Source organism: Virgisporangium aliadipatigenens, from assembly GCF_016863615.1.
Lineage (GTDB): Bacteria > Actinomycetota > Actinomycetes > Mycobacteriales > Micromonosporaceae > Virgisporangium > Virgisporangium aliadipatigenens.
This window is the reverse complement of sequence record NZ_BOPF01000015.1, coordinates 115,344-173,014: the sequence shown is the minus strand read 5'-3', so window position 1 is coordinate 173,014 and position 57,671 is coordinate 115,344. Positions and strand designations below refer to the sequence as shown.

51 protein-coding genes (1 of these 51 only partly in view) are annotated in these 57,671 nt (G+C 72.9%); 24 read left to right on the top strand and 27 right to left on the bottom strand.

Annotated elements, in window-relative coordinates:
• Positions 1–457, top strand: partial view of a hypothetical protein gene (locus tag Val02_RS22080; protein ID WP_203901047.1) — the 3' portion only. The gene continues 434 nt to the left of window position 1, outside the view; 457 of the gene's 891 nt are visible here — the last part of the coding sequence; its start codon lies off the left edge, out of view; its stop codon occupies positions 455–457.
• 124 nt (positions 458–581) lie between these two features.
• Here the strand turns inward: Val02_RS22080 and Val02_RS22075 are convergent, their stop codons facing one another.
• From Val02_RS22075 to Val02_RS22065, 3 genes are read right to left on the bottom strand one after another with little or no spacing between them, the layout of a single operon-like run.
• A complete protein-coding gene (locus Val02_RS22075; RefSeq protein ID WP_203901046.1) occupies positions 582–3,740 on the bottom strand; it encodes an AfsR/SARP family transcriptional regulator in 3,159 nt (1,052 codons plus the stop codon).
• A gap of 5 nt (positions 3,741–3,745) precedes the next feature.
• On the bottom strand, positions 3,746–6,175 hold the full coding sequence (locus tag Val02_RS22070) for a putative bifunctional diguanylate cyclase/phosphodiesterase (RefSeq protein WP_203901045.1): 2,430 nt from the start codon (positions 6,173–6,175) through the stop codon (positions 3,746–3,748).
• Between the two features lie 31 nt (positions 6,176–6,206).
• Positions 6,207–8,339 carry a putative bifunctional diguanylate cyclase/phosphodiesterase gene (locus tag Val02_RS22065; RefSeq protein ID WP_203901044.1) on the bottom strand — a complete coding sequence of 711 codons (2,133 nt, stop codon included), beginning with the start codon at positions 8,337–8,339 and terminating at the stop codon, positions 6,207–6,209.
• 122 nt (positions 8,340–8,461) lie between these two features.
• Here Val02_RS22065 and Val02_RS22060 point away from each other — a divergent pair, with 122 nt between their 5' ends.
• The gene (locus Val02_RS22060; protein ID WP_239153235.1) at positions 8,462–10,129 is read left to right on the top strand and encodes a RecQ family ATP-dependent DNA helicase; all 1,668 of its coding nucleotides are present in this window, start codon (positions 8,462–8,464) and stop codon (positions 10,127–10,129) included.
• A 53-nt stretch (positions 10,130–10,182) separates the two neighbouring features.
• A complete protein-coding gene (locus Val02_RS22055; RefSeq protein ID WP_203901043.1) occupies positions 10,183–11,142 on the top strand; it encodes a TIGR03557 family F420-dependent LLM class oxidoreductase in 960 nt (319 codons plus the stop codon).
• Positions 11,143–11,148: 6 nt separating this feature from the next.
• On the opposite strand, the gene Val02_RS22050 is transcribed toward Val02_RS22055, so the two are convergent.
• Positions 11,149–11,487, bottom strand: a complete 339-nt coding sequence (locus Val02_RS22050; protein ID WP_203901042.1) for a DUF2795 domain-containing protein — start codon at positions 11,485–11,487, stop codon at positions 11,149–11,151.
• 89 nt (positions 11,488–11,576) lie between these two features.
• Here Val02_RS22050 and Val02_RS22045 point away from each other — a divergent pair, with 89 nt between their 5' ends.
• The 6 genes from Val02_RS22045 (at position 11,577) to Val02_RS22020 (ending at position 20,412) form a co-directional block, all read left to right on the top strand.
• Positions 11,577–12,323 (top strand): DUF4190 domain-containing protein, encoded by a 747-nt coding sequence (locus Val02_RS22045; RefSeq protein WP_203901041.1) that lies wholly within the window; start codon positions 11,577–11,579, stop codon positions 12,321–12,323.
• Between the two features lie 79 nt (positions 12,324–12,402).
• Positions 12,403–12,813, top strand: a complete 411-nt coding sequence (locus Val02_RS22040; RefSeq protein ID WP_203901040.1) for a ChaB family protein — start codon at positions 12,403–12,405, stop codon at positions 12,811–12,813.
• A 33-nt stretch (positions 12,814–12,846) separates the two neighbouring features.
• Positions 12,847–13,962: a magnesium and cobalt transport protein CorA gene (locus tag Val02_RS22035; protein ID WP_239153234.1), complete on the top strand. Its 1,116-nt coding sequence runs from the start codon at positions 12,847–12,849 to the stop codon at positions 13,960–13,962.
• Positions 13,963–14,042: 80 nt separating this feature from the next.
• Entirely contained in the window at positions 14,043–14,621 is a 579-nt protein-coding gene (locus tag Val02_RS22030; protein ID WP_203901039.1) for a hemerythrin domain-containing protein, read from the top strand.
• A 179-nt stretch (positions 14,622–14,800) separates the two neighbouring features.
• Positions 14,801–16,399: a carbon-nitrogen hydrolase family protein gene (locus Val02_RS22025; protein ID WP_203901038.1), complete on the top strand. Its 1,599-nt coding sequence runs from the start codon at positions 14,801–14,803 to the stop codon at positions 16,397–16,399.
• Positions 16,400–17,940: 1,541 nt separating this feature from the next.
• The gene (locus Val02_RS22020; RefSeq protein WP_203901037.1) at positions 17,941–20,412 is read left to right on the top strand and encodes a hypothetical protein; all 2,472 of its coding nucleotides are present in this window, start codon (positions 17,941–17,943) and stop codon (positions 20,410–20,412) included.
• A 73-nt stretch (positions 20,413–20,485) separates the two neighbouring features.
• Here Val02_RS22020 and Val02_RS22015 read toward each other — a convergent pair whose 3' ends face one another.
• The 4 genes from Val02_RS22015 to Val02_RS22000 are packed head-to-tail and all read right to left on the bottom strand — an operon-like array spanning position 20,486 to position 24,388.
• Positions 20,486–21,958 (bottom strand): GDSL-type esterase/lipase family protein, encoded by a 1,473-nt coding sequence (locus tag Val02_RS22015; protein WP_203901036.1) that lies wholly within the window; start codon positions 21,956–21,958, stop codon positions 20,486–20,488.
• Between the two features lie 19 nt (positions 21,959–21,977).
• Positions 21,978–22,619 (bottom strand): nucleoside/nucleotide kinase family protein, encoded by a 642-nt coding sequence (locus Val02_RS22010; protein WP_203901035.1) that lies wholly within the window; start codon positions 22,617–22,619, stop codon positions 21,978–21,980.
• 3 nt (positions 22,620–22,622) lie between these two features.
• Positions 22,623–23,408 carry an SDR family oxidoreductase gene (locus tag Val02_RS22005; RefSeq protein ID WP_203901034.1) on the bottom strand — a complete coding sequence of 262 codons (786 nt, stop codon included), beginning with the start codon at positions 23,406–23,408 and terminating at the stop codon, positions 22,623–22,625.
• The gene (locus tag Val02_RS22000; RefSeq protein ID WP_203901033.1) at positions 23,399–24,388 is read right to left on the bottom strand and encodes an LLM class F420-dependent oxidoreductase; all 990 of its coding nucleotides are present in this window, start codon (positions 24,386–24,388) and stop codon (positions 23,399–23,401) included. The genes Val02_RS22005 and Val02_RS22000 overlap by 10 nt, the downstream gene beginning before the upstream one ends.
• A gap of 174 nt (positions 24,389–24,562) precedes the next feature.
• On the opposite strand from Val02_RS22000, the gene Val02_RS21995 reads away from it, so the two are divergent.
• A complete protein-coding gene (locus Val02_RS21995; protein WP_203901032.1) occupies positions 24,563–25,444 on the top strand; it encodes a DUF559 domain-containing protein in 882 nt (293 codons plus the stop codon).
• A gap of 53 nt (positions 25,445–25,497) precedes the next feature.
• On the opposite strand, the gene Val02_RS21990 is transcribed toward Val02_RS21995, so the two are convergent.
• Both Val02_RS21990 and Val02_RS21985 read right to left on the bottom strand, forming a co-directional pair.
• Positions 25,498–26,160: a response regulator gene (locus tag Val02_RS21990; protein ID WP_203901031.1), complete on the bottom strand. Its 663-nt coding sequence runs from the start codon at positions 26,158–26,160 to the stop codon at positions 25,498–25,500.
• A gap of 40 nt (positions 26,161–26,200) precedes the next feature.
• Positions 26,201–27,661: a sensor histidine kinase gene (locus tag Val02_RS21985; RefSeq protein ID WP_203901030.1), complete on the bottom strand. Its 1,461-nt coding sequence runs from the start codon at positions 27,659–27,661 to the stop codon at positions 26,201–26,203.
• A 166-nt stretch (positions 27,662–27,827) separates the two neighbouring features.
• On the opposite strand from Val02_RS21985, the gene Val02_RS21980 reads away from it, so the two are divergent.
• Both Val02_RS21980 and Val02_RS21975 read left to right on the top strand, forming a co-directional pair.
• A complete protein-coding gene (locus tag Val02_RS21980; protein ID WP_203901029.1) occupies positions 27,828–28,358 on the top strand; it encodes a DUF1707 SHOCT-like domain-containing protein in 531 nt (176 codons plus the stop codon).
• Positions 28,346–28,522 carry a hypothetical protein gene (locus Val02_RS21975; protein WP_203901028.1) on the top strand — a complete coding sequence of 59 codons (177 nt, stop codon included), beginning with the start codon at positions 28,346–28,348 and terminating at the stop codon, positions 28,520–28,522. The genes Val02_RS21980 and Val02_RS21975 overlap by 13 nt, the downstream gene beginning before the upstream one ends.
• Positions 28,523–28,531: 9 nt before the next feature.
• On the opposite strand, the gene Val02_RS21970 is transcribed toward Val02_RS21975, so the two are convergent.
• Positions 28,532–30,457, bottom strand: a complete 1,926-nt coding sequence (locus tag Val02_RS21970; RefSeq protein ID WP_203901027.1) for a sensor histidine kinase — start codon at positions 30,455–30,457, stop codon at positions 28,532–28,534.
• Between the two features lie 48 nt (positions 30,458–30,505).
• On the opposite strand from Val02_RS21970, the gene Val02_RS21965 reads away from it, so the two are divergent.
• A complete protein-coding gene (locus tag Val02_RS21965; RefSeq protein ID WP_308440016.1) occupies positions 30,506–31,024 on the top strand; it encodes an NUDIX domain-containing protein in 519 nt (172 codons plus the stop codon).
• Here Val02_RS21965 and Val02_RS21960 read toward each other — a convergent pair whose 3' ends face one another.
• Together Val02_RS21960 and Val02_RS21955 are read right to left on the bottom strand one after the other, a co-directional pair.
• The gene (locus tag Val02_RS21960; RefSeq protein WP_203901026.1) at positions 31,025–32,686 is read right to left on the bottom strand and encodes a bifunctional 3'-5' exonuclease/DNA polymerase; all 1,662 of its coding nucleotides are present in this window, start codon (positions 32,684–32,686) and stop codon (positions 31,025–31,027) included.
• A gap of 162 nt (positions 32,687–32,848) precedes the next feature.
• Positions 32,849–33,322, bottom strand: a complete 474-nt coding sequence (locus Val02_RS21955) for a hypothetical protein (protein WP_203901025.1) — start codon at positions 33,320–33,322, stop codon at positions 32,849–32,851.
• A gap of 141 nt (positions 33,323–33,463) precedes the next feature.
• On the opposite strand from Val02_RS21955, the gene Val02_RS21950 reads away from it, so the two are divergent.
• From Val02_RS21950 to Val02_RS21940, 3 genes are all read left to right on the top strand, one after another.
• Positions 33,464–33,688: a zinc-ribbon domain-containing protein gene (locus Val02_RS21950; RefSeq protein WP_203901024.1), complete on the top strand. Its 225-nt coding sequence runs from the start codon at positions 33,464–33,466 to the stop codon at positions 33,686–33,688.
• Positions 33,689–33,767: 79 nt separating this feature from the next.
• The gene (locus Val02_RS21945) at positions 33,768–35,195 is read left to right on the top strand and encodes a WGR domain-containing protein (RefSeq protein WP_203901023.1); all 1,428 of its coding nucleotides are present in this window, start codon (positions 33,768–33,770) and stop codon (positions 35,193–35,195) included.
• A gap of 95 nt (positions 35,196–35,290) precedes the next feature.
• On the top strand, positions 35,291–36,733 hold the full coding sequence (locus Val02_RS21940; protein ID WP_239153233.1) for an alpha/beta hydrolase: 1,443 nt from the start codon (positions 35,291–35,293) through the stop codon (positions 36,731–36,733).
• Between the two features lie 104 nt (positions 36,734–36,837).
• Here the strand turns inward: Val02_RS21940 and Val02_RS21935 are convergent, their stop codons facing one another.
• Positions 36,838–37,458, bottom strand: a complete 621-nt coding sequence (locus Val02_RS21935; RefSeq protein ID WP_203901022.1) for a TetR/AcrR family transcriptional regulator — start codon at positions 37,456–37,458, stop codon at positions 36,838–36,840.
• A 92-nt stretch (positions 37,459–37,550) separates the two neighbouring features.
• Here Val02_RS21935 and Val02_RS21930 point away from each other — a divergent pair, with 92 nt between their 5' ends.
• The 3 genes from Val02_RS21930 to Val02_RS21920 all read left to right on the top strand — a co-directional run bounded on the left by Val02_RS21930 (position 37,551) and on the right by Val02_RS21920 (position 40,702).
• Positions 37,551–38,597, top strand: a complete 1,047-nt coding sequence (locus tag Val02_RS21930) for an aldo/keto reductase (protein WP_203901021.1) — start codon at positions 37,551–37,553, stop codon at positions 38,595–38,597.
• A gap of 115 nt (positions 38,598–38,712) precedes the next feature.
• Positions 38,713–39,543: a helix-turn-helix domain-containing protein gene (locus Val02_RS21925; protein ID WP_203901020.1), complete on the top strand. Its 831-nt coding sequence runs from the start codon at positions 38,713–38,715 to the stop codon at positions 39,541–39,543.
• Positions 39,455–40,702, top strand: coding sequence for an acyl-CoA dehydrogenase family protein (locus Val02_RS21920; RefSeq protein ID WP_308440017.1), 1,248 nt, complete (start codon positions 39,455–39,457; stop codon positions 40,700–40,702). The genes Val02_RS21925 and Val02_RS21920 overlap by 89 nt, the downstream gene beginning before the upstream one ends.
• A gap of 36 nt (positions 40,703–40,738) precedes the next feature.
• On the opposite strand, the gene Val02_RS21915 is transcribed toward Val02_RS21920, so the two are convergent.
• The 6 genes from Val02_RS21915 to Val02_RS21890 all read right to left on the bottom strand — a co-directional run bounded on the left by Val02_RS21915 (position 40,739) and on the right by Val02_RS21890 (position 45,397).
• The gene (locus Val02_RS21915) at positions 40,739–41,569 is read right to left on the bottom strand and encodes a TrmH family RNA methyltransferase (protein ID WP_203901018.1); all 831 of its coding nucleotides are present in this window, start codon (positions 41,567–41,569) and stop codon (positions 40,739–40,741) included.
• 63 nt (positions 41,570–41,632) lie between these two features.
• The gene (locus Val02_RS21910; RefSeq protein ID WP_203901017.1) at positions 41,633–42,436 is read right to left on the bottom strand and encodes a GNAT family N-acetyltransferase; all 804 of its coding nucleotides are present in this window, start codon (positions 42,434–42,436) and stop codon (positions 41,633–41,635) included.
• A 46-nt stretch (positions 42,437–42,482) separates the two neighbouring features.
• Positions 42,483–42,812 (bottom strand): hypothetical protein, encoded by a 330-nt coding sequence (locus Val02_RS21905; protein WP_203901016.1) that lies wholly within the window; start codon positions 42,810–42,812, stop codon positions 42,483–42,485.
• 100 nt (positions 42,813–42,912) lie between these two features.
• Complete coding sequence (locus Val02_RS21900) at positions 42,913–43,743, bottom strand: hypothetical protein (RefSeq protein WP_203901015.1); 831 nt, start codon at positions 43,741–43,743, stop codon at positions 42,913–42,915.
• Between the two features lie 56 nt (positions 43,744–43,799).
• On the bottom strand, positions 43,800–44,909 hold the full coding sequence (locus Val02_RS21895) for an SPFH domain-containing protein (RefSeq protein ID WP_373317945.1): 1,110 nt from the start codon (positions 44,907–44,909) through the stop codon (positions 43,800–43,802).
• A gap of 62 nt (positions 44,910–44,971) precedes the next feature.
• A complete protein-coding gene (locus tag Val02_RS21890; RefSeq protein ID WP_203901013.1) occupies positions 44,972–45,397 on the bottom strand; it encodes an NfeD family protein in 426 nt (141 codons plus the stop codon).
• Between the two features lie 142 nt (positions 45,398–45,539).
• Between Val02_RS21890 and Val02_RS21885 the strand changes: the two genes are divergently transcribed.
• Positions 45,540–46,814, top strand: a complete 1,275-nt coding sequence (locus Val02_RS21885) for a serine hydrolase domain-containing protein (protein ID WP_203901012.1) — start codon at positions 45,540–45,542, stop codon at positions 46,812–46,814.
• Here Val02_RS21885 and Val02_RS21880 read toward each other — a convergent pair.
• Positions 46,785–47,753, bottom strand: coding sequence for an isopenicillin N synthase family dioxygenase (locus tag Val02_RS21880; protein ID WP_239153232.1), 969 nt, complete (start codon positions 47,751–47,753; stop codon positions 46,785–46,787). The two genes, Val02_RS21885 and Val02_RS21880, sit on opposite strands and share 30 nt — an antisense overlap.
• Complete coding sequence (locus Val02_RS21875; RefSeq protein ID WP_203901011.1) at positions 47,750–48,559, bottom strand: DUF3097 domain-containing protein; 810 nt, start codon at positions 48,557–48,559, stop codon at positions 47,750–47,752. The genes Val02_RS21880 and Val02_RS21875 overlap by 4 nt, the downstream gene beginning before the upstream one ends.
• A gap of 75 nt (positions 48,560–48,634) precedes the next feature.
• Between Val02_RS21875 and Val02_RS21870 the strand changes: the two genes are divergently transcribed.
• Positions 48,635–49,417, top strand: coding sequence for an Rv1486c family protein (locus Val02_RS21870; RefSeq protein WP_203901010.1), 783 nt, complete (start codon positions 48,635–48,637; stop codon positions 49,415–49,417).
• A 140-nt stretch (positions 49,418–49,557) separates the two neighbouring features.
• Here the strand turns inward: Val02_RS21870 and Val02_RS21865 are convergent, their stop codons facing one another.
• Both Val02_RS21865 and Val02_RS21860 read right to left on the bottom strand, forming a co-directional pair.
• Entirely contained in the window at positions 49,558–50,337 is a 780-nt protein-coding gene (locus Val02_RS21865; protein ID WP_203901009.1) for an HAD-IIA family hydrolase, read from the bottom strand.
• A 187-nt stretch (positions 50,338–50,524) separates the two neighbouring features.
• On the bottom strand, positions 50,525–51,511 hold the full coding sequence (locus Val02_RS21860) for a ferrochelatase (RefSeq protein WP_203901008.1): 987 nt from the start codon (positions 51,509–51,511) through the stop codon (positions 50,525–50,527).
• Positions 51,512–51,634: 123 nt separating this feature from the next.
• Here Val02_RS21860 and Val02_RS21855 point away from each other — a divergent pair, with 123 nt between their 5' ends.
• The 3 genes from Val02_RS21855 to Val02_RS21845 are packed head-to-tail and all read left to right on the top strand — an operon-like array spanning position 51,635 to position 55,356.
• A complete protein-coding gene (locus Val02_RS21855) occupies positions 51,635–52,939 on the top strand; it encodes a YqgE/AlgH family protein (RefSeq protein WP_203901007.1) in 1,305 nt (434 codons plus the stop codon).
• A complete protein-coding gene (locus Val02_RS21850; RefSeq protein WP_203901006.1) occupies positions 52,929–54,950 on the top strand; it encodes an SIR2 family protein in 2,022 nt (673 codons plus the stop codon). Before Val02_RS21855 ends, Val02_RS21850 begins: the two co-directional genes overlap by 11 nt.
• A gap of 46 nt (positions 54,951–54,996) precedes the next feature.
• Positions 54,997–55,356, top strand: a complete 360-nt coding sequence (locus Val02_RS21845; protein WP_203901005.1) for a hypothetical protein — start codon at positions 54,997–54,999, stop codon at positions 55,354–55,356.
• Here Val02_RS21845 and Val02_RS21840 read toward each other — a convergent pair.
• The 3 genes from Val02_RS21840 to Val02_RS21830 all read right to left on the bottom strand — a co-directional run bounded on the left by Val02_RS21840 (position 55,334) and on the right by Val02_RS21830 (position 57,670).
• Complete coding sequence (locus tag Val02_RS21840) at positions 55,334–55,885, bottom strand: class IV adenylate cyclase (protein ID WP_203901004.1); 552 nt, start codon at positions 55,883–55,885, stop codon at positions 55,334–55,336. The genes Val02_RS21845 and Val02_RS21840 overlap by 23 nt on opposite strands.
• 15 nt (positions 55,886–55,900) lie before the next feature.
• On the bottom strand, positions 55,901–57,214 hold the full coding sequence (locus tag Val02_RS21835) for a radical SAM protein (RefSeq protein ID WP_203901003.1): 1,314 nt from the start codon (positions 57,212–57,214) through the stop codon (positions 55,901–55,903).
• Between the two features lie 78 nt (positions 57,215–57,292).
• Positions 57,293–57,670: a hypothetical protein gene (locus Val02_RS21830; protein ID WP_203901002.1), complete on the bottom strand. Its 378-nt coding sequence runs from the start codon at positions 57,668–57,670 to the stop codon at positions 57,293–57,295.
• Between the last annotated feature and the right edge of the window lies 1 nt (position 57,671).

The following is a 57,671-nucleotide window of genomic DNA, read 5'->3' as shown; positions in this document are numbered from 1 at the left end:
CGGGGTCGGGTACGCCACCGCTTCGCCGCGCGGCGGCTTGCTCTTGTCGCCGCACTTTGCCGGCGCGGCCGTCGTGGCCGTCGGGGGCGTTCTGGTGCGGGAGACGATCGAACCCGTACCCGGCCGGGCCCTCGGGACCTGCCTGCACCTGGTGCGCCGGGCGACGGCGTGCACCGCGGAGCCGTTCCCCGGGGCGGGGGTGCACCACGTCACGCCGCACGCCGACGGGTGGCGCGACACCGAGTGGTACCGCTGCCCGGGCGGCGGTCACGCCCGGCCGCTGCTGCGGGTGCTGAACGACGCCGGACGGGTGCGCGGATGGGTGGGCGTGGAGGCGTTCACCCTGATCGACCCGCGGACCGGGCGACCCGACGGCGACCCGGCCACCGCCCGCTTCGGCCTGCTCGACCTGGTCCGTCCCGGCCCGGCTACCGGGTCGGGCGGCCGCGGGCCTTGACGTTGCCCCGGCTGCGCACCGTCGCGACGGCCCGTCCGCGTCAACCGGGCGTCGACGTGATCGGCCGGCGCGGCGCGCACGACGGCAACGTACTACGCCCGGATCGATCCCACGGCCTCCCGCCCTAGGCGCGGGTGGGGATCTCGGCGGCCAGCCGTTCGACGGTGGCGCGGCCGAGCCGCCATCCCGTCTCCGTGTAGATGGCGACGGCCGCCGCGAACTGCTCGGCCGCCTCCGCCGGGTCGTCGCGCCCCAGCAGGATCTCCGCGAGCGCCAGGTGCGCGTCCGCCTCCAGGATCCGGTGCTCCGTCCGGCGCGCGTCGTCGAGCGCGGTCCGCACGACCGGTTCGGCGCGTGCCGCCGCCGAGTTGTCCACGCGGAACTCCGCCAGCGCCAGCTCCAGCGCCGTCTGGATGCGCACGAAGGAGCCGTAGACCCGTTCGGTCTGCAGGTGCGCCGCCCGCACGTGCTCCAGCGCGAGCCGATGATCACCCGCCGCGGCGTGTGCGGCGGCGGCCGCCCGGTGCGCGTTGTACACGAGCCACGGGTCGTTCGCCGGGCCGAGCAGCGCCAGCGCGGCCATCGCGTGATCCCGCGCCGCCGCCGGATCGCCGGTCTCCACGGCCAGCGCCGACATCTCGATGTGCACGTCGGCCTCCACGTGCACCCGCCCCCGCAGGTGGCCGATCCGGCGCGACTCCGCGAGGTGCTCCCGCGCGAGTTCGTGCTGGCCGAGGCCGACCCGCAGGTGCCCGAGATAGCCGAGCACCTCGATCTCCTCGTCGCTCGAACCGACCGCGCGGGACAGCCGCAGCGCCTGCCCGAAAACGTCGACCGACTCCGCGGGACGGCCGACCCGCAGCAGCCCGAAGCCGAGGTTGGTCAGCGTGATCGCCTCGCCGTCGGTCCACCCGATCGCGCGGTGCACCTCGAGCGCCGCCCGGTGACTCTCGATCGCCTTGCGGTTGTCGCCCATCTCGGCCTGCACCACGGCGAGATTGCTCAGCGCGGTCGCCTCGGCCCGGCGCCAGCCGGCCACCCGGGAGAGCGCCAGCAGCTCGTCGAAGCGCAGCAGCGCCTCCGGGTACGAGCCGGTGAACTGCGCCCGGCTCGCCGCGCACAACGCCGCCGACGCCCGCGCCAGCGGATCCCCGGCCGCCGCGGCGGCATGGGTCGCCGCGGCGGCCACGCTGTCCAGGGCCACCACGTCCCGCACGCGCGTCAGGTGCCCGCGCAGCGCGTCGGCGAGCAGCCACGCCACCGCGAACGGCCCCTGCACCGCCGCCTGTTCGCAGGCCGCCACCACGTTCGGCAGCTCCGTGGTCATCCACGCCCACGCGGTCGCCCCGTCCAGCACCGTGTCGAACGTGGGCCGTGCCTCCTCGGGCAGCCGCAGCACGTGCCGGTGCAGCGCCGTGGCGGCCGCGTCGGCCCGTTCCAGATAATGATCGAAAAGGCGGGAGACGGCCGCGTCCGCGTCGTCCTCGGCGAACGCCCGCTCCCGCGCGTACTCCCCGACCAGATCGTGGAACCCGTACCGCTCGTCCCCGCGGCGCTGCAACAGGTGCGCGCCCGCAAGCCGGTGCAGCTGACGGCCGGCGACGGCGGACGACAGCCCGGTCAGCGCGGCCACCGCGTCCGGCCCGAAGTCCGGCCCCGGCACCAGCCCCACCAGCCGGAACGTGCGCCGCTCCGGCTCCGTGAGCGCCTCGTACGACAGGTCGAACGCCGCCCGCACGGCCAGCGACGGATCGCCCTCGACCTCCAGCCCGTCGAGCGTCGCCGCGCGCAGCTCCGCCACGTGCCGCGCGATCGGCCGCTCCGGGAACTCTGCCAGGTTGGCCGCCGCGATCCGCAGCGCCAGCGGCAGGAACCCGCACGTCGCGACCAGCTCCGCGGCGGCCTCCGGCTCGGCGGCGATGCGCTCGTCGTCCAGCACGGCGGCGATCAGCGACACCGCCTCCCCGTCGCTCATCGGCTCCAGGATCAACTGCCGCGCGCCGTCGCTCGCCACCAGCCCCGGCAGCCGGAACCGGCTCGTCACCAGCACCACGCTGCCCGGGCTGCCCGGCAGCAGCGGCCGCACCTGCTCCGCCGACGCGGCGTCGTCGAGCACCACCAGCACCCTGCGGTCGGCCAGCAGCGACCGGTACAGCGCGGACGCCTCCTCCAACCCGTCCGGGACGGCGTCGGCCGCCACGCCCAACGACCGCAGGCAACGCGTCACCGCCTCGTACCCGCGCAGCGCCGGCCGGTGGTCGAACCCGCGCAGGTGCACGAAGAGCTGGCCGTCCGGGAAGCGCGCCAGGGCCCGGCGGCCCCACTCGACGGCCAGTGCGCTCTTGCCCACGCCGGCCGCCCCGACGATCGCGATGACCGCCGTCGTCTCCCGCCGGGCGGCGGCCGTGGCGACCTGGTCCAGGCGGGCCAGTTCGGGGGCGCGGCCGGTGAAGCGGCCCGAGGAGGGCGGCAGCTCCGCCGGGGCGGCCGGACGCACGGCCGGCTGTGCGGCGGCGTGCGCCGCGGGCGGGTCGAGCTGCGGGTCGCGGGTGAGGATCTGGTGGTGCAGCTCGCGCAGCGCGCCGCCGGGCTCGATGCCCAGTTCCTCGTCGAGGACCACCTGGGCGCGGCGGTAGGCGGCCAACGCCTCGGCCTGCCGGCCCGCGCGGTACAGGGCGAGCATGAGCTGGGCGACGAAGCGTTCGCGGTAGGGGTGGCGGGTCACCAGGCCGGTGAGCTCGGCGACGAGATCCGCCGCCCGGTGGTCGGCCAGGTCGGCGTCGATCCGCTGCTCGATCACGACCAGGCGGCGTTCCTCCAGGCGGGAGGCCTCCCGCACCAGGGGCGGGCAGTCGTCGTCGAGGTCGGCGAAGGGCCGGTCCCGCCAGAGCGACAGCGCCGCCCGGAACGCCTCCCGCGCCGCCCGCAGGTCACCGCCGTGCAGCGCCGCCTCGCCGTCGCGGGCGAGCCCGTCGAACCGGCCTATGTCGATCTCGGCCGGGTCGAGCGCGAGCCGGTAGCCCGGGCGGCCGTTCCCCTCGACCGCCGCGACGCCCAGCGCCTGCCGCAGACCGTGGATGTAGGAACGCAGGTTGTTGCGCGCGGAGGCCGGTGGCGCGTCGCCCCACAGCGCCTCCGTCAGTTCGGCGACGGTGTGCAGTTCCCCCGGGCGGCACACCAGCACGCCCAGCAGGAGCCGCTGCTTCGGCGGCCCCAGCGGCACCTGATCACCCTCATGGCCGGCAAGCTCCAGCCTGCCCAGCGCACGGATGCGGATCGGCATGTCGTTCATCCGGCGGGCTGGCGCTCCACGCTGTGGCCGCCGGCCGGCTGGCGCTCGCTGTGCCCGCCGCGCCCGAGGAACTCCGCCATCGCCTCCGGGGCGAGCGGCGCGGCGTACAGGTAGCCCTGGCCGTACTTGCAGCCGAGCGCGCGCAGGCGGCCGGCCTGCACGGGTTCCTCGATCCCCTCGGCCACGGTGTCCATGCCGAGCGTGGTGGCCAGGGCGATGACCGCCTGGGTGAGCGGTGCGGGGCCGCCGCGTCCCGCCAGTTCGGCGGTGAACGTCTTGTCGATCTTCAGGGTGTTGACCGGCATCCGCCGCAGGAACGCCAGCGACGAGTAGCCGGTGCCGAAGTCGTCGATCGCCAGGTGCACCCCGAGGCGGCCCAACTCGCCGAGGCGTTCGATGGCGGCCTGGTGGTCGTGGCCCAGCCCGCTCTCGGTGATCTCCAGCGTGAGCCGGTCCGGCGGCAGGTCGCTCTCCCGCAACGCGCGCGCGACGTCGGTGACCAGGTCGGCGCGGTGCAGGTAGCGGGCCGACAGGTTGACGTGCAGCGCGAACGGCCGGCCGTCCGGCGTCGCCTGCCACCAGAGCGCGGCCTGGTGGCAGGCGCGTTCGAGCACCCAGCGGTCGATCTCGGTGACGAGGCCGGTCTCCTCGGCCAGCGGGATGAAGTCGCCCGGCGCCACCGACGTGCCGTCCGGGCGCAGCCAGCGCACCAGCGCCTCCGCGCCGTGCACCGCCCCGGTCACCAGGTCGACGATCGGCTGGTAGTGGACCTGGAACTCCTCGCGCGTCATCGCACCGTTGAGCGCCGCCTGCAACCGGTGGCGGGTCAGCATCGTGTCCAGCATCGTCGCCTCGAACACCCGCCAGCCGCCCTTGGCGTGGTTCTTCGCGGAGTACATGGCGACGTCGGCGTTGCGCAGCAGGTCCGCCACGGGCGGTTCGCCGCGCGGCGCCAGGGCGATGCCGACGCTGGCCATCACGGTCGCCGGCACGCCGCCGGTGGACAGCGGCTCCCCGAGCGCCGACACGATCCGCCCGGCGACGCCGCGCGCCGCGCTCTCCGGCTTGGTCATCCGGTCGTCCGGCTCGATCACCAGCACCGCGAACTCGTCGCCGCCGAGCCGCCCGAGCAGCCCCGTCTCGGGGACGGCCCCGCGCAGCCGATCGGCGACGGCCGTGAGCACCGCGTCCCCCACGTGATGGCCGAGGCTGTCGTTGATCACCTTGAAGTCGTCGAGGTCGATGAAGAGCACCGCCACCGTCGCGCCGGTCCTACGGGCGTCGGCGAGCGCCTCGGTGACCCGTTCGGTGAAGAGCGCGCGGTTGGCCAGCCCGGTCAGCGGATCGTGGAACGCCTGATGCCGCAGCTGCCCGGTCAGGCGAACGTTGGCGGAGATCAGCCGCGCATTTTCCCACAGGGCGGCGAGCTGGCGGGCGATCACCACGACCCCGAGGGCGAGCACGCCGGCCATGACCGCCCACTCGCGCTCCGACAGCCCGGGGCCGAGCACCAGCAGGAGCAGCACCAGGGTGCCGACGACCGTCGCGTACGGCAGCGCCGCGAAGAGCATCCGCACGCCGCGCCGGGTCAGATGCCGGCCGGCGGGCCGGGTCGGGTCCGGCCGCCACCGCAGCTGCAGCCGCACGCCGAGCACGACCAGCACGAACGTTCCCACATAACTGATCGACGCGATCCGCCCGCCGACGCTGCCCGCACTCGGCGCGGCCGCCGTCGTGACGGCCGCGGCGACCGAGCCGACCACGAGCATGGCGGTGGTGGTCGGCCGGAACACCCGCGAGCCGGCGAGGCTGATCCGCAGGACCGCGAACCCGGCGACGACGGTCAGCGCCGGCAGGACCAGCCCGTCGGAGATCTGGTCCCAGGCGTCCTCCGGCCGCCACCGGTCGCCGAAGACGAAGTACCAGCTGAACGTCGCGCTGCCGAGCAGCACGGCCGTCACGTCCAGCCCCATCCGCAGCCGCTCCGGACCGCTGCGCCGCGGCGTCGGGAACGTCGCCAGCGCCGCGATCGCCAGCGCACCGCCCACGGGATAGAAGAGCGTCTCGCCGACGTCGCGGTCCTCGTACCCGTCCAGCACCATGGCGAGGTCGACCACCATGCCGACACCGAAGGCGACCATGGCGCCGGCGAGCATGCGCCAGTAGCGCGCCGCCGGTACCGGCTGGCCGGCGTCGGCGGCCACGAGCCACATGCTCCACGCGACGAGCGCGACGAAGACCGGCGCCAGAGTCAGGAACACGGCCCGCTGGGTGCCGGCCGGCCCGAACGCGAACCACAGCACGGCGAGTGCCGCCAGGAGAAGGGTCCCGACGGCCACGGGATCGATCCGGCCCACGCGTCCCGCGACACCCACCGGTGCGTCCGGGACCGGGTCGGGTCGGGTCATCGTCGGCGGTCTCCTCACGGCGGAACCGTCACCCCGGCCCGCAGAGCGCTCATGGTAGGACACGACCGTCGTGAATACCGTCCCGCTCGAACACGGGAATCCGGTCCGGGCGGCCCGGCCGTCCGAAGTGCCAGCCCTGCCCCAGGTCGACCCCGAGCGCGGCCAGCCGGTACGCCTGGTCGGCGGTCTCCACACCCTCCGCCGTCACCGAGATCCCGACCGCGTGCGCCAGCGTGACGACCGACTCGACGATCCGTTCGCCGACGACGTCGGCCTCGGGAGTGCGGATCCCGGCCATGAACGAACCGGCGAGCTTCAACCCGTGCACCGGCAGATTGCGCAGGTACGCCAGGTTGGAGTAGCCGATGCCGAAGTCGTCGATGACGATGCGCACGCCCAGTTCGGCCAGGCGGCGCAGCACCTCCACCGGCCGGTCGTACGAACGCATCACCGCGCTCTCGGTCAGTTCGAGCTGCAGGTTGGCCGGCTCCAGTCCGGTGTCCTTCAACGCGTCGACGACGTCGGCGACGAGGTCCCCCTCGGTGCACTGGCGGGCCGACACGTTAACGCTCACATAGGCCGGGTCCGCCCGTTCGGACTGCCAGAGCGCCGCTTTCTCGCACGCCTCGCGCAGCACCCACCGGCCCAGCGAGACGATGTTGCCGGACTGCTCGGCCGTCGGGATGAACAGGTTGGGCGAGAGCACCCCGCGCTCCGGATGCCGCCAGCGCACCAGCGCCTCCGCCCCGCGCAGGCTGCCGTCGTCCAGCGACACGAGCGGCTGGTACTCCAGGAAGAACTCCTGGCGGGCCAGCGCGGCGGGCAGCTGGTTGGCCAGGTCGTAACGCAGGGTCTGCTCGGCACCGCGCCGCGCGTCGAAGATCGCCCAGCGGTTGCGCCCGTCCGCCTTGGCCCAGTAGAGGGTGGCGTCGGCGGTGCGCAGGATCTCGTCGGGGTCGGTGCCGGTCGCCGGGCGTTCGACGATGCCCACACTCGCGGAGACGGACAGCTGGTGACCGTCCACGGTGACCGGCTCGGACAGGGCGGAGAGGAGGTCGTCGGCGAGCGCGGTCGCCTCCTCCGGGGCCCGCGTCCCCGCCATCACCACGACGAACTCGTCCCCGCCGACCCGCGCGACGAAGTGGCCGGCCCCGTTGACGCAGCGGCGCAGCCGCTCGGAGACGGTCACCAGCAACTGGTCGCCGACGTGGTGGCCGAGCGTGTCGTTGACCATCTTGAACTCGTCGAGGTCCACGTAGCAGACGCCGATCCGCCCGGACGGCGTCGCCGACACGAGCACCTCGGAGAGCCGGTCGTAGAGGAGCGCACGGTTGGGCAGCCCGGTCAGCGGGTCGTGGTGGGCCTGGTGCTGCAACTCCCGCTGCAACTGGTGCCGGTCGGTGACGTCCTCACCGATGGCGATGACGTACTCCGGCTCGCCCTGCTCGTCGCGGACGACGGCGAGGCTCAGCATGGTCCAGCCGACCGTGCCGTCCTGGCGCAGGAACCGCTTCTCCACGCGCACCTTGTCGCGCCGCCCCGCCACGGCCAGCCGCTCCAGCACCTCGCGCCGCACGGCGGCCACGTCGTCCGGGTGGAAGAACTCGAAGAGCGCGCGGCCGACCAGTTCGGCGCGCGGCACACCGAGCATCTCGGCGAGCGCGGGGTTGGCCTCGACGAGCACGCCGCGCAGGTCGCTGACCGCGACGGCCACCCCGGCGGCGTCGAACATCGCCCGCGCCCGGTTGCGGTTGTCGAGCGCGGAGCGTTCGGCCAGAGCGAGTGCGCTGAACGCCCGCTCGCGCACCCGCGCCTGCTCGGCGAGCGTGCGTTCGTGGAGGGCGCGGGCGAAGCCGGCGGCGACGCCGCCCAGCAGCGCGGCCATCCGCCGGCGGGACACGGCGTCGACCCGGCCGACGCACTCGGGCACCTCGGCGAGCAGCGTCACGCTCGCGTTGAGCGCGTCCGGACCGGTCAGCCCGGCGGCGACCAGCTCCGCACCGACCTCCAGGCCGGCGTCGCTGTACTCGTGCTCCAGGGCTTCGGCGAGGTGCCCGGCGAAGCCGAGCAGCAGGCGGTGCAGGTCGGGCGCGCGTACCTCGAGATGACTGGTGTGATCGACCGCGCCGGCCCAGCGGCGGACAAGACTCTCGAGCCCCCCGCCGTCCGCGTGCAAGCGCATCACCACCCTCCGGGCGCACACTAGCGCAAATAGGCCTCATCTTTGATCCGTCGGCACGCTGATTGACAACTCGCTCATCGGACCCGTTTCCGCGCGTGCGCCAGCGGGTACCCTGCCGCGCGATGACCGTCGCCGACTCCCTGCGCCGCGCCGCCCGCGGCCTCATGGCTCCGCGCCAGCTCCGTAAGGTCGCCCGCGACCGGTTCGGCTATCCCGACCTGCGCCCCGGGCAGCTGGAGGCGATGCGCGCCGTCCTGTCCGGCCGCGACGCGTTCGTGGTGATGCCGACCGGTGGCGGCAAGTCCGCCGTGTACCAGATCCCGGGTGCGCTCCTGCCCGGACCGGTGATCGTGGTGTCCCCGCTGCTGGCGTTGCAGCAGGACCAGATGGCCGGCCTGACCGAGCGCGACCCGAGCCTCGGGCCGGTGCGGATCAGTTCCGCCGAGTCCGCCACCGAACGCCGCGAGGCCCTCGAAGCGCTTCGCGAGGGCACGGCGAAGTTCCTCTTCGTCACGCCGGAACAGCTCGCCGACCCCGAACGCCTCAAGGAGATCAAGGCGACGAAGCCGGTCCTCGTGGCGGTCGACGAGGCGCACTGCATCTCCGCGTGGGGCCACGATTTCCGCCCCGACTACCTGCAGCTCGGGCGCGTCGTGCGGGAACTCGGCCGGCCGCCCGTCGTGGCGCTGACCGCCACCGCGTCCCCGCCGGTGCGCGAGGACATCATCGACCGGCTCGGGCTCACCGATCCGTACCTGTCGGTCTTCGGGCTGGACCGGCCGGAGCTGTTCCTGGAGGCGGTGCAGTGCACCACCGACGAACAGCGCTGGCAGCGCCTGCTGATGCGGCTGAAGGAGAGCACCCCGCCCGGCATCGTGTACGCCGCCACCCGCCGATCCACCGAGGAGCTGGCCGAACGCCTGACCAAGGAGGGCTTCGGCGCGATCGCCTACCACGGCGGCATGTCGGCCGGCGAGCGCGAACGCCGGCACGAGGCGTTCCTCGCCGACGAGGCGCCGATCATGGTGGCCACGACGGCGTTCGGCATGGGCATCGACAAGCCGAACATCCGCTGGGTCAACCACGTCACGCTGCCCGACTCACCCGACTCCTACCTGCAGGAGATCGGCCGCGCGGGGCGCGACGGCGAGCCGGCGCAGGCGCTGCTGCTCTTCCGCACGGAGGACACCGGGCTGCGCAAGTTCTTCAGCGGCGGCGGTCTCGACGAGGAGGAGGTGCTGAAGCTCGCCACCGTCGTGTCGCTCGCGCCGCATCCGGTCTCCGCCGCACAGCTGCGCACCGAGACCGGGTTCGGGCCGCGCAAGACCGCCCAGATGGTGTCACTGCTGGAGCAGGTCGGTGCGGTGGTGCACCGTTCCGGGGGGAAGCTCGCGGCGCCGCGCTACGCGCCGTCGCCCGAGGAGGCCGCCCGCGAGGCGTGCGCGCAGGCCGAGCGGTTCCAGACGGTGCAGCGTTCGCGGATCGACATGATGCGCTATCTCGCGGAGACCACCAACTGCCGTGGACAGGCACTCCTCGCCTATTTCGGGGAACATCTGGAGCACCGCTGCGGCCACTGCGACAACTGCGCGGACGGCTCGGTGGAGGCGATCGCGCCCACGTCGGCGGAGCCGTACCCGGTGCACAGCACGGTGCGCCACGCCGAGTGGGGCGACGGGATGGTGCTCCAGTACGAGGGCGAACGGATGACGGTCCTCTTCGACGACGTCGGCTACAAGACCCTCTCCGTGCCGGTGGTCGTGGAGCAGGGACTGTTGAGTGATGTTTGAAAATTGCGCCATCGGTTACGCCCTCTCACGAAACACCGCGATCGGGAGGCGAAGTGGCGGAATTCGGGTACACCCTGCTCGGTGAGCAGGCGGGGCCACGACAGCTCATCGAGGACGCCGTGCGCGCCGAAGGGGCCGGGTTCGACTTCGCCGTCGTCTCCGATCACTTCCACCCGTGGCTGGAGTCCCAGGGGCACGCGCCGTTCGCCTGGTCGGTGCTGGGCGCCGCCGCCTACGCGACCTCGCGGCTGAAGCTGATGTCGTTCGTGACGTGTCCGGTGCGCCGGTACCACCCGGCGGTCGTCGCCCAGGCGGCCGCGACGGTGGCCTCGATCGCGCCCGGGCGCTTCACCCTGGGGATCGGCGCCGGCGAGAACCTCAACGAGCACATCGCCGGCCCGTGGCCCTACGTCACCGAGCGGCACGACATGCTCGTGGAGGCCCTGGAGATCATCCGGCCGCTGCTCGACGGCGCGACCGTGCACTTCCACGGCACCTACTTCCAGGTGCCCGAGGCGAAGCTGTACGACCTGCCGGAGGGCGGCGTGCCGATCGCCGTCGCCGCGTCGGGGCCGGCCTCGATCGAGATCGCCGCGGAGTTCGGCGACGCCGTCGTGGCCGTGGAGCCGGACGCCGCGCTGACCGAACGCTTCGGCGCCCCCGGCCGGGAACGCCCCCGCTACGGGCAGGTCGCCCTCTGCTGGGGGCCGGACGAGCAGGACTGCCGCAAGACCGCGCTGGAACAGTGGCGGTGGAGCGCGCTCGGCTGGCCGGTGATGTCGGAGCTGCCCAATCCGGCGGCGTTCGAGGCGGCGAGCCAGTTCGTGCGCGAGGAGGACGTCGCCGAGAAGGTGCCGTGCGGGCCCGACCTCGACCGGCACGTGGCGGCGGTGAAGCAGTTCCTGGACGCCGGCTTCTCGCACGTCGCCGTGGTGCAGGTGGGCGGGGAGCGGCAGGGCGAGTTCGTGGAGTGGGCGCAGCGCGAGCTGTTGCCCGCGCTGCGCTCGCTGTAGAACCCGCTATGTGCGCTGTGCTTCGTTGTTTCCGCCGAGCGCGGCCCACACCTGGTTGACCGTCTCGTAGGTCTCCCCCTCGGGCAGCCGTTCGAGGGTGCGGATCACCTCGTCCGGGGCGTTCAGGTCGCGGGCACCGGAGATCAGTGCCGCGCGGTCGCCGGGCAGGCTCGCCATCGGGATGAACCGGCCCAGGTTGCTGCGCGCCTCCACCTCGTCGTACGTCATACCGGGCGGCGAACCGGGCTCCGGCGCGCCGGCGGGGGTGTCGTAATCCGTCTCGCGCGGCTTGTGCGACAGGGCATCGTCGACGCGCGCGCCGTGTTTCGTGCTGATGCGATCCATGCCATGCGGCTACCCGCCTACGGATACGCAAAACGGTGTAGTTCACGCCGGTTGTGGGTACGTCACTTCCGACACTGGAGGTGACATCCGTGGCAAGAATCGGACTGTTCGGGCGGCGGACAGAAGATCCCCGCACCGAGGAACTGAGTGAGCCCACCGCTGTCGGATCGGCCCGTACGACTACGGATCCCGCCGACACCAACCGGGACGGCGTGGTGGACAGGGACGAGGCCCGCGCGGCACACGAACGGGTCGAGGCACTGCGCGCCAAGCGCGAGCGGCACGGCACCGCGACGCCGCCGCCGACCCCCGTTCAGGATGCGAAGGTCTTGAAGGACCGGGACCGGGACGGCATCGACGACCGCGACGAGGTGACCACGACGCGGATCGCGACCCGCCCCGCGGTGGTCCAGAAGGACCGCACGGTCGTGGTCGACCGGGACCGCGACGGCGTGGACGACCGCGACGAGGTCGCTCCCCCGCCGGCGCCGGCACCGCAGAAGATCCGCGCCCGGGCCAGCCTCATCGCGACGCTGGCGCTGCTCGTCGGCGTCACGTCGGTGTACGCGGCGCTGACCGGCGTGCTCGCGCCGGTCGCCGTGGTGCTCGGCGTGATCGGCCTGATCCTCTCCTTCGGCGGCATGTCCGCCAGCGGCAAGCCGCGCATCGCCGGCGGCGGGCTCGCGCTCTTCGCGCTGATCCTCAGCGTCGGCGGCGCGGTGCTCGGCGTCCTCGCCATGAACCACACCACCGGCTGGCTCGACAGCGACATCGACCAGGTGGCGCGGCTGCGCGACTGGATCGACACCCAGCTGCCGTTCATGCAGGGCTGGTAAGCAATTCCCCCGAAGAAACGGGCGGGTGCGACGGGCACCCGCCCGTTTCGCCTGTGCTGACAAGGGAATCAGTCAATACATGCCTGCTAAGAGAGACATGCCGAGCACGATCCAGCGTTCCGGGAAGAAGGCCCAGGAGACCTGGGGCAAGACCCACGACTCCGCCGTCGAGCAGTACGGCGAGGGCGAACGGGCGCACCGCACCGCGTTCTCGTCGCTGAAGCACACCCACGAGAAGGTCGGCGACCACTGGGAACCCAAGGCCGGCGGCCGCAAGGGTCCGAGCGACGCCCAGGCGGCGAAGAAGGGCGCGCGGGCGCGCAACTCCAAGACGCCGACGGCCGAGGGCGTCGACGCGAACGCCACCAAGACCCACCTGATGGAGGTCGCCCGGCGGTTGGAGATTCCCGGCCGCTCGTCGATGAACAAGGGCGAACTGGTGGAAGCCATCAAGAAGGCCAATCGCAAAGCCACCTCGAAGGCCCGATGATCTTCTCGCCGGGGTCGCCTAGGCTGCGACACCATGGCGAAACTCGGGACCCTCGCGCCACACCGGATGTTGGCCGGGGCCGTCAACCGGATCCTCGGCGGCCCCACGGCCGCACCACCGGCGAAGATCGCTCCGCATCACCCGATGCTCAACAACTCCATCATCGACTGCGCCGTGTACGCCGACGGCGTTCGCCTGCCGGGCAGCCGCGACTACGCCGCCGCCTACGCGCAGGCGTGCGCCCGGCCCAAGGCGTTCGTGTGGCTGGGGCTGCGCGAGCCGAGCGTCGAGGAGTTCGCCGACGTGGCCAACGTCTTCGGCCTGCACGAACTGGCCGTCGACGCCGCCGTCGCCAGCGCCCAGCGGCCGCGCATCGAGCAGTACGGCGACCACAGCTGCGTGGTCCTGCGCACCGCCCGCTACGTCGAGCACGCCGAGCTGAACGAGTGGTCCGAGGTCGTCGAGACCGGGCACATGCTGGTGTTCATCGGGCCGCGGTTCGTGATCACCGTCCGGCACGGCGCCCCCGGTGCGCTCGGCCCGGTGCGCGCCGACCTGGAGAAGCGGCGCAACCTGCTGGCCCAGGGGCCGTGGAGCGTCGCGCACGCCGTCAGCGACCGGCTCGTCGACACGTACCTCGACGTCGCCGAGGGCGTTCAGGCCGACCTGGACGAACTGGAGGAGTCGGTCTTCTCCCGCGCGAACGGCGGCGACCACATCGCGCACATGTACCAGCTCAAGCGCGAGGTCGTGGAGTTCCGCCGGGCGGTGCTGCCGCTGCAGCGACCCATGCTGGCCCTCCTGGAGGAACGCTCCGGCGTGCCCACCTCGCTGCGCCGCTACTTCCGCTCGGTCGCCGAGAAGCTGCAACGCGTCGTCGAGCAGGTCAACGCGCACGACGAACTGCTCAACTCGCTCCTGCAGGCACGCTTGGCGCAGGTCAGCCTCGCCCAGAACAACGACATGCGAAAGATCGCCGCGTACGCCGCCATCGCCGCCGTGCAGACCGCCATCGCCGGCATCTACGGCATGAACTTCGACCACATGCCGGAGCTGCACTGGCGGTTCGGCTACGCCTGGGCGATCGGGTTGATGTTGGCGGCCGGCGGCCTCGTGTACCGCCTGTTCCGCAGGTCAGGCTGGCTGTGAGGTAAGGGTCGCCTACCGTTTGGGCCGTTTTTGGACGGGTACCCGCCGCACCGGACCAACGCCGTTCAGGAGGAGTACCCATGGCTTCCGACGCCGTCAGCGCGATCATGCAGGACCACCGGCGCATGGAGCGCCTTTTCGAACGCTGCAAGACCGAGAAGAGCAACCGCACCGAACTCGTCGCCGAGATCAAGGCGCGCCTCAAGGCGCACAGCGTCGCCGAGGAGGACCGCGTCTACCCGGCCCTCGCCAAGGCCAACCCCACGGAGAAGGAAGACGTGCACCACGGCGTCGAGGAACACCGTGAGGCGGAGGACCTGCTCGAGACCCTCGAGGGCACCGACCCGTCCAGCAAGGAGTTCGACAAGGCGCTCAAGGAGTTCGTCGACGCGGTCAAGCACCACGTCGAGGAGGAGGAGAGCGACATCCTGCCGAACCTCGAGGACGCCGTCGACCCCGAGAAGCTGGAGCAGCTCGGTGCCGAGTTCGAGCGGCGGCGCATCGAGGTGCTCGACGAGCTGGGCGTGCAGGACAGCGGCACCCCGGACGACCTCAGTTCGATGACCCGCGCCGAGCTCTACGAAGAGGCGAAGAAGGCCGACATCCCCGGCCGTTCGCAGATGAACAAGGACGAGCTCGCCGAGGCTCTCGGCAACTGAATCTTTTGCCCAGATTGCGGCCCCGGGCTCCAGGCTCGGGGCCGCACGGGTGAAAGGTCAGACTTGGGACTGTTTCGTGCATGGCAATCACCACAGTTCCTTAGCGTCGACTTTGCAGCCTTGCCAAGGCTCCGCCCGATAACCGAGCATCATCGACACCTGCCGGGAAAGGGGTGCGGTTGAGCGGGACACGTGTCGCGGCGGTGCAGTTCTCCATAGGGACGGACCCGTCGGCAAACCTGGCGACGTGTGTCCGGATGGTCGAGCAGGCCGCTGCCCGGGGCGCACGCGTCGTCGTGTTGCCCGCGTTCCTCAACCATCCCGAGTACCACCCCGACCGCGCCTCGGCCCGGGCCGCCGCGTGTGCGCCGGAGGGGACGTTCCTGCTCGGGCTCGCCGCTGCCGCGGCTCGCCACGAGATCTATCTCAAGGCCCACGTGACGGTCGAGGACGGCGATCACATCCGCGCCGTCGATCTTCTCTTCGATCCTTCAGGGAACGTCGTGGCGCGCGGCAACACCCGCCTCTTCGACGGGTCCGAGCGCCGCTGGCTCGACCCGGGCACCCAGCCGGCACCCGTCGTGGACACCGACATCGGGCGCCTCGGCATGATCAGCGCCGGCGACGTGGGCAACGCGGAGTTCGCCCGGCAGCTCGCCCTCGAACAGGCGCAGATCCTCCTGGTCTCCCTCGCCACCGTGAGCACCGACGCCACGCGGCTGCACTCGCCGGTTCGCGCCGCCGAGAACAAGATCTGGGCGGTCGTCGCCAACACCGTCGGCGAACGGCTCGGGGCCGAGGCTCATGGCGTTCCCCCGGAATGGATGCGTGGTGTCGGGGAGAGCCGCGTGATCAGGCCGGACGGGACGGCCGAGGTGGTCGGGGACACCGAGGAACAGATCGTGATCGCGGACATCGAGCCGCGCTGGGCCGACAACAAGACCCGTCCCGACGGCGGCGACCTCTTCCGCGCGCGGCGACCGAGGATCTACGCGCCGGAGACCGCGCGGCCGGCCGGCTCCACCCGGACGCCGGCCGCCCGTGCCACCGTCGTCGTCGCCCGGCCGCGCACCAACGGCATGAGCGCCATCGACGAGGCCGCCTCGTACGTGCGCACCGCCGCCGCCGAGGGCGCCGACCTGGTCGTGCTGCCCGAGCTGTTCTTCTATCCGCAGGGGCGCGCCGACGGCTCCTTCGTCGACGGCATCGCCGTGGACATGCTCATCCAGGCGCTCGACGGCACCCGCTGCCACGTCGTCACCAGCCTCCCCGACGACGCCGCCCACGTGGGCATCCTCATCGGCGCCGACGGGGTGCGCGGTCGGCAGCTCCAGCTGCACTCCAGCGCCCGGCACGTCAGCTGGCAGGGCGCGCTCGGTGACCGGCTCGTGCCGTTCGACCTGGAGTGGGGCCGGCTGACGATCATCGTCGGGGACGACGCGCTGTACCCGGAGGTGTTCCGGCTCGCCGTCCTGCACGACACCGACGTCGTCGCCGTCCCGAGCAGTTTCCTGGAGCCGTGGGAGCTCACGCTCGGCCTCCCCGAACGGGTCGCCGCCGACCGGCTCACCGTGGTGGCGTCGGGGCAGACGGGTGGGCTGGTGGCCGTTCCGGCCGTCGATCCCGTGCTGCACGGCGGGCGGGCTTCTTTCGACGGGTCGCTGGCGGCGCCGTTCGTGACGCCGTTGGGCGGGAAGACGCGCACCGTCACCGCGAGCGTGTATCCGGAGCGCAGTCGGATGACGTTCGAGGCGCCGTGGGAGTCCGCCGCCGTCTGAGGTCCTTTCGGGTGTTGGTCATGACCTGCACCGGATAGGCGGTTTGGGGCGTTCCCGCAGCCCCACGTCTGATTCGTCCCGCTCCGTGAGGTGGGTAGCCAGGCCCGGTCGGTGGCAGGCACAGTGGCACGGTGTCCGTAACCGAGCGCCTCGCGGCCGTCGCGGCCCACGCCGCCGCACCGGGTGACCCGCGGACGGCACAGGCCGCACTGAGCGCCGTCCTGCGGGACAGCGTCGGTTCGCTCGGCCGGGACCACCCCGACGTGCTCTCCGCCACGCGGGTGCTCGCCGGACTGCACCGCCGCATGGGCGAACTCGGCGAGGCGCGCACCCTCCTCGAAGAGGCGCTGCGGGCGGGACTCTTCGCCCGGGGCGAGACGCACCCCGCGATGCTGGGACTGGCGTACGACCTCGCGATCATCGCGGCGGAGCTGGACAACCGCCACGAGGCCCGGCGGAACTTCGACCGCCTGCGCCGCTTCGGCCCGTCGGTCCTCGGCCCGGATCACGAGTACGTGCGCGCGGCGCAGCACTACCTCGGCATGCCCGTCGAACCGGCGCCGGTCTCGCCCTACGGGCCGGTGCCGGGCGGATACGGGCCGGCACCGGTGCAGCCCACCCTCCACGGAACGCCCGCCCCCGAACAGCCACCGCCTCGCGGCGGGCCGCAGACCGCACAGCCCGCAGCCGACGGTGGGACCGGTCCCGCACGGCCGGAGACCATGGCCCACGGGGCGCCGGGATGGCCGGTGCCCACGCAGCCGGCGCCCGACAGCGGCCGGCCCGCGCCGGCATACACCGGTCCGGTCAGCGGCGTTGCCCGTGTGGTCCCGGCTCCCGAATCCGTTGCTGGGCCGGGCGCTGTCGAGGCTCCGATCCCCGCCGCCCCGGTACGACCGCCGGCGGCCGAACGTATCACCGCGCGGGCGCGGGTACCGGCGTCGACCGCTGCTCCGGAGCCGCCGGCGACCGGTCCGATTCCCCAGCCCCGATCGGCCACGACTCCCGACTTCGAAACGCACACCCCGCAGCCGGATGCCCTCGCCGCTCCACCATCGCCTTCGGCGGATCCGGAGTCCGCCGCGCCGTCCGGGACGGTCGACCGCGCGGGGACGGCTGACCCGCGCGGCAGCGAGGCTCCGCCGTGGACCGCCGGGTCGCCATGGGCCGCGGCACCGTCAGCGGCCACTCCAGCCTGGGCGGCGGCAACCCCACCGGCGACAGCGCAATACGTGCCGAGCCCTCCGTCCGAGGCGGCGGCAACACCGGCCCCCGCTACGTCCGCCGGGACGGCTCCGGCGGCTGCGGCCGACCGTGCCGAGTCGATCGCATCGCCGCGCGCCGTCGTCCCCGCCGCCCCGTCCGAGGGGCAGACCGCCGACGGAACGGCACCCGCCGACGCCGTCGCATCGACCGACACCACCGCAGCTCCGGGCCCGGCCGCCGTGCATGAACGTCAAGCCGCGCCGGAAATCCCCGTGCCGCGACAGGTATCCGCGCGACCCGATGGCGTCAGCGCATCGGCCACGGGGCCCGCGCTCATGGTGCCGGCCGAGACGACCGCTCGTCCGGAGGCGGCGGCTCCGCCCTGGACCATCACGTGGCGCACCGACAATGCGCCGTCCGATCCGGCCGCGCGATCCGATGCCGACACACGATCCGATGCGCAGGCGGCGCCCGACGCGCATGCCCACGTAGCCTCCGAGGCCTACAGGGCGTCCGAGGCCCACACGGCGCGCGATTCCTACGCGGCGCCCGACCCGGTCGCCTCCGGTCCGGTCGTGCCAACCGGGGCGGTGCTCGACCCGGCGGCGCCGTCCGACGCACCTGTGCGCCCGGCGGCGCACGGGTCGGATACCGCGCACGAGGGCGTCCGGTCCCGGGTTGACGACGCCGGGGACGTGACGCCGGAGGCCGACCGCACGGAAGCGTCACCCGGCTCGCAGCCCGAGGGGGCAGCGGTCCGGCCGGTGCCGACGATCCCGGCTCTGGCGGAGGATGCTCCCACCAATCGGGGCGGCGTGACCTACGGCGGCCGTTCGCGGGGCGCCGTGTCCCGAGACGACACGCCTCAGGTCGGTGAGCCGCATGCGCCCGGGTCCGTCGGGCGAGGCGCGGAGACGCCGCTCGCCGACCGTGACGGCGGGTCGAGCCGGGCCGATCGTCCGGGGTCGCGGGAGCCGCTGCCGTTCTACATTCCGCCGCGTGTGCTGCTCGGCACCACCGGCGCCGCCACCGATACGCCGTCGGGATCCGGCGCGGTGCCGACGACGCCCGCCGACCCTCCGGCATCGGTGAGCGGGTCGGCGTCCGCCGGTCGGCCGGTGCCGGTCGAAGCCGCGTCGCGCGTCACCGACGAGGCGGTCGATGCGGCCTCGATGTCCGGAGACGCACCGGGATCAGCGCGGTCCGCGCGTGAGGTGCCACCGGCCGCGGGGTTCGCGGAAACGCCGTCGCGCGGAGGGCACAGTGCGCCGCCCCCGGTGCCGACCGCCATGCCGGAAGCGGCCCCTCCCCCGCCCGCATCCGCCGTACCGCACACGGCCCCGCCGACAACCGCCGCGCCGCAAGCGATGCCGCCCGCCAACGCTGCGGCGCGACCAACACCACCCGCGATCACTGCGCCCCAAACGGCGTTACCCGCCAGCGCCGCATCGCCGGAGACAGCGCCCATCACCGGCGGGCCGCACGAGACGCCGCTCGCGCCTCCGATTGCGGCTTCGGAGACAGCGCCCTCCTCGGCATCGGCCGGATCGCCTCGGCGGCACGGCACTGTGTCCGCGCCGGTCGGCGATCTCCAAGCGACGGATGTGCCGGAACACGCTGTCGACGCAGTGGCTGTCGATGAGTCCGCCACCGCTCCCGGTGTCGCTGCGTCGGACGGCTCACCAGAAGCCGGCGAGCGGCGTCGCGCGGATACGCCCGCGCCAGAGGCGGATGCGTCGCCGGAGGCGGACGACACCCGGACCGACACCACGCCAGCGGTCGACACCGGCCCGGCCGCCGCGGGGCCGACGGCCGAGGCGACGCCGTCCGAAGTGGACAGTCTGTCGTCCGAGGTCGACGACCCCGCCCGTGTGTCCGACATGGACAGTCCACAGAGGACGGTTGAGCCGAAATCCGTAGCGGGCGGGGAGGCCACCGGCGGGCCGCCGTTCGACGCGTGGGCGGAGGTGGAGTCGGACCGGCCGGTGTTCCGCTCGTTCGCGGTGGATCGGGATGTGACCGAGCGGGACTCCGATGCCCCGGCTGCGGCCGCTCCGGTGATCCCGCTCCAGCGTCGGCCGCCGGACGTCGAGTCGATCCGGCGTTCGCGGCCCGACGACCCGCGCCGCAACGGTGTCCCGGGCAGCCCCGACACGATCGCGCCGTTCACCGACGGGAGCCCGTCGGCGAACCGACCGACCGCCGACGGGCGCACCTCGGCAGAGCGCGCCGCAGCGGACGAGCGCATGCCGGCGGACAGCCGCGCCACGCACAGGGAAGGCAGCGCCACCGAGCGAAGCGGCGCCGCCGAGACCAGTGGTGCCGCCGAAAGCAGTGGTGCCGCCGCACCTGACGGAGCCTCCGCACCGAGTCGTGCCGCCAAGAGAGATGGTGGCGCCGAGCGGAGTGTGGACGTGCGGGAGGAAGGCGGCGCGGATACGGCCGGAGGCGATGTGCGTTCGGTGCTGGCGCCGCCCAGCCGGCGAATCGGGCCGGGTACCGGCCGTCCGAACCACCCCGGCGCCACGCGACCGGCGGCGGGAGCCGGAGCGGCCGACCGCACGGCACCACCCGCCGGTGGGGCCGGCGACCGGACGCGGCCGCGGAAGCATGTTCCGGCGCACTCGGCATCGCGCCGGGCGCGGGTGGGCAGGCGGAAAGGGCTCTGGCGGCTGCTGCTCACGCTGCTGCTGATCGGGTTCATCGCGGGGGCGTCGGTGGCGGTGTTCGCGTTCGTGACGGCCGCACCGAGCGGTGCCCCGGATCCGAGCGAGCGGCCGTCCGCCCCGATCCGGCTGGGCCGCTGACGGCTGACGCCGCCAGCGGTCCGATGCGCGGTGGGCGCCGGCGCTCAGCGATGCCGGTGTCGGTCCCGGGTATTCAGTCGCCGCCGGAGTTGAGCCAGAGGTCCAGCGCGCCGGTCGTCGGGTCGACGACGAGGTAGTCGTCGCGGCCGTCGCCGTCGAAGTCGGCGAAGCGGACCCGGTCACCCGGCGCCGCGCCGGAGGCCACCCGGCCCCGGTTGGTCCACGTCGGGTTGAGCCAGGCGCCCACCGAGCCGGACGAGGGGTCGAGGACGAGGTAGTCGTCGCGGCGGTCGCAGTTCAGGTCGGCGAATCTGACCCGGTCGGCCGGGGCCGCACCGGAGGCTACCTGGCCCAGGGCCGCCCAACCGGAGCCGGTGTTGCGCCAGACCTGGACCGCGCCGGAGGTCGGTTCGACCACCCAGTAGTCGTCGCGGCCGTCGCCGTCCCAGTCGGCGAAACGCACCCGGTCGCCGGGTGCCGCGCCCGACGCCACCTGACCCAGGCTCACCCAGCCGGACGTGGTGTTGCGCCAGACCTGGACGGCGCCGTTCGCCGGGTCGAGGACCCAGTAGTCGTCGCGTCGGTCGCCGTCGAAGTCGGCAAAGCGCACCCGGTCGCCGGGGGCCGCACCGGAGGCGACGCGGCCGAGGCTGATCCAGCCGCCGCTGCCGTCGCCGCCGTTGTTCTGCCAGGCGTCCACCGCGCCGGTGGCCGGGTCGAGCACGAGATAGTCGTCGCGGCCGTCGCCGTTGTAGTCGGCGAACCGGACCTTGGCGCCCGGAGCGGCGCCGGAGGCGACGCGGCCACGGGAGTTCCAGCCGAGCTTCGCCGCGCAGCGGACCGAGTCGGGCACGGGACTGCCGACCCAGCCGGCGAACACGGCACGCAGCACGCCGTCGTGGAAGGCGGCGGCCATCTTGCGGTAGCCGGCGTCGTTCGGGTGCAGGGTGTCGATCAGGTCGGCGGTGGTGAGCGCGCTCATGTCCACGAGACCCACGTGCTTGCCGGCGGCGCGGCGCTGCTCCACGACACCGGGGATGCGGGCGTTGTAGGCGTCGATGCGGGCCTGCACGGCGGGGTCGTTCGCCGGAACCAGCGTGGCGACCAGGATCGTGGCGTCGGGAGCGGCGGCGAGCAGCTGGTCGATGAGGCCGCCGAGGCGGGCGGGCGCGTCGGCGACGTTTACGTTGCGGTTCATGTCGTTGGTGCCGACGTGGAGGGTGATGACGTTCGGGCGGTAGCGGGGAACGGCCGACGCGGCGTACCCCGCCACCTCGGTGATGACGCGCCCCGAGTAGCCCTCGTGATCGGCGTCGGGCAGCTGGCCCGAGCGCTGCGCGCCGACATAGTCGACGGCGAACTCGCCACGCAGCAGGTTCCACAGGTCGGCGCGGTAGCTGGAGGAGGTGGAACTCCCGACGCCGTAGGTGATCGAGTCACCCATCGGCATGATGCGCAGTGCGGGAAAGGCCGTGGCGGCGTCGGCCTTTCCGGGTCCGGGTACGACAACAGTGGCGGCCACGAGCAGGGCCACGAGAAACCTCATGCGACGACGATATCGATAATTATCGACGTGTCAGCACACGATCCGCGCGGTCCCGGGTCGACTCGATGATGCGGGCGTTCGCCGCGTCGCTGCCGGCGGCCCAGTCCTGCGCGGCCGAACGCGACAGCCCCCGCGCCTGCTGGCGGCGCACCAGCGCGTCATGGCGCATGTCGTGCGGCGCGTCCAGGTAGAGCGTCACGTCGAGGATGTCCCGCACCCGGTCCCACGGGTGCGAGTCGAGCAGCAGGTAGTTGCCCTCGATGACGATCACCCGGATGTCGGGCGGCACCGGGATGGCCGAGCCGATGGACTCGTTGACCACCCGGTCGAACGCCGGCGCGTACACCACGTCCGGCCCCGCGTCCCGCAACCGCTGCAGCAGGTGCACGAACCCGTGCGCGTCGAACGTCTCCGGCGCGCCCTTGCGGTCGGCGAGGCCCAGCCGGGCCAGTTCCGCGTTCGCCAGATGGAACCCGTCCATGGGAACGGCGACCGCGCTCACCCCGTCGCGATTGACCAGCGCGGCGGCCAGGGCCGCGGCGAGCGTGGACTTGCCGGCGGCCGGCGGACCGCACAGGCCCACGAGCAGCCGTCCCGGACGATCCGCCAACAGCTCCCGCACGGCGTCCAACGCCGGCGGGAGGGCCTGGGGCCGGACCACCCGTCAGGCCTGCGCGGCGAGCGAGCGCATGCCGGCCAGCCAGCGTTCCCGGTCGGTGGCCCGGTGCCGCTCGTACTTCGCGACCTCCGGATGCGGCAGGATGAGGAACTCCTCCGCGGCCAGCCCGGCGACCACCGCGTCGACGACGGCGTCGACCGGCAGCACGGCACCGGACGCGGCCGTCACCCTGGCGCCCCGGTGCCCGATGTCCAGCCCGTCGCGGAGCATGCGCGTGTCGACGCCCTGCGGGCAGAGCGCACTGACCCGGATCCCCTTGTCGCCGTAGTGGATCGACAGCCATTCGGCGTAGGCGACGGCGGCGTGCTTGGTGACCGCGTACGGCGCGTCGTCGACCGAGGTGAGCAACCCGGCCGCGGAACACGTGGCGAGGAAGTAACCGCTGCCGCGTTCGAGCATCGACGGCAGGACCGCCCGGGACGCGTACACGTGCGAGAGCACGTTGACCGACCAGGTGCGTTCCCACTGCGCGTCGGTGGCGTCGGTGCCGGCCCCGCTGGTGATGCCGGCGTTGGCGCAGAACAGGTCGACCCGGCCGTGCCGCGAAAGCGTTCCCGCGACAAGATTTTGGGTGTCGGCCTCGACGGTGACGTCCACGCGGGCCGGGACCGCGACGGGGCCCAGCTCCTTCGCCAACGCCTCGGCGGCATCGCCGTCGAGGTCGGCGACGACCACCTCGCGCGCCCCCTCGGCGACGAACCGGCGCACCAGCCCGGCGCCGATCCCGTTCGCCGCACCGGTCACGATGACGACCCTGTCGGTCAGCTCCACGTCGCGTCCTCCTTCGCGGTCGGCGCCAGTGCGGCGACGGCCGCGGCGAGGTCGGTGCCGGGCGGCGGGATCAGCGCCGCGACCGGCGTCTTCACCCCACCGTCCACATAGGACTGAAGCTGCGCGCGCACCGACGCCGGCGAGCCGTGCAGGATCAGCTCGTCGGCGACGGAGTCGGGCACGGCGGCGAGTGCGCCCTTGCGATCGCCGGCCGCCCACAGCCGCCACGTCTCGTCGAGCGCCGGGCCGCGGCCGAGCCAGCGGTGGAACTTCTCGTAGACCGGCACGGTCAGGTACGCGGCGATGAGGCGCTTGCCGATCGCGCGTGCGGTGGCGGCGTCCTCGGTCGGGCAGACGAAGATGCGCGCCGCGACGTCGAAGTCCGCCGGCGCCTCCTTCAGCTCCGCGGTCACCTGCGGCAGGTCCGTGGCGGCGAGCCAGTTGAGGATGACGCCGTCCGCCTCGGCCGCGGCCAGTCGCAGCATGCCGCGCCGCAGCGCCGCGAGGGACACCCGCGGCCGCACCTCCGGGACCTTCTCCAGTTTGAACCGGCGGATCGTGAACGAATCGAACTCCCCGTCCACCATCTCGCCCGCCAGCGCCCGGCGCACGAAGCGCAGCACATCCCGCGCCCGGCCGAACGGGTCGGCGAAGTCGATGCCGTTCCACGCGTTGACGATGGCCGGCGACGAGGCCCCGATGCCCAGCGTGAACCGCCCCGGAGCGACGTCGGCGAGCGTGGCGGCGCTCATGGCGATCAGCGCCGGCCCCCGGGTGAAAACCGGCACGATGGCCGTCCCCAGGTGCGCCGACGGTGCCCACCCGGCCGCGAGGGCCAGCGGCACGAACGCGTCGGTGCCGTTGGTCTCGGCGGACCAGAAGTCGGTGAAGCCCGCGTCGGCGGCGGCGGACACGATCCGCGCGTGATCGGTCAGCGGCACATTGGTCAGCGGAATGGTGAGGCCCCAGCGGCTCGGCATGCGCTCGATCATCGCGGGCGGTGACGGGTCAAGGCAACCCAGGTGAAACACGTGCGAAAACGGTCTTACAAGTGGTGGGGAGTCGCGCAGGCCATCCGGGCCTGATGACCGGCGTAAGTCCCCACTACGTGAGCGCCACGCGTTTTGTCGGACCTCCGGTGCATCGTGCGGCGCATGTCCCGAAGCGCTGACATCCCGGTCGATCTCCGATACGTGCCGTTTCGCGGTTCGGCCGCCGTCGCCGGTGGGCTCCTCACCCGCGGGCAACTCGCCGGGACGGCCTGGCGGCGGCTGTTCCGCGACGTCTACCTGCACGCGGATGCCACGCTCGACAATGTGACCCGCGCTCAGGCGGCCGCGCTGCTGCTCCCGCCCGACGCCGCGCTCAGCCGCCGCACCGCCGCGTTCGTCTACGGCGCCGATGTGTGGCGCGCGACGGATCCGGTGGAGGCGACCGTCCCGGTCCCCGGCGACCTGCGGTCGCGATCCGGCCTGAGCGTGGTGCGGTCTCCGCTGGAGCGCGCCGATGTGTGGCGGCGCGGCGGGTTGCGGGTCACGTCGCCGGTGCGCACCGCGTTCGACCTGGCCCGCGACCCCGACCTGACGGCCGCGGTGATCGGCGTCGACGCGCTGCTCGGCCGCCGCGCGACGAAACCGCAGGAGATCGCCGCCTACCTGGACGCCCACCCCAACTGGCGCAACGTGCGCCACGCCCGCCAGGCTCTGGCTCTTGCTCGCGAGGGCGTGGAATCTCACATGGAAACCCGCCTCCGCCTGACCGTGGTGACCGCCGGCCTCCCCGAGCCGGTCGTGCAGCACGACGTCCGCGACGCCGCCGGCCGCTTCGTCGCCCGCCTCGACCTCGCCTACCCCGAGCGCCACGTGGGCCTGGAGTACGACGGCGACCATCACCGGGGCCGCGACACGTTCCGCCGGGACGCCGTGCGCCTCAACCGCCTCCGCCTGGCGGGGTGGACCGTGCTGCGCTTCACCGCCGACGACCTGACGCACGCTCAGGCGCGGATGCTGGCGCAGATCCGCGCGGCGCTCAAGTAGTGGGGACTTACACAGGCCATAGAGTGCGAATGACCGGCGTAACTCCCCACCACTTACAGCCAGCCCGGCCGGACCAGCCCTGCCTCGTACGCGTACACCACCAGCTGTGCCCGATCCCGGGCGGACAGCTTCGTCATCGCCCGGCTCACGTGCGTCTTCGCCGTCGCGGGGCTCACGACGAGGCGTTCGGCGATCTCGTCGTTGGACAGACCGGCACCGACGAGCGCCACCACCTCACGTTCCCGGTCGGTGAGCGCGTCGACCGAGCGCGGCGCCTGCGGGGCCCGGCTGCGCAGCGCGAACTCCTCGATCAGCCGGCGGGTCACCCCCGGCGACAGCAGCCCCTCGCCGGCCGCGATGGAACGCACGCCGCGCAGCAGGTCGACCGGCTCGGTGTCCTTGACCAGGAAGCCGCTCGCCCCGGCGCGCAGCGCCTCGAAGACGTACTCGTCCAGGTCGAACGTCGTCAGGATGAGGATGCGGGTGTCCGCGCAGCGCGGGTCCGCCACGATCCGCCGGGTCGCCTCCAGCCCGTCGGTGCCGGGCATGCGGATGTCCATCAGCACCACGTCGGGGCGTTCCTGGGCGGCGAGGCGGACCGCGTGGGCGCCGTCGCTGGCCTCCCCCACCACCGTGAAGTCGGGCTGGGCGTCGAGCAGCGCCCGGAAGCCGGCCCGCACCAGCGCCTGATCGTCGGCGAGCACCACGCGAATCACCTGTCACCCCGCAAGGGAAGATCGGCGAGCACCACCCGGATCATGTCTCCCCCTTCAAGGAGTCTTTCGGAAGGGGCAGCACGGCCACCACCTCGAATCCGCCGCCCGCGCGCGGCCCGGCCCGCAAACTACCGCCGAGGGCGGCCGCCCGTTCGCGCATCCCCGCCAGGCCGTTGCCCGCCTCCAGCTTTTCCGGGGGAACGCCCTGACCGTCGTCGCGCACCGCGATCTCCACGGCGTCCGGCAGGTACCGGACGGTGGCCGTGGCGCGCGCGTCGGGGCCGGCGTGGCGGCGGACGTTCGTCAGCGCCTCCTGCATGATCCGGTAGGCGGCGCGGTCCACGTCGGGCGGCAGGTCGCGCGCGGTGCCCTCGACCTTCAGCGGCACGGGTGGGTCCGCCGCCGCCAGCAGCGCGTCCAACGCGCCGAGGCCGGCCGTCGGGGCGCGCGGCGCGGCGGCGTCCTCGTCGACCCGCAGCGAGGCCAGCACGGCCCGCACCTCGCGCAACGCCTCCGCGCTGGCCTCCTTGATCGCCGCCAGCGAGGCGCGGGCCTCCTCGGGATGTTCGTCCATGATGTGCAGGCCCACGCCGGCCCGAACGTTGATCAGCGACAGGTGGTGGCCCAGCACGTCGTGCAGTTCCTGGGCGATGCGCAGGCGTTCCTCGCTGGCCTGCCGGCGCTGCTGCTCCTCGGCGGCGCGCTTCTGTTCGGCCTCGGCGCGTTCCTCCTCCTCGACGATCCGGGCCAGCGCCGCCACCTGGAGATTGCGCGCCCGCGAACCCTCGGCGAAGAGGTAGGTCGCCCACACCACGCCACCGGCCGCGAGCGCCCGGCTCCACGACACCAGGTGGAACGTCTCCGGCAGCAGCCGCCCCGCGAAGACGTACACCGCGTACCCCGCGAGCAGGATCCACCTGGCGGCCCGCCGCTTCCCCTCCTGCACGGCGTGCACCAGCGCGAACAGCGGCGCGAGGAACACCGGCGCGACGATCCCGTGCGGCAGCGTGAACGCCAGCGCGGCGGCCAGCGCCACCAGGAGCGCCAGTTCGGGCGCCCTCTTGCGCACCAGCAGGGCGAGCGGCCCGACGAGCAGCAGCGCCAGGGTCGGCATCTCGGGCACTTCACCGAGCGCGACGCGCGTCCCGAGAACGTGCACCACCCCGGCCACCAGCGCGGCGACGCTGCTGTTCGAGTGCCGCTGCTGCCGTTCCCGCGCCTGGAGGACCCGACGCACCATCTGCGGCGAGATGCGCCGCGCCCACGGCGGGCCGTCCAGGCCCGGGCCGGGCGGCCACCGGTCGTGCAGCCGGTCGTGGCGCCGGCGCCTGGCGTCGTGGCGTTCCCGCGTCCGGTGGGCCCACTCCTCGTGCCACTGGCGGGCGGGCCCGTTGCCGTCCCCACGCGCGCCGTGGCCCCACGGCGGGTCCGGCGGGAGGCCACGCCGCAGGCGCCGTTCGCGCTGCTGGCGGCGGCGTTCCTCGCGGGCCTCGTCCCTCATCGCCACCACGCTAGGGCACCCGCGGTGGAGGCCGCCTCACCCGCCGGTCCCGTGCCGGCGTACCACGGGGGATGTACGCGGTGCTCCCGAGGGCATCGAGCGTGGTAGTACCGGTGCCGCCGACGGGGCGACGCCGCATCCGCCGTTCCATCGGAAAGTGGTGGACATGACGGACGAGAAGCAACCACACCGGGTCCGGGCCTCGGACCCGGAACGCGAACAGTACGCGGAACTGCTGCGTGCCGCGATGAGCGAGGGCCGGCTCTCCATGGAGGAGGGCGAGGAACGTCTCGCCCGGGTCTACGCGGCGGTGTACCGCGACGAGCTGAGCCCGCAGGTCGACGACCTGCCGGGCGGCGGCTGGACGGACTTCACGGCCCGGCCGGAGTACCGCGAGGAGATCCGCAAGCACGTGCGGTGGCACGGCATCCGGGTGACCGGGGTGGCGCTCGTGGTGCTGGGGGTGTGGGCGGTGCTGGCGACGATCAGCCACGTTCCCGTGTTCCCGCTGATCCTGCTGGCGATCTTCCTGCTGATGGTGACGAGGGGCCGCCGGCACCGCTACCACCGCTGGCAACGCTGGCAGGCGATGCAGGCCATGCACGGCGCCCAGCCGCCGTGGGCCCACCACGGCCACCCCTGGCACCACCACGGCTGGGAGCGCGGCGACCGGCGGGGTCCGGGGTGGCGCCGCTGACCCGGGCGGGCTGGTGCCGGTGCGTTCCGGACGCGCCGGCCCCGGGCCGCGCCTGGAACCTGTGGGACGGCGTGACGGTCGCCCGGCCGGTTCAAACGGGGGTGGTCGGCGATCCGCGGCCGCGGCAGCCCGACCTCGACCGGAAGAACGACCGTGACGCCTGAGGCGGCGGGTCAGGCGCGGTTCGCGGGGGCGGCGCGGCGTTCCTCGGCGTCCAGGGCCTCGTTGGTGTGCTTGATCCCCGCCTCCGACGCGCTGCTGGAGAGGGTGAAGTAGAAGGTCGCGCCCTCGCCGGGGGTGGCCTCGGCCCAGATCCTTCCGCCGTGGCGGTGCACGATCCGGGCCGCGAGCGCCAGCCCGACCCCGGTGCCCTCGTACTCCTCCGCCCGGTGCAGCCGCTGGAAGACCTGGAAGAGTCGGTCCGCGTAGCGCATGTCGAAGCCGGCGCCGTTGTCCGCCACGCGAAACGTCACCTGGCCGTCGTCACCCGGTTCGCCGCCGACCGTCACGCGGGCCACGTCCCGGCCGCGGGTGTACTTGACGGCGTTGCCGAGCAGGTTGGCGACCACGTGCCGGACGAGCCGCGGGTCGCCGTCGACCGCCGGCAGGGGCTCGGTGACCAGTTCGACCGTCCGGCCGTCGCGGTCCCCGGCGAGTTCCTCCCAGACGTCGTCGACCAGGTCGGCCATGTGGACGGGTTGCCGTTCCATCGCCTGGCGCTGCATCCGGGAGAACGCCAGCAGCGCGTCGATCTGCTCGCTCATCCGCGCGGCGCCGGCGCGCACCTTGGCGACGCACCGGCGTCCCATCGGATCGAGGCTCGCGGCGTGGTCGAGTTCCAGCATCTTGGCGAAGCCGTCGATGGCGCGCAGCGGTGCCCGCAGGTCGTGCGACACGCTGTACGAGAACGACTCCAGGTCGGCGTTCGCCTCGCGCAGCTCGGCCGCCTGCGCCTCCACCTCACGGGTGCGCTCCGCGACGCGCTCCTCCAGTTCCTCGCCGCGGCGGCGCAGGTCGTCGTTGAGGCGTTCGATGGCGGCCTGCCCGGCAAGGGTGTCCGCGACGGCCGCCTCGACCCGTTGGCTCAGCCGCTGGCGGGCCGTCGCGAGCACGTAGACGAACGAGGTGCAGATGACGGTGAGCAGCAACAGGGCCAGCGCGATGCTCCCGTCGAGGTGGGTGGCGGCGCCGGGCACGGTGGAACGTTCGGCGGTGGCGTGCAGGGCCCACTCCCGGTCGGCGACCGGCACCACGGTGGAGCGCACCAGCAGCGTCTCGCCGACGTGGTGCGCCGGCCGGCTGGTGCTGTACCGGGCGAACGCCTCCGCGCCCGGCGCCGCCGCCAGCCGCACGTCGAGCCGCCCGGCGCCGGCGCGGGCGAGCACCCCGGACATGAGGGCGTTGCCGCGCATCGCCAGCAGCAGCCACCCGCGCAGGCCGCCCACGGGGTCCGGCACCGGCACCGCGAGCACGAACGACTTCTGCTGCCGTTCGGCGGGCAGGCCCCGGTCGCGCATGAGCACGTACGGCGCGGAGAGCGACACGGCACGCCGTTCCCGCGAACGCAGCAGCACCTCGCGGAGCTCCGGAACGACCGTCACGTCGGCGCCCATGACGGTGACCGGCGTCGGGTCGAGGCTGCGCCCCAGGACGACGAACACGTGCTCGCGCGCCTCCCCCGCACCGGCCCCGGCCGGCTGGAACGTCACGTCGACACCGCGCCGGCGCCAGTCCGCCTCGACGGCCGGCAGGGTCTCGGTGGTGGCCGCCGTCAGGAACACGGCCGCCGCGGCACCCGGCAGGCGCAGGTCGGCGACCCGCCCGGTGACGGTCTCGAAGCCGGCGGGGGTGATCTCCGAAAGCGCGCCCAGCCCGGCCGCGGCGATGGTCGTGGCGTCCACGTAGCGGCGCGCCTCGGCCTCCACGGAGGCGCGCGCGGCGGCGACCCGCCGGTCCATCTCCCGGTCGGCGGTGTGCCGCTCGGCGTCGTGCAGCACGCCGAGGGCCCCGAGGGAGGCGACGAGGCCGACCACGGCCACCGCTCCGCTCGCGCCGACCGCGTAGCTCCCGACCCGGCGGATCCACCGCACAGCCCCCACGGGACCTCCGATCGACCGTGGGACGGGACATCTGACCGAAGTGGTCGCGTGTACCGTCTGAAGATCATGCAGCACTCGCACTGCTCCTATTGCGGCACCGCCTATGCCGAGGGCGCCGACTGGCCGCGCGTCTGCGCCTCGTGCGGGCAGACCACCTGGCGCAATCCGCTGCCGGTCGCCGTCGCGCTGCTTCCGGTGCGCACGGCCGGCGGGCCGGTGGGGCTGGTGGTGGTGCGGCGCACCATCGAGCCGGGCTACGGGCAGCTGGGCCTGCCGGGCGGGTTCATGGAGGTGGGCGAGGACTGGCGGCAGGCCGCCGTGCGGGAGCTGCGCGAGGAGACCGGGATCGCCGCGGATCCGGCCGGGGTGCGCCTGTTCGACGTGCACAGCACTCCCAGTACGCACAACCTGCTCGTCTTCGGCCTGCTGCCGCAGGTCGAGGCCGCCGACCTGCCCGAGGTCGCGGCGACCGACGAGGCGAGCGAGTGGCTGGTGTTGACCGAGCCGGTCGAACTGGTCTTCAGCACGCACACTCAGGCGATGGCGGACTGGTTCGCCGCGGTCTAGCTATTTGGCGTCGGAGTAGCTGCGCACGGTCGTGGCGCCGAGCGGGAAGCGCACCGGCGTGTCGCCGAACAGGAGCCGCCGCGCGTCGTCACCGGCCCGCGCGACCGCCTCGGCCACCTCCGGCGCGTCCTTCTCGGGACAGTGCACGATCACCTCGTCGTGCTGGAAGAAGACCAGCTCGGCGGCGCTGCCGGCGAGCAGTGTGCGCAGTCGGGCCAGCAGCGCGAGCGCCCACTCGGCGGCGGTCGCCTGGATGACGAAGTTTCGGGTGAACCTGCCCCGGGCCCGCGCCCGCGACGACGAGCGCGGGTCCTCGTCGGAGGCGGGCGCACCCTCGAGGGCCTCGCCGCCGAGCTGGTCGCCCCAGGAGACCGACGGGGGTGGGCAGGTCCGCCCGAGCCAGGAGCGCACCAGCCCGCCCGCCTCCCCGGTCCGCGCGGCCGCCTCGACGTACTCCCAGGCGACCGGGTAGCTGTGCCGCAGGACGGCGAGGGCCGGTGCGGCCTGCCCGCCGGTCTGCCCGTACATGGCGCCGAGCAGGGCCACCTTGGCCTTGGCCCGGTCGCCGCCGAACGAGTCGGCGGCCAGCGCCGCGTACAGGTCCCCGGCGCGGGCCGCGGAGGTGAGGCCCCGGTCGCCGGACATCGCCGCGAGCACGCGCGGCTCCAGCTGCCCCGCGTCGGCGACCACGAACGTCCACCCCGGGTCGGCCACCACCGCCTTGCGCACCACGCGCGGGATCTGCAGGGCCCCGCCGCCCCGCGTGGCCCACCGCCCGGAGACCACCCCGCCGGGGACGTACTCCGCCCGGAACCGTCCGTCCCGCACCCACTGCTCCAGCCACGACCACCCGTGCGCGACCCAGATGCGATAAAGCTCCTTGAACTCCAGCAGCAGCGGCACCGCAGGGTGTTCGACCTGCTGGAGCACCCAGGAGCGGGTGTTGGGCACCGGCACCCCCACGCGCGCGAACGCCCGCACCACCTCGGCGGGCGACTCCGGATGCACCCGCTGCCCCCCGAACGCCTCCTGGATGGCCGCGGTCAGCTCCACAAGACGCCGCGGCGGCCCCCCGACGGGCGACGGCTCGCCCAGCATCTCCCGCAGCACCGCGTCGTGAACGTCCACCCGCCACGGCAGCCCCACGTGCCCCATCTCGGCGGCCACCAGCGCCCCGGCCGACTCGGCCGCCACGAGGAACCGGAACCGCCCCGGCTCGTCGACGGCGGCGATCCGCCGGCGCTGGTCCGCGTACGCCTCGACCACGTCGTCCACGCTGCCGGGCGGACCGGCCGGGGAGGCGTCGAAGAGCGTCCCCTGGATCTCCCCCGGCGGAACGGCCGCCCGCGCCGGCGGATCCGGCGGGACCGGCGCCCCCGTACGACGCGCCGTGATCGCCCCCAACCCCCGCGGCTCCCCCCACCGCCCGCTGTACCCGAGCAGCAACGCCTCGGTCAACTCCAGGTCATGACACCGCTCGACCCGCACACCCCGCTGCAACTGCGCCGCATACGCGTGAGCCGTCGAAGCCCACACCCACCGCACCCCGTCATCAACCGGCGGCGCCTCAGCCCGATACGCCGGCCCGACGGGCAACCCGGAGGCATCGAGGTCACGCAGCCAGCAGCCCCCGTCGGGGTCCGGAAGCAGGGCGCGCAGCACCCGGTCATTCAACCCCGGGGGTACGACACTTCCGACCCACTTCCCCACGGAGGGCTGGACGCGGACGTGGCAGCGGAGCGGTCGATGACGCGAAGCGAATCGACCCGGAGCGGTCCGGCGGGAGCAACGGTCCGGACCACGACGGACGCACGAAACAGAAAATCAAGAAAGGCGCGACAACAAAGACTCCACAGTGGACAGGTCGTCCCGCAGAAGCTCCCGGTCGTCTTCTTCGGTGACTTGGTCGAGGGCCGCGACGGCTCGGGCCAACCACTCCCGAGCGGCGACGACATCTCCCGCCACCGCGAACGCCCGCGCGTGCGCCTCGTAGGCGTAGGCGATGTCCCAGTCGGCGATGCCGTTCTGCGCGCAGATCGCCAGCACCCGCGCCGCGTGGTAGAGCGCGGGCTCGGGGCGGCCCGCCAGGCAGTACACGCGGGAGCACTGCCACTCGCCGCGGGCGGCGTTCTGCGGGGTGCCGACCTGCAGCCAGTGGTACAGGGAGGCGTGCGCCTCGTGGATCATCAGCGCGTCCTCGTCCGGCCCGCGGTCCTCCAGCTCCATGAGCCGCCACACGTCGTTGAAGAGCATGACGGCGAAGCGGCGGTGCTCATCGGCCGAGTCCAAGGCGCTCATGCCGCCTCGCTCCGCTCACCGGCGCCCTGAGACACAAGCGCACCCTGCTTCATGATTCGCTCCCGCAAGCGTCCGCTCATCACCGCAGCGTAGGTGGAACGCGCGCGACCGTGCGGGCAGACTCTCGGTAACCTCACCCGTGTGTTCTTCATCTTCGGGTGGGGCTGGAAGGCGACCCACCTCGCGACGACGCAGCTGACCTGTCCGCGTTGCGGCAACCACGTTGCCCATCCGGTGCAGAAGCAGGTGCTCAAAATTTCGCTCTTCTTCGTCCCGCTGATCCCGCTGAAGACCAAGTACACGGTGACGTGCACGGCGTGCGGCGTCACCCGGGAGGTCTCGCCCGCGGCGGTGGGTGTCCACTAGGGACGGACTGAATCTTGTCGCACGGTCTCGCTATGGTGTCGGCCATCAATCCTCCGACCCCTCCGGAAGGCCGTTGCGAATGCCTGCCCAGACGACGTACCTCGAACTGTCCGAGGACTCCGGGAGCGCCCACAAGTTCTACGAGGTGACCGTCGACGGCGCCGACCTGACGATCCGCTACGGGCGCATCGGCGACCAGGGCCAGGTCAAGAAGACCACCTACGCCGACGCGGCCAAGGCCACCACCGAGGCCGCCAAGAAGATCGGCGAGAAGGTGCGCAAGGGCTACGCCCCGGCCGTGATCGGCCAGCGCGCCAAGCGTTCGGTGTCGCGCCGCGCGATGGTCCCCGCGTCGGCGCCGACCAGCAAGACGCTCGCGCCGGTGCTGTGGCGCTACCGCTCGGGTTCGCCGGCGTTCGGCATCTTCGTCGACGGCGACCGCTGCATGGTCGGCAACGAGAGCGGCGTCATCACGACGCTGACCCACCAGGCCGAGGTGATCCAGCAGTACCGGCTGCCCGACGGGGTGAAGTGCATCGTCGCCGACGACGGCTGGCTCTACGCCGGCTGCGACGACGGCAACGTGTACGACCTCTCCGGCAAGGTGCCGCGCATGGCGTACCGGATCTCGCCGGACATCGACATCTACTGGCTCGACATCCACGACGGCGTCCTGGGCGTCTCCGACGCGCGCGGCGGCATCTGCACGATCGACCACGACGACGAGTTCCTGTGGCGGCGGCAGGGGCGCGGTTCCTACGCGTGGATGGTGCGCTGCGACGCCGATGCCGTCTACCACGGCCACAGCAAGGGCGTCACCGGCTACGACTGGCGCACCGGCCAGGAGCGGTGGCACACCACGACCGGGGCCGTGCTGTTCGGCTGGCAGGAGCGCGACACGGTCTTCGCGGGCACGTCCAACAGCCAGGTGGTCCGCCTGGGCAAGGACGGCGCGACGCACCGCGTGTACAAGGCCTCCGCGTCGGTGTACTCGTGCGCGACGTCGCCGGACGGCCGGTACGTGTTCGCCGGTGACAGCGGCTCCTCGGTGTACTGCTTCCAGGAGGACGGCACCCTGCTGTGGAAGCTGCGCACCGGCTGCGGTTCGGCCTACTCGATGCAGTACCACGACGAGCGGCTCTACATCGTCACCACCGACGGCTCGCTCGCCTGCATCGACGCCAGCGAGGCCGCCATCAAGGCGGCGCAGTCCGGTGACGTCCCCGAGGTCGTGGACGTCAAGGCACCGCCGCGGATCGCGCAGGTCGCGCCGTCGTCCACCGTCGAGGTCGTGCACGACAGCGGCAGCGGCGTGGTGGTCGAGTGCTACGAGCAGGGCGGCCGGGTGCGCGTGCGGGTCGTCTCCTCCGGCTACCACCACGACTGGCGGGTGCAGTTCCCCAGCGACATCCGGGAGCCGGGCGCGCGGTACGTCGTCGAGGGCGTGCGCGAGGCGGCGCGCGGCGGCTTCTACCGTTCCTACGGGGAGCCGCGCCGTCTCGTGTAGATCGGGGTGGATCCGGGGCGCTTCGGTATCGGCGAATTCACCGGCGCCCCGGAGCATCGATTGACTCATGCACATGCGGCGACTTGTATGGGGCCGTGGGACATCTCCGTGCCGGTGCGCGCCTGCTGACGGTCGTCGTGCTGCTCTCCGCCTCCCTCGTGGCCGCCTCCCCGGTGTCCGCCGCGGAGCCGGCCGCCTGCACCGCCCCGGTGCCGAGCAGCACCAAGCCGGGCTACGTGGTGGCCGATCCCGACTGCGACCTCAACGGGACGCCGTTCGGGCCGTTGACGTCCGCCGACGGGACCCCGTTGAGCCGCACGTGGACGGGCATCGTCGACGGTGCGGCCTATCGCATCGAGGTCCCCTTGCGGTGGAACGGTGAATTGGCCGTCTGGGCGCACGGATACCGCGGCCAGGGCGCCACGGTGTACGTGGACAACCCGTCGCTGCGGGCGCACTACGTGGCGCGCGGCTTCGCGTGGGCGGCCTCCAGCTACCAGACCAACGGCTACGACGTCGGCCAGGGGGTCCGCGACTCGCACGCGATGATCGCCCGGTTCGCGGCCGTCACGGGCAAGCGGGCGCGCGGCGTGTACATGACCGGCGTCTCGATGGGCGGCCACATCACGGCCGTCGCGATCGAGCACTACCGCGGGTCGTTCGTCGGCGCGATGCCGCTGTGCGGGTCGATCGGCGACACCGAGCTGTACGACTACTTCACCGACGCCACGGTGACGGCCGCCGCGCTGACCGGCATGCCGCTGTCGTTCCCCACCGACGGCGATCCGGGGCCGGCGTTCGACGCGGCGTTCAAGGCCGACGTGAAGGCCGCGCTTCCGTTGCTGGGCAGCAACTTCGGGGTCGGTGTCCCGCCGACCCTCACCGACCTCGGCCGTACCTGGGGCGACGCGGTCGAACGCCGTTCCGGTGGCGAGCGCCCCGGCTTCGACAGCGCGTTCGCCTACTGGAACGCCGCACCCGGCCTGGCACCGAACAACGACGTCCCGTTCCTGTTCGGCGTGTACCCCGGCATGAGCGGCGGCACGGCCGGCATCGCCCCGGGGAACATCGTCGACAACCGCCTCACCTGGTACGACCTCGACGACCGCCTGCTGCCCAGCCGGGCCGAACTGCGCCTCAACCGCGACGCGCTGCGGGTGGCCCGCACGGCGACGGCCAGTCGGGACCTCTCCGGCATCCCGAGGGTGAACGGCGACCCGCGCATCCCGGTGCTGTCGCTGCACACGATCGGCGACCTGTTCGTGCCGCTGTCGATGGAGCAGACCTACGCGCTGCGGGCCGCCCTGCACGGGCAGTCCCGCAACGTCGCCCAGCGGGCCGTCCGCGCGGTGGGGCACTGCGAGTTCACGCCCGGCGAGCTGAACCGCACCTTCGACGATCTCGTGACCTGGGTCCGCACCGGCCGCAAGGCCGCCGGCGACGCGCTGCTGAACCCCCGCGAGGTCGCCCGCCCGACCTTCGGCTGCACGTACACGGTCGGCGCCCGCCCGAATTTCGTGGCGCCCGCCTGCCCCTGACCCCTCCGCCGGCCCCTGACCCCCTCCCGCCGATCTTGCAGTTGTGGTGCCCGGCGTGCCCGGTCTCGAGAGCCTATGTCGCCACCACAACTGCAAGATCGCCGCTATCGGACCGGCTGCGGACCGCCGGCGGTCGTGTAGACGCCGGCGTGGGCGGCTGCCACTGCCGCGTCGGCAGCCCGGTCCGCCGCGGCCTCGTCGATGGGGTCTCCGCTGACGAGCAGGCGGTAGTAGAGCGGTGCCGAGACGGCGCGGATGACCTCGGCCGCGTCCGTGCCCGGGGGAAGTTCCGCCCGTCGTACGGCCTGCTCCACGCAGGGGGCCCACTCGGCGATGCGGACGGCGTAGAAGTGGTGCAGAGCCTCGGCGGCGCGGGGGTCGCAGGTCGCGGCGACGATGACCGCCCGGAACAGCGCACCCTGACGCGGATCCACCAGGGTGCGCTGCACGAGCCGGGCATTGGCACGCAGGTCCCCGGTCAGCGATCCGGTGTCGGCTCGCGGCAGGGACTGCTCCGCCATGTCCGTCAGCAGGTCGGCGACGAGGCCGGCGACCGTACCCCAGCGGCGGTAGACCGTTGTCTTGCCCACCTCGGCGCGGCGCGCCACGTCAGCGAGGTCGAGACGGTCGAAGCCGTGCTCGACGAGCGCGTCGCCGGCGGCTCGAAGCACGGCGGCGCGGACCCGGGCGGTCCGTCCTCCGGGTCGGATCGCACCGACGGCCATAACGGGTCTCCGGTTCCCTTAACTGCGGGTGGCTGCTATCGTAGCCGACGCCTTAACGGAACTGCAGAACCTTTAACGGGGAGGCGACCATCGTGGAGTATCGACGACTCGGGGCATCCGGACTCAGCGTGCCCGCCCTCAGCTTCGGCGCCGGCACCTTCGGCGGCTCGGGACCGCTCTTCGGCGCCTGGGGCAATACGGACGCCCGGGAGGCAAGACGCCTCGTGGACATCTGCCTGGAAGCCGGGATCAGCATGTTCGACACCGCGGACGTGTACTCCGACGGCGCGTCCGAGGAGGTGCTGGGACAGGCGATCAGAGGCCGACGCGACGCCGTCCTGATCTCGACCAAGAGTGGCCTGCCGACCGGCGACGGACCGAACGACGCGGGAACCTCACGCGCCCGTCTCGTCCGATCGGTCGAGACGGCGCTGCGTCGACTCGGCACCGACTACATCGACCTGTTCCAGCTACATGCCTTCGACGCCGCGACACCCGTCGAAGAGGTCGTGGCGACACTGGACGACCTGGTACGGGACGGGAAGATTCGCTATCTCGGCGTCTCCAACTTCGCCGGCTGGCAACTGATGAAGTCCCTCGCCGCCGCCGACCGGGACCACCGCCGCCGGTACGTGGCCCACCAGGTCTACTACTCGCTCATCGGCCGGGACTACGAGTGGGAACTGCTGCCCCTGGGGCTCGACCAAGGCGTCGGAGCCGTGGTGTGGAGCCCGCTCGGCTGGGGACGGCTCACCGGCAAGATCCGCCGCGATACACCGCCACCGCGCACGAGCCGGCTGCACGCGACCGCTGCCCAAGCCCCGCCGGTCGACGATGAGCACCTGTTCCGCGTCGTGGACGTCCTCGAAGAACTGTCCCGCGAGACCGGCCGAGCAGTGCCGCAGATCGCGGTCAACTGGCTCCTACGACGACCCACGGTGGCCACGGTCATCATCGGCGCCCGCAACGAGGCGCAACTGCGGCAGAACATCGACGCTGCCGGCTGGTCACTCACGCCCGAACAGGCAGCCCGGCTCGACACTGCCAGCACCCGCACCGCGCCCTACCCGTATTTCCCTTACCAACGCCAGGAAGGCTTCGCCAGGCTCAACCCTTCCCCGGTCGCGAACACCGCCTGAGCGACGCCCGACCGGTGCCGGCCGGAGCGGCCGACGCGTCCGGGCGGGGTCCTGCCGATCCACCTGGCCCGATCTGGGCCAGGCTGCGCCCGGCGCGGGTTGTCACAATCGTCGGGTGCTTGAACGACATGCGTTCGGTTCGCTCCTGCGCGCCTGGCGTGACCGGGCCACCCCGCAGTCCATCGGCCTGCGCAGCGCCGGCGTGCGGCGGGTACCGGGCCTGCGTCGCGAGGAACTGGCCCGGTTGGCCGGTGTCTCGCCGGACTACATCCGGCGACTCGAACAGGGTACCGGCACACCGTCGATTGCGGTCGTCGAGGCGCTGGCCCGCGCGCTGCGCCTGACCCGCTCCGACTATGAGTACTTCTGCGTGATCGCCGGGCACGCGCCGGTCGGCGACGACCGGGTGCCCAGCCATGTCGGCCCGAGCGCGCAGCGGCTGCTGGACCGGCTCGGCCACGTCCCCGTCTGCCTCTGCGACGCCGCCTGGACCGCGCTCGCCTGGAACCCGGCGTGGGAGGCGATGAACTGCGACGCCGTCTCGGCCCGCGGTCGCGACCGCAACGTGGCCTGGCGCACGTTCACCCGCCCCGCGCTGCGGGTGCGCCGCTCCGACGAGCGCACCTCGCGCTTCGAGGCGACGATCGCCGCGGACCTACGCACCACCCTGCACCGCTACCCCGCCGACCCGGACCTGGTCGCGCTCGTCAACGATCTGCGGCTGCACAGCCGCCGGTTCGACGAGCTGTGGACCGGCGGCGGGGCGGTGCGGTTCTTCGACGACCAGGTGCTGATCAACCATCCCGACGTCGGGAATCTGCAGGTCGACTGCGACATCCTCACCGTGCACGAGGGCGATCTGCGGGCCCTCGTGTTCAGTACCGAACCCGGTTCCGACGACGCGCGCCGGTTGGCCGACACGCGCTCCCGACACGAATGGAAATGACCCAGCGCCAACGACAATTCTCGATGCCGACGCTCTTGTCGACCGCGCCCGTGACATCGTCAAGACGTTGCGCGACAACGCCGGGCTGACCGAGCGGGACCTTACCCCCGCGCCGGCCAGCGTGGACGCCGTCCGCGAGGCAGGACTGTTCGCGATCACCGTGCCCCGCGAGTACGGCGGTCACGGCGCGAACCTGCCCACGCTCGTGCGGGTGGCGGTCGAGCTCGGCCAGGGCTGCCCGTCGACCGCGTGGGTGTTCTCGCTGTCCTCGGCGGCGAAGCTCATGACGGGCGCGGTGCAGACCGGCCGGGCCCGTGACGCGTACTTCGCCGACCCGCACTGCGTGGTCTGCGCGAGCGGGGTCATCGGCGGTCACGGCGAGACGGTGCCGGGCGGGCTGTCGCTGACCGGCAAGTGGCGCATGGCCTCGGGCTGCGAGGTCGCCACGTGGGCGTTCCTGGTCACGCCGATCGTCCGTGACGGAGCGCCGGCCGGCGGGGCAGGAGTGCTGGTGCCCGTCGCCGACCTGACGGTCGAACGGTCGTGGGACGCCGCCGGACTGGGTGGGACCGGCAGCCACACTCTTGTCGCCGACGGCGTGTTCGTCGAGGACGCGTTCGTCGCCCTGCCGCCGCCCGGCGCGACGATGCCGCAGCCGCCGGCCCGGCTCACGATCGGCGCGGTGCTGGCCCACCTGGCGCCGATGCTCGGGGCCGCCAAGGGCGCGCACCAGGTCGTCGAGGAGTTGCTGCGCGGCGACAAGGCGCCGTTCCAGACCACCTACCGGCGGATGGCCGACTCGCCGCTGGCGCGGCTGTGGTTCGCCGAGGCGACCCGGCTGGTCGACGCGGCTGTGGAGCGCTCGATCCGGGTCGCCGAGCTGCTCGACCGTACCGGCGACGTGCCGCCCATGCCGTCGCTCGACCGCTCGACGCTGCGCATGGAGCTGGTCACCGCCGCCCAGGAGTGCCGCGCCGCGCTGGGCAAGCTGCTCGACCTGCACGGCGCGAGCGGCTTCCAGCACGCCAACCCCCTGCAGCGGTTCTGGCGCGATGTCGAGGTCGGCACCCGGTACGCCGGGCTGAACCCGTTCATCACCGCCGAAGATCACAGCCGGCTGCTGCTCACCGACGAGCCGCCGGTGTCCATGGCGCTGTAAACGGGATCCTCACGGGCATCGAGGACCGGCCGCGCTTCAACGGATCTCCGACTGTCCGGAGCGCTGATCCTCGCGCGCGAGCTCCCAGAACGCGATGGCTGAGGCGGTCGCGACGTTCAGGGAGTCCACTCCCCCGCTCATCGGGATCGACACCCGCACGTCACACGCTTTGAGAGCATCATCGCTGAGCCCCGGCCCCTCCGCACCCACCAGAATCGCGGGCCGGACGCGTTGACCGGGGCTCAGCGACTGAATCGGCGTGGCATCCGACGCCGGCGTCATTCCGAGCAGGGTGAAGCCGGCGTCCCGGACCAGTCCCAACCCGTCGGGCCACGGATCGAGACGGGCGAACGGCACCGCGAACACCTCCCCCATGCTCACCCGCACAGTCCGCCGGTACAGCGGATCCGTGCAGGTGGGCGACAGGAGAACCGCATCCAGCCCGAGCGCGGCCGCAGACCGGAAAATGGCACCCAGGTTGGTGTAGTTGTTCAGACCCTCCAGGACCGCTATCCGCCTCGCCGCGGCGAGCAGTTCCCCGACCGGCCGGGTCGGACGCCGGTGCAGCGCGGCGAGCACCCCGCGATGGACGTGAAAGCCCGTGAGCGCCTGCATCACCTCGGCGCTCGCCGCGTACAGCGGCACATCGCCGGCGTCCAGGTCGCCGAACTGGTCCACCCGTTTGGCGTCCACCAGGATCGACCGCGCCCGGTAACCGGCGCGAAGCGCCCGCCGCAGCACCAGCTCACCCTCGGCGATGAACAGCCCCAGAGGCTGCTCCACATGGTTACGCAGGGCCACATCGGTCAGGTCGCGGTAGTCCGCCAGGCGAGGATCCGCCGGGTCGGTGACCGTCGTCGCACGCACGAACGCATCATGCCCCAACGCCCACCGACAGCTGCCGGCCGCACCGCACACCGCCGGGTCGGGTCAGGAGCGGCCCCCGTCGGCGAGTTGGAAGAAGTGGATCGGCGTGTTGGCACGGCAACCGATGCGCTCGTACACCGGCCGCCCGGCCTGCGTCGCGTGCAGTACGACCCGCCGGTGACCGGTCTCCTTGAGGCCTTCGTGAATAGCCTTGCGGGTGACGGCCTCGCCGTATCCGCGGCGGGTCTCCTCCGGGACCGTCGCGACGAGCGCCAGGAATACGGAGCCGCGGGCGGCGATCGTGGCGGCGCACGTTACCGGGCGTCCATCGCGGTATCCGACGTATGCGTAGGCGTCGTGCAGCCAGAGTTTCGAGCCGGCGATCGCGTTCCGGCCGGCCTCGAGCGTCATGCCGTACGCGCGGCCGTTGATCTCGCCGTAGGTGACCAGCTCTTCGTCACTCTCCACCCGCCGGAACTCCAGTTCGGGATGGTGCGGATCAGGGACCGACAGGTCGCCGGCCATGCCGCACCCGGAGAACGCCAACTGGAGACCGGCCTCGGCGGCTCGGCTGAACAAGTCCTGCTTCGCCTGCGCGGACAGCAGTTCCTCGAACACCCACAGATAGCCGGCCTGCGATCGGGTCCTCATGTAGGAGGCAGCTCGTGAGAGCCGGTCACCGAGCGCGTCCTGCGGTGTGTCCACGTCGGTGAAAGCGATGGTGTTCCAGAATCCGAACGTGCTGTCGGCCCACATGAAGCTGACCCCTTGGTCCGTGTTGAGGTCCCCACCACGGTCCCGGATCAGATCGGCCCAGGTGGTGACGAGCACGTCTTTCGACTCAACAGCGGCTTGCGATACAGACACGTTACGTCCTCTCTTCGGTGTCAATTCTCATCGGCGTCGGAGTCGGTCAGAAGCGGCGCCATACAAGGACTCCGCCCATCGCACCGAAACAGCGCTGGCGGTACACCGTTCCGCTGCCGACACGGTGGCCTTCCCACACCGGGTCGTCGGCTGCCGGTCGCGGCGCCTCGACCACGTAATAGCAGCCGTCAGCACGGTCCAGTTCACCCCAGCCGTCCTGCCAGCACGGCACCGGCATGCCGTTCGACAGGCACTCCGGCGCGGTGGTGGCGGCGTGGGAGACGTCGCCCGCCGCGAGCCCGCCGGTGAGCACCACGGCAGCCAGGGTGATGAGCGATTTCCGGTAGTACTGGCTCGGCATCTCGTAACTCCGCATCGTGTGCGACTCGCGAACGTCACCAGAACGAGCACGGGTGGAGTCGAGTTCGACGGTGAACCGCGGATGCGGGGATATCACTAGACGCGTCCTACGGCGATCAACCGCTGGATGTCTGCTCCGCGTCGTGGTCCGGAGGGTCCGCGTGCCAGATCCACTGGTGCCGCACGTACAGGTCGCGGAAACCGGCTCGGAGCATGTTGTTGTGCGAGGTGTTCGGCGGTTGGGCGGTCTCCACCAGCAGAGTGCGCGCGCCGTGCTCACGTGCGCAGGCGGCGCGAGCCGCGACGAACGCCGTCTGGGCACCGCGCCGCCGGTATGGCAGCAGCGTCGCGGAGCCGACCAGGTCGGCGTAGTCGCCGAAGAAGCGCAGCACGCTCAGGGCCACCATGTCGGGGCCGTCCCAGGCCGCGAACGCGTGAAAGTTGTCGCGTCGCAGGAAGCTGGCCATCACATCCGCGCTCTCGGCGGAGACGAAGTCCGTCCGGACCGCCAGTGCGACGACATCCGGGTACTGATCGACGCTCGCCTCGGCGATGCGCAGCGTCGTCCCGGCAGTGGGCACCGGCTCGACCGGCCGCACCATTCTGACGGTCGACGGGCCGAGCGTGAGCCCGTACGCGCGGCGAATCCGATCGCCGTCGACGGGCCGGGCCGGATCGGCGATCTTCAGGGTGGCTCGGGTGACGCCGGCGTCGCGGAAGAAGCCGAGGACCGCGGCGATCACGTCAGCGTCGACCGGACCGTCCGCACCCAGCCCCGTGGCGACGTTCCGGGGGCCGCCCGGGTCGTGGCGGGTGGCCTGCACCGCGGCACCGCCGACCCGGGCCGAGGTCGCGCCGAGCGCCTGACGGACCGGCGTGGGCAGGGCATCGAACGCCGCCCGGCCGGCCTCGGCCTCGCCGCGTTCGATGTCCGCGTATGTGATCATCGCCCAACGGTAGGCCGGCCTAGGCCGCGCCGATCGGGGCCTCGGGTCCGGACGCGCTACGCGCTGTCGGGCCGGGCGACGGCCGCCCGCTCCGAACCGTTCCCGAGAAGATCCTCCAGCGTGCCCCCGTCGGGCGTCGACGGGAGCGCGGGCGCACCGCCGACGACGGTGGCCTTGCGGGCCTCGGCCGTCGCCTCCTCGGCGGCCCGGGTCGCGGCGGCGGCGACCTCGCGCGCCTCGGCCTCCACGGCCGCCGACGCGGCACCGACCGCCGGGGCCTCGGTCACTTTGGGCGCCGGGTCGGCGTCCGCGTCGGCCGACGCGGCCCGGGCCGGGCGGCGGGCCGGACCGTCGAAGGCGCCGCTGAGCGCTCCGCCGATCCCCTCCAGCGCCCGCGTCACCTCGGCCGGCAGGATCCACAGCTTGCTGGCCTGGCCGTTGGCGATCTGCGGCAGCAGGTGCATGTACTGGTAGGCCATCACCTGCGGGTCCGGGTCGGCGGCGTGGATGGCGTCCACGAGGGTGCGGATCGCCTTCGCCTGGCCCTCGGCCTCCAGGATGCGCGCCTGCCGGTTGCCCTCCGCGCGCAGCACGGCGGCCTGCTGGTCACCCTGTGCGGTGAGGATCTGCGCCTGCTTGGTGCCCTCGGCGTTGAGGATGGCGGCGCGGCGGTCCCGTTCGGCCCGCATCTGCTTCTCCATCGAGTCGCGGATGCTGTTCGGCGGCTCGATCGCCTTGATCTCCACCCGGGTGACCTTGATGCCCCACCGGCCGGTCGTCTCGTCGAGCACGCCGGACAGGTGCCGGTTGATGTCGTCCCGGCTGGTCAGGGCGCGTTCGAGGTCGAGCGAGCCGATGATGTTGCGCAGCGTGGTGACGGTCAGCTGCTCGATGGCCTGCAGGAAGTCGGCGATCTCGTAGGTGGACTTGACCGGGTCGATCACCCGGAAGTAGAGCACCGTGTCGATGTTGACCGAGAGGTTGTCGGAGGTGATCACCGGCTGCGGCGGGAAGCTCTTGACCTGCTCGCGCATGTCGACCGGCTTACGAACCGCGTCGATGTACGGCACCAGCATGTTGAGCCCGGCGTTGAGCGTGCGGTGGTACTTGCCCAGCCGTTCGATCACGTATTTGCTCTGCTGCGGCACGACCCGCACGGACTTCATCACGGTGACCAGAAGCAACAGGGCGATCCCGCCCAGTACTGCCAACAGCACGACGTCCACGGTCAGTCCCTCCAGACCAGTGCGGTCACTCCCTTGATGTCGATGACCCGGACGCGTTCGCCCGGCTCCATGACCTGATCGGCGTCGATGGCGCGGGCCTGCCACAGCTCGCCGTCGATCTTGATGACGCCCTGGTCGGCGTCGACCCGCTCGAGTACCACGGCCTCGTGTCCGGTGATCTCGCCGACCGGGACGGCCTCGTCCGCGTCGCGCCCCATCCACTGCCGCAGCAGCGGCCGCACCCCGAGGGTGGCGAGCAGCGAGACGAGGATGAAGACCACGCCCTGGACGGCGAGCGGTGCGCCCAGCCCGGCGGCGGCGGCCGCGGCGAAGGCGCCGGCGGCGAACATGACCAGAAAGAACGACGCCGTGAACATCTCGGCGACGGCCAGTACGACGCCCGCTATCAGCCACAGCAGGACATCCATCAGGCAATCCTGACACGGTTTCACCACCGTCGGCTCACTCCGCCAGGTCAATGGCAGGTAACGAAGGGGGCTCCGATGCGTTGACCGATACGGCCGCTTTGAGAGGCGGTGACCTGATCGCCGGCATTGACTGGAGGAGCGCATGCAGACCGCCCCGTTCGTGGACCGACTGGTCACCAGGGTCCAGGCGGACAAGAACGTCCCGGCGCTGACCGCCGCCGTGTTCCGTGACGGCGCCGTGCAGCACGTCGCGACCGCCGGCACCACCCCGGCACCCGGCGCCGGACTGCAGTACCGGATCGGCGGCATCACGAAGACGTTCACGGCGGCGGTCGTGCTGCGGCTGCGCGACGAGGGACATCTCGCCCTGGACGACCTGCTGTACCGGCACATCCCGGGCACGCCGCTCGGCGGGATCACGCTGCGGCAGCTGCTCAGCCACACCTCCGGGCTCCAGCGGGAGCCGGACGGGGCGTGGTGGCAGCGCTGCCCGGGGGTGGGACTGGAGGCGTTCCTCGACCGGCTGGGGCCCGACCAGGCCGCGCGGCCGCGCTACCACTACTCCAACCTGGCCTACGGCCTCCTCGGCGCCGTGGTCACCCGGATCACCGGGATGGACTGGACCGACGCCGTCAAAAAGCATCTGTTGGAACCCCTGGCGTTGCGCCGCACGACCTACCTCCCCGAGGGGCCGTACACCCCGGGATATGTCGCCCACCCGTGGCACGGGACGCTGCGCGAGGAGCCGGTGCACGACACCCGCGCGATGGCACCCGCCGGCCAGCTCTGGTCGACCGCGAGCGACCTGTCCCGCTGGGGCGCGTTCCTCGCCGACCCGGACCCGGCGGTGCTGGACCGCACGACGCTCGACGAGATGTGCAGCCCGGTGGCCGTGCACGACCTGGACGCCTGGACCGGCGGGCACGGCCTCGGCCTGCAGCTGTGGCGCCGCGGCGAACGCGTCGTCGTCGGCCACACCGGAGCCGCACCCGGTTACGGCTGCGCCCTCGTGGTGCACCGGCCGACCCGCACCGGCGTGGTCGTGCTGGCCAACACGTTCCGCAAGAACGTCGCCGAGGATCTCGCCCTCGAACTGCTGGCCGGCGTCTGCGACCGGGAACCGCTGCCGGCGGTGCCCTGGCGTCCGGCGGTCGTGCCGCCACAGGACCTGGTGCCGCTCACCGGCCGGTGGTGGTGGATGGGCCGGGAGCACGAGTCCCGCTGGAACGGCACCGAACTGCTGCTCGGCCCGACCGGCGAGGAGCCGTGGCGGTTCGCGGCCGACGGGGTGGACAGGTGGCGCGGGCGCGGCGGCGAGTACGACGGCGAGGCGCTGAAGGTGCTCCGCGACGCGGGCGGTCAGGTGATCGCGCTCGACGTGGCGACCCTACTGTTCACGCGTGACCCGGGTGCCTGAGGCCAACTGCGGGAACACCTTCGACACCTTGCCGACGAGGTAGTCCCCGTAGGTCCCGTCGAACGCCCGCAGATCCTGCCCGTCCCATCGCTGTTCGCCGTCGCTGCCCCGTGCGCTGTCGGGAAGCGGCGGCACCTCCATCGCGAAGTCCGGGTCGAAGAAGAACGGGAAGGAGAGCCGCTCGTTGCCGCTGGTGTTGCGCACCCGGTGCGGGGTCGAGCGGTACCACCCGCCGGTGAGCCGGTCGAGCATGTCCCCGATGTTGCACACGAACGTCCCACGAACGGGCGGGGCGGCGATCCAGCCGTCGGCGGTGCGCACCTCCAGCCCGCCGTTGTCGTCCTGGGCCAGCAGCGTGAGGAGCCCGTAGTCGGTGTGTTCGCCCACGCCCCACCCGTCCTCCTGCGGCGGGGCGGGCGGGTAGTGGAAGATCCGGAACAGGATCGTCGGGTCGGCCGTGTAGCCGGCGGAGAAGTAGTCGGCCGGCAGGTCGAGGCTGCGGGCCACGCCGCGCAGCACGGCCTGCGCCACGTCCGTCAGCCGCTCCAGGTACTCCAGCACCGTGGTGCGCAGGGCCGGCACCCGGGCGGGGAAGAGGTTCGGGCCGTGCAGCGGCAGCCCGGCCAGCACCCGGGCGTCGTCGGGCGGGAGTTCGCTGCCGAAGTAGACGCCCTCCTTGAGATCCGGCCGGCCCGAGGTCAGTTCGCCGCCGACCGGGAACCAGCCGCGCCAGGCCCGCCCACCGCGTTCCATGGCGATCTCGGCCTTGACGGTGTCGGGCAGGGCGAAGAACTCCCGCGCCGCCGCGTCGAGGTCGCGCAGCAGCGCCTCCGGGACACCGTGCCCGGTGACGTAGAAGAACCCGCTCTCCCGGCAGGCCTCGGCGATCCGGTCGGGGTGCGCGGGATCGGCGAGGTCGACGATCGGCAGGGTCCTCACGCGGCGCCGTCCGAGGGGTCGGTGACGAAGTCGATGAGGCGTTCGACGGAGTTGATGAGGGGCGTCTCGAGATCCTTGTACGAACGCACGCTCGACAGGATCCGCCGCCACATCTCCGGCGGGTCGGCCACGCCCAGCGCGTCGCAGACCCCCTGCTTCCAGTCCTGCCCGCGCGGGATGACCGGCCAGGCCCGGATGCCGAGGCGTTCGGGCTTGACCGCCTGCCACACGTCGACGTACGGATGCCCCGTCACCAGCACGAACGGCGACCGCACCGACGCCACGATCCGGCTCTCCTTGGAGCCCTCGACCAGGTGGTCCACCAGCACGCCCAGCCGCTGCCCCGGCCCCGGCTCGAACTCCGCCACCGCACCGGCGAGGTCGTCGATCCCGGACAGCGGCTCCACGACCACCCCCTCGATGCGCAGGTCGTCGCCCCATACCTTCTCGACGAGGGCCGCGTCGTGCAGCCCCTCGACCCAGATTCGGCTGCCGCGGGCGACCCGGGCGCGCACCCCCTCGACGGCGATCGAACCGGAGGCGGTGATCCGTCTCACCTGCTGCGCCGGCGCGCTCGGGCGGCGCAGCGTCACGGCCTGCCCGTCGATGAGAAAAGCGGCCGGCGCGAGCGGAAAGTTGCGCCGCTTCCCGTACCGGTCCTCCAGCACCACCGCGCCGTGTTCGAAGCCGACGACCGCGCCGCAGAAGCCCGAGTCGGCGTCCTCGACCACGAGGTCCGGTTCGGCCTCCATCTCCGGCACGATCCGGCGCGGGCGTCGCGACCGGAGCACGTCCTCGCCATACATGACGCTCACCGTATGCCGGGGGACCCGCCCGGGGCTTGCGAGACACACCGCAGGCCAGCACGTACTCTGTGCTGCATGTCCCCCGCAGCGCACGCGGCCACCATGACCGCGCGCCGCTCGGCCCGGTTCGTCTCCTGGGTCCGCGCGTGGCGCGCCGGCCTGGTGCCCTACGACGACGTTGCCGACGAGATCGCGGCCGGTGAGGAGCACCTCGCCGCCGACGTGCCCGGCACCTGGACCGACGTGCCGCTGACCGGGGCGCTGGCGGTGCTGTCGAAGCTGCACCCGGACGACGTGCGCCTGGTGCTGCCGGCCCCGGGGGATCCGCGCGGGCTGCCCGGCCCCGGCCCGTTCAGCGGGGCGGCGCTGGCCGCCGGCGAGGGCGTCGTGGCCGGCGAGCACGGCCTGGTGCCGGAGGTGCGCACGCACACGAGTGGCTCCGGGGACACCTGGGAGACGGTGCTGTGGCGGGTGTTCCCGCTGCCCGCCGCCAGGCGACCGCCGGAGTTCGTGAGCGCCGCCGAGGCCGAGGCGGAGCTGAGCACGGCCCTGATGAGCGCCACGACGACGCTGACCAAGCTCGACGTGGCCCAGTGGCGACCCGAGCTGGCCGGCGCCCTGGCCGCCATCCGCAAACCCGACAACACCGCGGAGCTGCCCCCGGGCTACGACCCCCGGTCCCGCCGCCTGTACGCCAGGGCCAGCGTCCTCGACCGCGTGCTGGCGCTGGCGGAGCTGTCCGCCCCCGGCGGCGCGGTCAACGGCTACGAGGCCCAGCAGCGCGACGCCGCGCTCCGCCCTCTGACGGCCGCCTGCCGGCGCGCGCTGGTGGCGGCCTGCAACGCCCCCATGATCTGAGCGCGCCCGCGCCGGGAAATGCCCCCGGACCTGGCAAGCGGAGCCGGAGCGGCGGGGCGCGAAGCGGCCCCGCCGTGGAGCGCAGCGGGCTCGGCGGGAGCAACGGTCCGCACCACGACGGACCGTCGCAATGAAAAGCTCTAGATCTCCGCGATGAGATCGGCCACCGAGTCCACCACGCGCGACGGGCGGTAGGGGTAGCGATCGATCTCGGCGCGGGCGGAGATGCCCGACAGGACGAGGATCGTCTCCAGGCCCGCCTCGAGTCCACAGAGGACGTCCGTGTCCATCCGGTCGCCGATCATCGCGGTGGTCTCCGAGTGCGCGGAGATCGCGTTGAGCGCGGAGCGCATCATCATCGGGTTGGGCTTGCCCACGAAGTAGGGCTCCACGCCGGTCGCCTTGGAGATCAACGCCGCGACGGAACCGCACGCCGGCAGCGCCCCCTCGTTGGACGGCCCGGTCACGTCCGGGTTGGTCGCGATGAACCGCGCCCCGTCGTCGATCAGCCGGATCGCCTTCGTGATCGCCTCGAACGAGTACGTCCGGGTCTCCCCCAGCACCACGTAGTCCGGATCCTGGTCCCCCAGGACGTAGCCCACCTCGTGCAGCGCGGTGGTCAGCCCCGCCTCGCCGATGACGTAGGCCGACCCACCCGGCCGCTGATCCTCCAGGAACTTCGCCGTCGCCAGCGCGCTCGTCCAGATCGCGTGCTCGGGCACGGTGATCCCGATCCGCTCCAGCCGCGCGGACAGGTCCCGCGGCGTGTAGATCGAGTTGTTGGTGAGCACCAGGAAAGGCTTGCCGGACTGCCGCAGGCCGCCGAGGAACTCCGATGCTCCCGGAATGGCCTGCCCCTCGTGCACCAGCACACCGTCCATGTCGGTCAGCCACGACTCGACGGGCTTTCTCTCACTCATCGCTGCCCACTCAGTGTCGACGGCGCGCAGATGGCGCCGTCTTCCCTCGTCGCTCCGATCGCTGCGCTCACTTCGCTCCTCAGTCCAGACGACGCCGCGCGCCGTCGACACTCGCTCATTCACTGTCCAATCAAGGCACGGGCACGCGGCGGGACGACGGCAGGGGTGTTTCGGGGCGGCAAAGCGCTCACGTGCGCTTCCTCACAGGAGCCGGGCAGCACCCCGGCTGGCAGGCGTCCCACACGGGCAGCGTGCCGCAGCGGCGACGCGGGGCACCGTCGGTCCGCTCCGCGACCAGCTCGGCGATCATCCGGACGAAGCGCGGGTCGGTGCCGGGCGTCGGCACCCGGTCCCAACGCAGCCCGAGCTTCTCGGCCGTCTCGGCCGCCTCGTTGTCCAGGTCCCAGATCACCTCGAGGTGGTCTGAGACGAACCCGATCGGGGCCGCGACGACCGCGGACACCCCGCCGGCCGCCAGCGCCTCCAGGTGGTCGTTGATGTCCGGCTCCAGCCATGGAACGTGGGGCGGGCCCGACCGCGACTGCCACACCAGGTCCCACTCCGCCACGCCGGCCCCCGCCGCGACCAGCCCTGCCGTCTCGCGCAGCTGGGCGGTGTACCGGTGCCCCTCCGGCCCGCTCGACTCGTCCATCGACGTGGGTATCGAGTGCGCCGTGAAGACCAGCCGGGCACCCGGCGTCCACACCGCCTTCACCCCGTCGACGAACGGCTCCACGAACCCCGGATGGTCGTGGAAGTGCCGGATCTTGTCGACCTCGGGCGCACCCTCGCCGACCTCGGCCCGGGCCCGGTCGATGTCCTCCCAGTACTGCCGGCAGGCCGAGTACGAGCTGTACGCGCTCGTCGCCAACCCGATCGCGCGCCGCACGCCGTCGTCGCGCATCCGCCGCAGGGTGTCCGCGAGGAACGGGTGCCAGTTGCGGTTGCCCCAGTACACCGGCAGGTCGAGCGCGGGCTCGACGGCGGCGAGGAGCGCACGGTTCTGCTCGTTGATCGGGGAGACGCCGCCGAAGTGCCGGTAGTGCTCGGCGACCGCCAGCAGGCGCTCACGCGGCACGCCCCGCCCGCGCGTCACGTTCTCCAGGAACGGCATCACATCGTCCGGCCCCTCCGGTCCGCCGAAGGACAGCAGAAGAAAGGCGTCGTACGACACAGATCGATCCCTCCTGTAGGAACCAGCGCGGTGACACGGTGTAGCGACCTTCTGTATGGTCGCATTCGTGCGGTTCCCGACCCCCCATCGACGACCGCAGCCTATCCCGTCGGGGACCTGCTGATGCAGTTGTCCGATCCCCGGTCGTCCCGGGTGGTACTCGTCGGGGTGGGCCGCTACCGGTCCCTGCCACAGCTGCCGACCGCCGTCGCCAACCTCGACGCGCTGCGGGACGTCTTCACCGACCCGGCCCTGTGGGGGCTGCCGCCGGAGAACTGCGTCGTGCTCGCCGACCCGAGCGCACCGTCCATGGTGGACGCCGCCCTGCGCGGCCCCGGCCCGGCGACGGTTCGCCCGGACGGGCTGCTGCTGTTCTACTTCGCCGGCCACGGGCTCATCGACCCGCGCACCGGTTCGCTGCACCTGGCCGTCGGCGACACCGACCCGGACGGCGTGTACGCGACGTCGGCGCCGTACGAGTGGGTGCGGCGGGCGTTCCTCGACGCGCCGGCCGGGCGGCGGGTCGTCATCCTCGACTGCTGCTACGCCGGACGGGCCATCGACGGCATGGGCCCCGCCGCCGTCATCGACGAGACCGAGATCGACCTCACGTGCGTGCTCGTCGCCGCCTCCGCCACCCGTGCGGCGTTGGCGCCGGCCGACGAGCCGTACACGGCGTTCACCGGCACCCTGGTCGAACTCCTGCGCGGCGGCCTGCCCGACGGCCCGGAACTGCTCGACCTCGGCACGGTCTACCAGGAGACGCGCGCCACCCAGCTGCGCAAGGGCCGGCCGCTGCCGGAACTGCGCGCCCGCAACGGCGGCGAACTCATCCCGCTCGTGCGCAACGCCGCCCCGCTGTCGCGCCCCTCCCCGGTGCCGCTGTACCGGCGCACGCCCCGGGAGCCCCGGCCGGGTCTGGTGATCACCGGGACGGCCGCCCTGCCCGACGCCGACCTGTCGGGAACCACGCTCGCCGTCCTCGCGTACGACCCGGAGCAGGGCGCCCTCGGCATCCGGCTCGGCCGGCCGGTGGCGCGCCCCGCGGCGGACATCCTCGGCACGGCGCTCGCCCGCGCACTGCCCGGCGTCGAACTGTTCGACGGCGGGCCGGTCCGGGACGTGCTCGTGCTGCTGGTCGAACTGGCCGTCGACCCGTCCATCGTGCCCTGGTTTCGCCCGATCCTTGGCAATCTGGGTACTCTGCCACCCGACGTCCGGCCCGACATCGCGGCGCGGGTGGTCCGACGGGCCTGGGCGTTCCTCGGGTACGTCGGCTGGCGGCCCGGGCAGCTGGAGCACGAGATCGCCCAGGGCGGTTTCACGGTCGCCACGCGCACGCTCCGGCAATGGCTCGGCCTGCCGGCCGGGCCGCAGGCGACGACCGGGCCGAGCGGTCGCACGAGAAAGGACGCGGGTGGCAACTGAGCGGGCTCTGATCGGGCGCCTCGTCACCGCCAGCAGCCGCGACCGGCGCATCGGCCTCATCCTCGGCTCCGGCGTCACGTCCAGCGTCGTTCCCGACGTGTCGGCCATGTTGGACCTGGCCGACGAGTTCGTCTCGGAACGCGCCGACAACTCCGACCTCGCCGACGCCCTGCGCGAGGTGCGGCGCACCGCTCGCGACGCGGGCGAGGCGTACGCCGGCTACCGCGACGTCTTCACCGACTGGGTGTCTCCCCAGGAATTCGACCTCGTCGTCCAGCAGGCCGCGCTGCGGGCGTTCGAACCGGCGCTGGCCAAGCAGCCCGTCGGCGCACCCGGCCGCTGGGAACGCATCGGCCACCACCGCGGCACCGAACTGGAGCAGGAGACCGCGGCGTGGATCCTGCCGCCCGGCCTCACGCACCTCGGCGAACTGCTCGTCGCCGCCCCGGCGCGGTTCGGCGCGCGCGTCCTCACCACCAACTTCGACCCGCTGCTGGAGATCGCCGTGCGGCGCGCCGGTGGACGGGCCGCGACGGTGTCGATCGACGACCCGCCCGCGCTGGAACTCGGCGTGATCGACGTCGTGCACCTGCACGGCTACTGGCGCCCCCTGGACGACCTCCACGACACCGCCGGCCCCGCGCTCCGGGGCGACCTGACCGAGCGGCTGCGCGGCCTGCTGGCCGGCGACGTCGTGTGCGTCCTGGGATACGGCGGGCGGCCGGACGCCCTCACCGCGGCCCTGGACGAACTGGCGCGCACCGGCACCGACGTCCTCTGGGCCGCGCACGGGCCGGAGACGCTCGGGCCGCCGCCCGGGATCGGCCCGTTCACCACGTACTACGACGTCGACGCCGACCGGGTCCTGGAGGCCCTCCGCACCTCCCTCGCACCGGTGACCGTGCCCCGACAGCACGCGCCGGTCTCGCTGACCCGCGTGCCGCGCCAGCCCGTCGGCGACCCCGTCGAGTCGCACCAGGCCCGCCGCCCCGGCCTCGAACGCCTCATCCGTGCCCGCCGTTCTGCCGACGAACTGCTGCGCCAGCTCGACCTCGACTTCGGCTGGCGCCGAGAGGGGGCCGCCCCGGGCGTCGCCCCCGAACTCGTCTACTGGCCGGTGCAGCTGCGCCCCGCCAACCTCATCCACCTGGTGCAGGCGCTCGCCGCCGCCAGCCTCTCCGCCTGCGGGCTGCACGTGGTGCTCTGCATCGACGACCTCAACCCGCCGCCGATGGAGACCGGGGCCCTGCGCGACGGCCTCGTCGCCGACATCGTGCGCTGGTTCGACCTCGTCGAGGGGTCGACCGAGCCGGAGGTGGTGTCGCTGGAGGAGTTCCACGGACCGGCGGCCGTGGCGCGTCGCCTGCAGGACCCGCAGCGTCTGCTGCGCCCCACCCACCCGTGGGCCGTGGAACGCGAGTACTACAAGGTGCACACCCTGTTCGACGTGATCCGTGCGGTGAAGGCCGTCCCGGACGTGGAGAGCAGCGACGCGGAGACCGAGGCGGTGGCCATCACCACGGGCCTCACCAGCACCAAGGCCGAACGCCTCCTCACCCCGCTCGCCGTCTGGGCGCACCTGCAGGACATCCTGGTGAGCCGTTCCGCCGACACGGTCGTCACGCTCGGCGGCGACGACGAGGCACACATGTGGAAGCTGTGGCACGACGTCTTCCCCGGCCGGATCCGCCACCTGTACAACCCCCGCCTGGAGAACCTCCGCCACGACGCCTCGATGTTGCGCACCGGCGGGTTCATCGAGATCCGCGACCGGCTCAAGCGCGCGCTCACGCTGCCCACCTGGGCCGAGGACGGCCACTACGTGCACTGGCTCGTCCAGAACGCCGTCCTGCTCCCGGCCTACCTGTGCGACCGGCCGGCGACCGGCATCGGCGACGGCAAGCTCACCTGGGAACGGGCCCGCGCCGCGCTGGGAGATCCGCGTACGCGCAGCCGGGCGATCTCCTCCGTCGCGCGTCAGGTGTCGACCTTGTGCCTACATGACGCGTGACGTTCGCCCTGTGTGCTGATGTGGGGGCGGGACGTACCCTCTTTGTATGGCGATGCCCGTGACGGCCCCGACGGCCGCGACGATGTTCGACGAATGTCTCCACGCGCTCGGCGCCGACCTGGTCGCCTACCTGCTCGGAGCGGGCAAGAGCGCACCCGTGTCCCAGTGGCGCATGGCCGACGCGTGGCGCACCGGCGCCGGTCGGGACCGGTTGAGTGCGGCATGGGCCGTCCTGCACTACTTCAAGGACGCGCCGCATGCCCGTTCGTGGCTGCGCGAGATCAACAGCGGGCTGGGGCGGGTCTCGCCGGCCGCGTTGATCCGCGACGCGCGCAGCAGGGCCGACCTGGACCGCATCACCGACGCGGCCGAGGCGGCGTCGTTCACGGAAACACAAGCCCGGTAGGCGGCGCGCCGGCGGCCAGCGCGATCTCCTGGTAGTTGCGCGGCTCGGCGCCGTCGATCAGCCCCGCGAGCCGTCCCCGCAGGTCGGTGACCTCGGCCGGCTCGCCCTCCAGCTCCACGAAGAGGCCGAGCCTGGGTAACTCGTCCAGGCAGACCTCGGCGCCGCCGCCGTCCCTGCGGTAGCGGCGCCGCCGCTTCTCCAGCCGCCACACGCAGGTCAGCCCCTGCCGGGTCAGCGACGCCCGCGCCTCGGCCAGGTCCGGCACCGGAAACTCGATCTCCACCCGCCAGTGCGAGCCGTCCTCGTGCCGCTGGCGGGGCCCCTTGAACGCCACCATCACCCGCGTGTCCCGCACCCGCAGCCGGCACACGAGATCACCCGCGGCGAGCGGGCGCCCCGCGCCGTCGTAGTACTCGTCCACCTGCGGGTCGGGCTCCCCGGGCGCGAAGCCGAGCGCCGCCAGCGCGACGACCAGGCCGGACCGGTCCACCACCCGGTGCTTGCTCTCGTTTTCGACGACGCCGGTCAATCGCCACCCCCGCTGCTAACGCGCCCCCTGAGTCTCCGCTCCGAAGGGCGCCCGCACCAGACGGTGATTGAACGGCTGCAATGTGCCGTTGAGGTAGCGGCCGGCGTGTCCCGTGCCGCTGACCTCGCGCCGGAACGCCGCCAGGACCTGCGCCGTCGGGTCGCCGGGCGCCGCGATCGGCACCTTGCCGCGCCGGTCCTCCTCCACGTACAGCCGGCCGTCGCTGCCGATCAGCAGCGCCGCGTTGCGCGCCCCGGCGCCGCCGGTGACCCGGATGTTGAGCGGCGTGCCGTCGGCCACCGAACGCGCCACCAGCTCGGCCAGCACCTGCCGGACGTCGGGTCGGGGCCGCAGCACCGCGTTGCGGGCCGCCGCCGCCTTGCCGGCCGGGACGAGCGCGTGCAGCACCCAGTTGCGCACGCCGCGGGCGACCAGCGCGTCGCGGGTGCGCAGCAGCGCCTCCGGCGAGTCGTTGGCCGAGGTCACGACCGTCTGCACGGTGGTCGACAGGCCCGCCTCGGCGGCGACCCGCAGCGCGGTCACCGCCGCCGTCCCGCTCGGCGCCAGCTCGCCCCGATGCCTCCCCGCGAGCGGCCTGAGCAGGTCGTTGGCCGCCGGGTCCAGGCTGTCCAGAGACACCCTCAGGTGAACGCCGAAACGCAGCAACACCGGCACCAGATCCTCGATGCCGCCGACGCCCGAGGTGTCCAGCACGATCGACTTCGGCCCACCGAGCGCGTCGATCAACGCGCGGGTCTGCGCGGGACGGCTCAGCGGCTCCCCGCCCGTGATCACCGCGACCATCGCCGGGACGGCCGCGGCCATCTCGGCGACCGCCTCGACCCGGTCCCGACGGCCCCGGCCCGGCACCGGACCCATCAGGTCGTCGGCGTAGCAGTACCGGCAGCGCAGCGGGCAGCTGGCCGTGGCGAAGCAGTTGACCACCAGCGGCCGGTCGACCTCCGGCACACCGGTGAAGCTGCCCAGCAGGGAGATGCCGTGGTGCGGCTCCTCCGCGACGGCCGGGGCGCCCCGGGCGGCGGGCCGGATCACCCCGAAGCGCGCGAGCGTCTCCGCCGCCTCCCGACCGTCCGGCGCTTCCCACGGCGCCGGCGCGTCCGGACCGGCCGGGCGGCCGGCGCTGCCCGCCTCGGCGGCGCGCAGGACGGCCGCGCCCGCGTCCCCGACGGCGAAGAAGTGGTCGCGCTGCCCCACGTAGGCGAGGTAGCCGTACGGCTCGCGCCGTAACCGGACCGCGGGAGCGGGCTCGACCCGCGGACCCGCCCCGGCCACGTTGCCGGCCGGCGAGCCCACCAGTACCGATGTCACAGCGCTTTCTACCAGCCGGGGATGACAGTTTTGCGCGGACGCGCACAAGCTGTTACCCCTGCGGGTCCTGCCTCCGCGTCAGGACCCGAACGGTGGCTGCGGAGCGTTCTGCTGCGGGAACGGCGGGTACTGGCCGCCCCACTGCTGGCCCGGGTCGCCCGGCCCCGCGACGCCGCCCTGCGCCACCGGCCCGCGCCGCCCGAAGACCGGGTGCGGCGTGTTGGCCGCGATCAACACCGCGATCAGGATCAGCGCCAGCCCCACCATGCCGCCGAACACCGAGTTGAACGCCCCCTCCATGCCCGACATGCGCCCCTCGCAGACGCCGGACTGCGACGAGCACAGCACCCAGATGTCGCCCTTGTCGGTCGACCATCCGATGATCACGGAGAGCCCGAGGATCGCGATCCCCAGGCCCGCGATGATCCATTGAAAAACCCGCATGACGACAGCCATG

Bases quoted from the DNA above. Each gene is read 5' to 3' on its own strand.
- Val02_RS21900 (WP_203901015.1), bottom strand. From the start codon at position 43,743: ATGATCACATACGCGGACATCGAACGCGGCGAGGCCGAGGCCGGCCGG.
- Val02_RS21865 (WP_203901009.1), bottom strand. From the start codon at position 50,337: ATGAGTGAGAGAAAGCCCGTCGAGTCGTGGCTGACCGACATGGACGGT.
- Val02_RS21995 (WP_203901032.1), top strand. From the start codon at position 24,563: ATGTCCCGAAGCGCTGACATCCCGGTCGATCTCCGATACGTGCCGTTT.
- Val02_RS21830 (WP_203901002.1), bottom strand. From the start codon at position 57,670: ATGGCTGTCGTCATGCGGGTTTTTCAATGGATCATCGCGGGCCTGGGG.
- Val02_RS22000 (WP_203901033.1), bottom strand. From the start codon at position 24,388: ATGCCGAGCCGCTGGGGCCTCACCATTCCGCTGACCAATGTGCCGCTG.
- Val02_RS21935 (WP_203901022.1), bottom strand. From the start codon at position 37,458: ATGGCCGTCGGTGCGATCCGACCCGGAGGACGGACCGCCCGGGTCCGC.
- Val02_RS22020 (WP_203901037.1), top strand. From the start codon at position 17,941: ATGGTGCCGGCCGAGACGACCGCTCGTCCGGAGGCGGCGGCTCCGCCC.
- Val02_RS21945 (WP_203901023.1), top strand. From the start codon at position 33,768: ATGCCTGCCCAGACGACGTACCTCGAACTGTCCGAGGACTCCGGGAGC.
- Val02_RS22075 (WP_203901046.1), bottom strand. From the start codon at position 3,740: ATGCCGATCCGCATCCGTGCGCTGGGCAGGCTGGAGCTTGCCGGCCAT.
- Val02_RS22015 (WP_203901036.1), bottom strand. From the start codon at position 21,958: ATGAGGTTTCTCGTGGCCCTGCTCGTGGCCGCCACTGTTGTCGTACCC.
- Val02_RS22035 (WP_239153234.1), top strand. From the start codon at position 12,847: ATGGCGAAACTCGGGACCCTCGCGCCACACCGGATGTTGGCCGGGGCC.
- Val02_RS21875 (WP_203901011.1), bottom strand. From the start codon at position 48,559: ATGTATGGCGAGGACGTGCTCCGGTCGCGACGCCCGCGCCGGATCGTG.
- Val02_RS21955 (WP_203901025.1), bottom strand. From the start codon at position 33,322: ATGAGCGCCTTGGACTCGGCCGATGAGCACCGCCGCTTCGCCGTCATG.
- Val02_RS21905 (WP_203901016.1), bottom strand. From the start codon at position 42,812: ATGCGGAGTTACGAGATGCCGAGCCAGTACTACCGGAAATCGCTCATC.
- Val02_RS21885 (WP_203901012.1), top strand. From the start codon at position 45,540: ATGCAGACCGCCCCGTTCGTGGACCGACTGGTCACCAGGGTCCAGGCG.
- Val02_RS22040 (WP_203901040.1), top strand. From the start codon at position 12,403: ATGCCTGCTAAGAGAGACATGCCGAGCACGATCCAGCGTTCCGGGAAG.
- Val02_RS22050 (WP_203901042.1), bottom strand. From the start codon at position 11,487: ATGGATCGCATCAGCACGAAACACGGCGCGCGCGTCGACGATGCCCTG.
- Val02_RS21985 (WP_203901030.1), bottom strand. From the start codon at position 27,661: ATGAGGGACGAGGCCCGCGAGGAACGCCGCCGCCAGCAGCGCGAACGG.
- Val02_RS21855 (WP_203901007.1), top strand. From the start codon at position 51,635: ATGCAGTTGTCCGATCCCCGGTCGTCCCGGGTGGTACTCGTCGGGGTG.
- Val02_RS21870 (WP_203901010.1), top strand. From the start codon at position 48,635: ATGTCCCCCGCAGCGCACGCGGCCACCATGACCGCGCGCCGCTCGGCC.
- Val02_RS22030 (WP_203901039.1), top strand. From the start codon at position 14,043: ATGGCTTCCGACGCCGTCAGCGCGATCATGCAGGACCACCGGCGCATG.
- Val02_RS21890 (WP_203901013.1), bottom strand. From the start codon at position 45,397: ATGGATGTCCTGCTGTGGCTGATAGCGGGCGTCGTACTGGCCGTCGCC.
- Val02_RS21895 (WP_373317945.1), bottom strand. From the start codon at position 44,909: ATGAAGTCCGTGCGGGTCGTGCCGCAGCAGAGCAAATACGTGATCGAA.
- Val02_RS21845 (WP_203901005.1), top strand. From the start codon at position 54,997: ATGGCGATGCCCGTGACGGCCCCGACGGCCGCGACGATGTTCGACGAA.
- Val02_RS22060 (WP_239153235.1), top strand. From the start codon at position 8,462: ATGACCGTCGCCGACTCCCTGCGCCGCGCCGCCCGCGGCCTCATGGCT.
- Val02_RS21980 (WP_203901029.1), top strand. From the start codon at position 27,828: ATGACGGACGAGAAGCAACCACACCGGGTCCGGGCCTCGGACCCGGAA.
- Val02_RS22065 (WP_203901044.1), bottom strand. From the start codon at position 8,339: ATGCGCTTGCACGCGGACGGCGGGGGGCTCGAGAGTCTTGTCCGCCGC.